The organism is Paenibacillus sp. J31P316 (genome assembly GCF_056269105.1).
In genome coordinates this window covers 1-57,671 of sequence record NZ_JBWDNI010000011.1, presented here as the reverse complement: position 1 = coordinate 57,671, position 57,671 = coordinate 1, and the positions used below count along the sequence as shown (strand labels likewise).

At 50.1% G+C, this 57,671-nt stretch carries 38 protein-coding genes and 1 rRNA gene (1 of these 39 running past the window's edge); 33 read left to right on the top strand and 6 right to left on the bottom strand.

All coding sequences use genetic code 11. The features are described 5' to 3' along the window. From AC0YNU_RS23920 to AC0YNU_RS23900, 5 genes are all read left to right on the top strand, one after another. On the top strand, positions 1-217 hold the 3' portion of the coding sequence (locus AC0YNU_RS23920) for a DUF4179 domain-containing protein (RefSeq protein WP_475761200.1). The gene continues 1,133 nt to the left of window position 1, outside the view; only the last 217 of its 1,350 coding nucleotides appear in the window; its start codon lies beyond the left edge, outside the window; it ends in the stop codon at positions 215-217. A gap of 303 nt (positions 218-520) precedes the next feature. Continuing rightward, the gene (locus tag AC0YNU_RS23915; protein ID WP_475761199.1) at positions 521-1,630 is read left to right on the top strand and encodes a DUF3048 domain-containing protein; all 1,110 of its coding nucleotides are present in this window, start codon (positions 521-523) and stop codon (positions 1,628-1,630) included. A gap of 269 nt (positions 1,631-1,899) precedes the next feature. Continuing rightward, positions 1,900-2,514, top strand: a complete 615-nt coding sequence (locus AC0YNU_RS23910; RefSeq protein WP_475761198.1) for a DUF47 domain-containing protein — start codon at positions 1,900-1,902, stop codon at positions 2,512-2,514. 26 nt (positions 2,515-2,540) lie between these two features. Continuing rightward, positions 2,541-3,539, top strand: coding sequence for an inorganic phosphate transporter (locus tag AC0YNU_RS23905; protein WP_475761288.1), 999 nt, complete (start codon positions 2,541-2,543; stop codon positions 3,537-3,539). A gap of 292 nt (positions 3,540-3,831) precedes the next feature. After that, positions 3,832-7,116: a discoidin domain-containing protein gene (locus tag AC0YNU_RS23900; RefSeq protein WP_475761197.1), complete on the top strand. Its 3,285-nt coding sequence runs from the start codon at positions 3,832-3,834 to the stop codon at positions 7,114-7,116. 124 nt (positions 7,117-7,240) lie between these two features. Here AC0YNU_RS23900 and AC0YNU_RS23895 read toward each other — a convergent pair whose 3' ends face one another. Both AC0YNU_RS23895 and AC0YNU_RS23890 read right to left on the bottom strand, forming a co-directional pair. After that, positions 7,241-7,864, bottom strand: a complete 624-nt coding sequence (locus AC0YNU_RS23895; RefSeq protein WP_475761196.1) for a DUF975 family protein — start codon at positions 7,862-7,864, stop codon at positions 7,241-7,243. Between the two features lie 373 nt (positions 7,865-8,237). After that, positions 8,238-8,840: a hypothetical protein gene (locus AC0YNU_RS23890; RefSeq protein WP_475761195.1), complete on the bottom strand. Its 603-nt coding sequence runs from the start codon at positions 8,838-8,840 to the stop codon at positions 8,238-8,240. 236 nt (positions 8,841-9,076) lie between these two features. On the opposite strand from AC0YNU_RS23890, the gene AC0YNU_RS23885 reads away from it, so the two are divergent. The 5 genes from AC0YNU_RS23885 to AC0YNU_RS23865 all read left to right on the top strand — a co-directional run bounded on the left by AC0YNU_RS23885 (position 9,077) and on the right by AC0YNU_RS23865 (position 13,856). Next, positions 9,077-9,367 (top strand): YerC/YecD family TrpR-related protein, encoded by a 291-nt coding sequence (locus tag AC0YNU_RS23885; RefSeq protein WP_090638924.1) that lies wholly within the window; start codon positions 9,077-9,079, stop codon positions 9,365-9,367. A 4-nt stretch (positions 9,368-9,371) separates the two neighbouring features. Continuing rightward, positions 9,372-10,211, top strand: a complete 840-nt coding sequence (locus AC0YNU_RS23880; RefSeq protein ID WP_475761194.1) for a sirohydrochlorin chelatase — start codon at positions 9,372-9,374, stop codon at positions 10,209-10,211. Between the two features lie 192 nt (positions 10,212-10,403). Further along, a complete protein-coding gene (locus AC0YNU_RS23875; protein ID WP_475761193.1) occupies positions 10,404-11,345 on the top strand; it encodes a diacylglycerol kinase in 942 nt (313 codons plus the stop codon). Between the two features lie 228 nt (positions 11,346-11,573). Then, positions 11,574-13,025 (top strand): 23S rRNA (uracil(1939)-C(5))-methyltransferase RlmD, encoded by a 1,452-nt coding sequence (gene rlmD, locus AC0YNU_RS23870; protein WP_475761192.1) that lies wholly within the window; start codon positions 11,574-11,576, stop codon positions 13,023-13,025. A 339-nt stretch (positions 13,026-13,364) separates the two neighbouring features. Next, entirely contained in the window at positions 13,365-13,856 is a 492-nt protein-coding gene (locus tag AC0YNU_RS23865) for a hypothetical protein (RefSeq protein WP_475761191.1), read from the top strand. A gap of 731 nt (positions 13,857-14,587) precedes the next feature. Here the strand turns inward: AC0YNU_RS23865 and AC0YNU_RS23860 are convergent. Both AC0YNU_RS23860 and AC0YNU_RS23855 read right to left on the bottom strand, forming a co-directional pair. Further along, positions 14,588-15,064, bottom strand: a complete 477-nt coding sequence (locus AC0YNU_RS23860) for a hypothetical protein (protein WP_475761190.1) — start codon at positions 15,062-15,064, stop codon at positions 14,588-14,590. A 115-nt stretch (positions 15,065-15,179) separates the two neighbouring features. After that, positions 15,180-15,842 (bottom strand): 3'-5' exonuclease, encoded by a 663-nt coding sequence (locus AC0YNU_RS23855; RefSeq protein WP_475761189.1) that lies wholly within the window; start codon positions 15,840-15,842, stop codon positions 15,180-15,182. A gap of 413 nt (positions 15,843-16,255) precedes the next feature. Here AC0YNU_RS23855 and AC0YNU_RS23850 point away from each other — a divergent pair, with 413 nt between their 5' ends. The 9 genes from AC0YNU_RS23850 (at position 16,256) to AC0YNU_RS23810 (ending at position 30,628) form a co-directional block, all read left to right on the top strand. Then, positions 16,256-17,209 (top strand): helix-turn-helix transcriptional regulator, encoded by a 954-nt coding sequence (locus AC0YNU_RS23850; protein ID WP_475761188.1) that lies wholly within the window; start codon positions 16,256-16,258, stop codon positions 17,207-17,209. A 127-nt stretch (positions 17,210-17,336) separates the two neighbouring features. Further along, a complete protein-coding gene (locus AC0YNU_RS23845; protein ID WP_475761187.1) occupies positions 17,337-17,648 on the top strand; it encodes an HIRAN domain-containing protein in 312 nt (103 codons plus the stop codon). A 123-nt stretch (positions 17,649-17,771) separates the two neighbouring features. After that, entirely contained in the window at positions 17,772-20,717 is a 2,946-nt protein-coding gene (locus AC0YNU_RS23840) for a PD-(D/E)XK nuclease family protein (RefSeq protein ID WP_475761186.1), read from the top strand. Further along, a complete protein-coding gene (locus AC0YNU_RS23835; RefSeq protein ID WP_475761185.1) occupies positions 20,710-23,931 on the top strand; it encodes a UvrD-helicase domain-containing protein in 3,222 nt (1,073 codons plus the stop codon). The genes AC0YNU_RS23840 and AC0YNU_RS23835 overlap by 8 nt, the downstream gene beginning before the upstream one ends. Before the next feature lie 240 nt (positions 23,932-24,171). Beyond that, positions 24,172-25,248, top strand: a complete 1,077-nt coding sequence (locus AC0YNU_RS23830; protein WP_475761184.1) for a DNA cytosine methyltransferase — start codon at positions 24,172-24,174, stop codon at positions 25,246-25,248. A gap of 1 nt (position 25,249) precedes the next feature. Next, a complete protein-coding gene (locus AC0YNU_RS23825; protein WP_475761183.1) occupies positions 25,250-27,190 on the top strand; it encodes a hypothetical protein in 1,941 nt (646 codons plus the stop codon). Further along, positions 27,180-28,031, top strand: a complete 852-nt coding sequence (locus tag AC0YNU_RS23820; protein WP_475761182.1) for a hypothetical protein — start codon at positions 27,180-27,182, stop codon at positions 28,029-28,031. Before AC0YNU_RS23825 ends, AC0YNU_RS23820 begins: the two co-directional genes overlap by 11 nt. Continuing rightward, the gene (locus AC0YNU_RS23815) at positions 28,031-28,780 is read left to right on the top strand and encodes a DUF6339 family protein (protein ID WP_475761181.1); all 750 of its coding nucleotides are present in this window, start codon (positions 28,031-28,033) and stop codon (positions 28,778-28,780) included. Before AC0YNU_RS23820 ends, AC0YNU_RS23815 begins: the two co-directional genes overlap by 1 nt. A gap of 87 nt (positions 28,781-28,867) precedes the next feature. Next, positions 28,868-30,628, top strand: coding sequence for a DNA cytosine methyltransferase (locus AC0YNU_RS23810; protein ID WP_475761180.1), 1,761 nt, complete (start codon positions 28,868-28,870; stop codon positions 30,626-30,628). 97 nt (positions 30,629-30,725) lie between these two features. Here AC0YNU_RS23810 and AC0YNU_RS23805 read toward each other — a convergent pair whose 3' ends face one another. Then, a complete protein-coding gene (locus tag AC0YNU_RS23805) occupies positions 30,726-31,298 on the bottom strand; it encodes an HhH-GPD family protein (protein WP_475761179.1) in 573 nt (190 codons plus the stop codon). Positions 31,299-31,474: 176 nt separating this feature from the next. Here AC0YNU_RS23805 and AC0YNU_RS23800 point away from each other — a divergent pair, with 176 nt between their 5' ends. The 7 genes from AC0YNU_RS23800 to AC0YNU_RS23770 all read left to right on the top strand — a co-directional run bounded on the left by AC0YNU_RS23800 (position 31,475) and on the right by AC0YNU_RS23770 (position 42,285). Continuing rightward, positions 31,475-32,965 carry an ATP-binding protein gene (locus AC0YNU_RS23800; RefSeq protein ID WP_475761178.1) on the top strand — a complete coding sequence of 497 codons (1,491 nt, stop codon included), beginning with the start codon at positions 31,475-31,477 and terminating at the stop codon, positions 32,963-32,965. Continuing rightward, positions 32,965-35,721: a Z1 domain-containing protein gene (locus AC0YNU_RS23795; protein WP_475761177.1), complete on the top strand. Its 2,757-nt coding sequence runs from the start codon at positions 32,965-32,967 to the stop codon at positions 35,719-35,721. Before AC0YNU_RS23800 ends, AC0YNU_RS23795 begins: the two co-directional genes overlap by 1 nt. Before the next feature lie 4 nt (positions 35,722-35,725). After that, positions 35,726-36,751: a PD-(D/E)XK motif protein gene (locus tag AC0YNU_RS23790; RefSeq protein WP_475761176.1), complete on the top strand. Its 1,026-nt coding sequence runs from the start codon at positions 35,726-35,728 to the stop codon at positions 36,749-36,751. A gap of 3 nt (positions 36,752-36,754) precedes the next feature. Beyond that, positions 36,755-38,809, top strand: coding sequence for an AIPR family protein (locus tag AC0YNU_RS23785; protein WP_475761175.1), 2,055 nt, complete (start codon positions 36,755-36,757; stop codon positions 38,807-38,809). 33 nt (positions 38,810-38,842) lie between these two features. Next, the gene (locus AC0YNU_RS23780) at positions 38,843-39,070 is read left to right on the top strand and encodes a hypothetical protein (protein WP_475761174.1); all 228 of its coding nucleotides are present in this window, start codon (positions 38,843-38,845) and stop codon (positions 39,068-39,070) included. A 769-nt stretch (positions 39,071-39,839) separates the two neighbouring features. Then, on the top strand, positions 39,840-41,588 hold the full coding sequence (locus AC0YNU_RS23775) for a sensor histidine kinase (protein WP_475761173.1): 1,749 nt from the start codon (positions 39,840-39,842) through the stop codon (positions 41,586-41,588). Beyond that, positions 41,551-42,285 carry a response regulator transcription factor gene (locus AC0YNU_RS23770; RefSeq protein ID WP_475761172.1) on the top strand — a complete coding sequence of 245 codons (735 nt, stop codon included), beginning with the start codon at positions 41,551-41,553 and terminating at the stop codon, positions 42,283-42,285. The genes AC0YNU_RS23775 and AC0YNU_RS23770 overlap by 38 nt, the downstream gene beginning before the upstream one ends. A gap of 53 nt (positions 42,286-42,338) precedes the next feature. Here AC0YNU_RS23770 and AC0YNU_RS23765 read toward each other — a convergent pair whose 3' ends face one another. After that, the gene (locus tag AC0YNU_RS23765; protein WP_475761171.1) at positions 42,339-43,817 is read right to left on the bottom strand and encodes a chitobiase/beta-hexosaminidase C-terminal domain-containing protein; all 1,479 of its coding nucleotides are present in this window, start codon (positions 43,815-43,817) and stop codon (positions 42,339-42,341) included. 258 nt (positions 43,818-44,075) lie between these two features. On the opposite strand from AC0YNU_RS23765, the gene AC0YNU_RS23760 reads away from it, so the two are divergent. The 7 genes from AC0YNU_RS23760 to AC0YNU_RS23730 all read left to right on the top strand — a co-directional run. Next, positions 44,076-45,233, top strand: a complete 1,158-nt coding sequence (locus AC0YNU_RS23760) for a response regulator (protein ID WP_475761170.1) — start codon at positions 44,076-44,078, stop codon at positions 45,231-45,233. Next, positions 45,230-48,259, top strand: coding sequence for an ATP-binding protein (locus AC0YNU_RS23755; RefSeq protein WP_475761169.1), 3,030 nt, complete (start codon positions 45,230-45,232; stop codon positions 48,257-48,259). Before AC0YNU_RS23760 ends, AC0YNU_RS23755 begins: the two co-directional genes overlap by 4 nt. Before the next feature lie 195 nt (positions 48,260-48,454). Next, positions 48,455-54,244: an S-layer homology domain-containing protein gene (locus tag AC0YNU_RS23750; RefSeq protein ID WP_475761168.1), complete on the top strand. Its 5,790-nt coding sequence runs from the start codon at positions 48,455-48,457 to the stop codon at positions 54,242-54,244. A 236-nt stretch (positions 54,245-54,480) separates the two neighbouring features. Beyond that, entirely contained in the window at positions 54,481-55,047 is a 567-nt protein-coding gene (locus AC0YNU_RS23745) for an SF0329 family protein (RefSeq protein ID WP_475761167.1), read from the top strand. A 479-nt stretch (positions 55,048-55,526) separates the two neighbouring features. Continuing rightward, a complete protein-coding gene (locus AC0YNU_RS23740) occupies positions 55,527-55,817 on the top strand; it encodes a hypothetical protein (protein WP_475761287.1) in 291 nt (96 codons plus the stop codon). A 242-nt stretch (positions 55,818-56,059) separates the two neighbouring features. After that, positions 56,060-56,971 (top strand): VOC family protein, encoded by a 912-nt coding sequence (locus AC0YNU_RS23735; protein WP_475761166.1) that lies wholly within the window; start codon positions 56,060-56,062, stop codon positions 56,969-56,971. Positions 56,972-57,562: 591 nt separating this feature from the next. Continuing rightward, a 16S ribosomal RNA gene (locus AC0YNU_RS23730) occupies positions 57,563-57,671 on the top strand; the annotation flags it as partial.

Sequence of the window (57,671 nt, the reverse complement as noted above, 5' to 3'; positions counted from 1 at the left end):
TTTCGGGTTTACTATTGTCGACGGCCCCTTCCGCGATGCCGCCGGCACCGAGTTCCAAACGGGCAGCTACCGCACTTCCAGCACGGAGCCGGGCAAGGACGAGGGGATCATCACCTTCCAGGCACTACTCGACAAGCCGTATACGAACCCGCTCACCTTCAACATCGTGAATTACCCATCGTGGATCGAGGAGCCGTTCGAGGTGAAGCTGAAGTAGCTTAAGCTCAAATGCCGAAGAAGCGGAAGAAGCCCAAGAAGCCCAAGAAACCCAAGTAGCTGAAGTAGCTGAAGGCTCAAATAGCCGAAGAAGCGGAACAAGCGGAACAAGCCCAAGAAGCCCAAGAAGCCCAAGAAGCCCAAGAAGCCAAGCTGCTGACGCAGTCGAACGAGCTGAGTCAGCCAGTAACTCCAACCTCCGTTCCTTAGCCATGGAAGACAATCCCATGCTTCTTGTGGTTTAATGGAAATAGCTATAGAGTCAGGTTTCTCTTATTTCCGACAAGAAGGTAGGGCTCCAATCGTGCGTAGACGACAGATTAACGGGCTTACCGCATTTCGTATGAGCCTCTTCCTGGCGCTGGCAGCCGTCCTGCTGCTCACGGGCTGCAGCAGCGACAAGCTGAACGCGGAGCAGAATACGCAGCCGCCAGCCGGCAATACGGCCCCGGCTCCCGAGAATACGGCTCCCGAGCCCGATGAGACGCAGTCGGTTGATCCGCCTCAATTCATCGCCCCGCTGACGGGACTCATGCAGGACCATGAGGCCAACCGCCGCCCGATCGCGGTGATGGTCAACAATTTCGCAGCGGCGCGCCCGCAGTCGGGTCTGCCGAACGCCGATATGGTGTGGGAGGTGCTGGCGGAAGGCGGCATCACGCGGCTCGTGGCCGTGTTCCAGAGCACGGATGCGACGTCGCCGATCGGCCCGATCCGCAGCAACCGGCCGTATCTGATCCGGATCGGCGAAGCCTATCATGCGGTGCTTGCGCATGCCGGGGCCAGCACGGACGCATACGACCTGCTGCAGCATCACGGCAAGGCGTATCTTGACGAGATCTCCAACGCAGGCGCTTATTTCTACCGCGAGTCGTTCCGCAAGGCGCCGCATAACCTGTACTCCAACCTGGAGAAGCTGCGCGAAGGCGCCGCGAAGAAGAAGTACGACGAGACGGTGGACATCCCGACGTATCCGTGGTCCGAGACGGGCGCGGCGGACCCGGGAACCGGCGCGGCCGAGGTGCAGCTGCATTTTCTGCTGAAGGATTATACGGTGTCCTACACCTACGATTCGGCGACGAAGCTGTACAATCGGTTCATCAATGCGAAGCCGCATACGGATCTCGAATCGAAGGCGCAGCTGACGGCATCGAATCTTGTCGTAATCGGCGCGAAGCACAAGACGTACGACGATTACGGCCGCCTCGAGATCGATCTGGAGTCCGGCGGTCCCGCCATCCTGATCCAACTCGGCAAAGCCGTCGATTGCGAGTGGGTTCGCAGCAGCGACGGCGTGATCCGGCTGATGAAGGACGGGCAGGAGCTGCCGTTCGTGCCGGGCCGCACCTTCTATCATGTGATGCCGATGACGCCGTCGTTCGAGAGCCACGTGAAGCTGGGAGTTCCGGCCTAAACGCCGCAGATGATTGTTTGCCGGAAGCTGAGCTTCCGGCTTTTTTATTTCGCCTCGCGGTTCGGATAAAATCGGATGAACCGGAAAAGACTAGGAGAAGCGTGCCCGGTCACAGGCTAGCGCTATGAAAGTTTTTCACGAAAGTCATAAATCCTTTACACTCCCTTAACAATTACAAGTTAAACTGTGTTAAGATATTGTCGGTTCAGCCTGCATATTGGCGGATAATGACCAACAACCAATCGAGGAAGATGGCGAAGGGGATAGTTATGTTCAAGAAGAAAAACGACGTATTCTTTACGACGCTGGAAGCAATGGCGGACACGATTTTGGAGGGCGTGCTTTATTTCCAACAAAACGTCGCCAAAATTACCGATGTCGCTAAATTTGCGAAAGAAATGAAAGAATACGAAAGCAAGTGCGATCGTCACGTACATACGATTTTGACGGAACTGAATAAAACGTTCATTACCCCGATCGAACGCGACGATATTTTGCGGCTGACGACTTCGCTGGATGACGTATTGGACGGCATCGAGGCTTGCGCTTCACGCTTCGAGATGTACAATATCACGGAGCCGGACGAATACGTCATCTTGTTCGCGGAGAACATTCTCCGCTGCGCGCAGCAGATCAAGAAAGCGATCTACCTGCTGTCGGAGAAGAAGCTGCTTGCCATGCGCGAGCCCGCGATCCATATCAACGAGCTGGAGAACCAGGCCGACGATCTGCTTCGCGTCTGCGTCAAAGGCTTGTTCGCGAACGTAACCGATCCGATCGAGCTTATCAAGCGCAAGGAGATCTACGAGCGCCTGGAGCAAACGACCGACTATTGCGAAGACGTCGCCAACACACTCGAAACCATTATCATGCGTAATAGCTAAGGAGACGGGGACGAGCAGTCATGAGCATGGACATTTACATTTGGGTCGGCGTCGTTATCTTTCTTGCATTGGCTTTTGACTTCATAAACGGGTTTCACGATACGGCTAACGCCATCGCGACGACGGTGTCCACCCGGGCCATGTCGCCGCGTATGGCTATTATCATGGCTTCCATGATGAATTTCCTCGGCGCGATCATGTTTACCGGGGTAGCGAAGACGATCGGGGGCAAAATCGCGGATCCGCGCGTGCTCGATCACGGCGTGCAGGTCGTCATCGCGGCGCTGCTCGGCGCGATCATCTGGAATCTGCTCACCTGGTGGGTCGGCATTCCGTCCTCGTCGTCGCATGCGCTGATCGGCTCCTTGACCGGCGCGGTCGTCAGCTCGGCGGGCTTCAAAGCCGTCAACGCCAGCGGCTTCACCGATATCGTCAAGGCGCTCCTCATCTCGCCGTTGATCGCGTTTGCGGGCGGCTTCATCGTCATGTGGATCTTGAAGCAGATTTTCGCCAGAACGAGTCCGCATCTCGTCAACAAGGGATTCCGCTCCGGCCAGATCCTGACGGCTGCCTTCCAGTCATTCACGCACGGGACGAACGACGCGCAGAAGGCGATGGGCATCATCACGTTCGCGCTGGTCACGGCGGGCGTACAGGACACGACGGATCATATCCCGCTGTGGGTGAAGATCTCCGCGGCGACGGCAATGGCGCTCGGAACGTCCATCGGCGGCTGGAAGATCATCAAGACGATGGGCACGAAGATTTTCAAAATCGAGCCGATCAACGGCTTCGCGGCGGATATCACGTCCGCGACGGTTATCTTCACCGCGACATTGACGCATCTGCCGGTCAGCACGACGCATGTCATCACCTCGTCGATTCTCGGCGTGGGCAGCGCGAAGCGTTTCTCCGCGGTTAAGTGGGATCTCGCAGGCAAGATCGTTATCTCGTGGGTCATCACGATTCCCATCACGATGATCATCGCGGCGCTGCTGTACCAGTTCATCGCGTTGTTTATCTAGGGAAGCAGCAATTGAAGAAAGCAATATAAGAAACTCGAATAAAGAACACGAAGCGAGGTATCAGGCTTGCGCGATGGCGCGGGCTTGATGCTTTTTTTGATGGAACGGATACGCGGGCGAAGGATATTCGCGGTCCGCGGATAATAGAGTTAACAGGACTGTAAGCGCATTCAGTAAGCTGCGGTCACCGGGAGGGATGCGGGGCGGCTCTTAGGGGCGGCCGGAATAGGAAGAACCATGGGCGCGGCCGGATAACGCCCGATTCTTATTCGGAAGGTGGATGAGCTGACGGATGGAAGACAGGAACGGGAAGGGAAACGCGAAGAACGATGGAGACGGCCGGAACGCGGTAACCGGAGGAAGCTCGAAGGGAGCGGGAGTTCGGGCCGGCCTCGATATTCCGGGCAATGGGCGTAGCAGGCGGAAGGGGACGAAGAAGGCGCGCGTGCGCAGAACGAGCTGGGCGCTGCTGTTCGTCCTGGCGCTCGTCGTCAGCGCATGGCCGGCCTCGGCCGCGACGCCGGCGATCAGCGGCGCGACGGCGTCCTCGGTGACGGGTGCATTCGCGGCGGCGAATGCCGTCGACGGCAACGGCTCGACTTTCTATTCCAGCGCGGGCTACAGCGATCCGAACCACTCGGAATGGCTGCGCATCGACCTCGGCGGCACGCTGGGCGCGCTGAACGGCATCGTGCTGACGCCGCGGCAGAACGGCTACGGCTTTCCTTCCGACTTCTATGTTCAGGCGAGCAATGACGGCTCGACCTGGAGGAACGTGCCGGGCGGTTCGTACCGCAACTACTCCAATCCGGGCTCGCAGCCGGTTACGGTGACGTTTCAGGATTTCGTAACGGCGCGATATCTGCGCATTTACGCGACGAAGCTCGGCGAAGACAACGTCGGCCAATTCTACCTGCAGCTGATGGAGGTCTCGGTCAAGCAGAAATTCATCGCAGCCTCGGCCTCCTCGGTGACGGGCGCCTTCGCGGCGACAAACGTCTTCGACGGCGATTATACGACGTTCTATTCCAGCGCGAGCCATGCCGGCGCCGCGGCGACGGAGTGGATCAGCGTCGATCTCGGCAGCACGGTAAGCGGCCTGAACACGGTGCAGCTGGCGCCGCGGCAGAACGGCTACGGATTCCCGACAGCCTACAAGATCCAGACCAGCACGGACGGGTCGACCTGGACGGACGCGCCGGGCGCATCGTTCAGCGGCGCGGCGGCATCTCCCGGCAGCAAGCGCGTCATCCGGTTCGACAGCGACGTCTCGGCGCGTTATGTCCGGCTGTACGCGACGCAGCTCGGCGCCGACAACGGAGGCACGTATTACCTGCAGCTGATGGAGATGAACGTCGGCCGAGCCGAGCCGCAGACGCCGCAGGCGGCAAGCGGCGCAAGCGCAAGCAGCGCGATCTCCGGCTGGCCGGCCGCGTCGGCGACCGACGGCAATGCCGGCACGGCATGGTCGAGCGCTAACCACGCGGCGGCTGCGGCCAGCGAGAGCTTCACATTGTCGTACGGAACTTCGTATGCGTTCTCCAAGGTAACGCTGACGCCGCGAGGCGGCGGGCTGGCGTTCCCGGTGGACTTCAAACTGCAGTACAGCGCCGACGGATCGACCTTCATCGATATTCCGGGCCAGTCGTACGCGTCGTACCCGAACCCGGGCTCGAAGCCGCAGACGTTCAGCTTCGATCCGGTTCAGGCGAAGGCGTTGCGGATCGCCGCGACCAAGCTGGGACCGGACGACTTCGGCAATTACTACTTCCAGCTCGCGGAAGCCGGCGCCTATCCTTGGGACGTCTACGCGGATACGTGGACGGCGACCGACGATCTCGGACGGAGCGTCTCGACGTACGGACAGACCGTACCGCCGCGGGCGGGCAAGACCGTCGGCATGTTCTATTTTGCCTGGCTGCAGGACTGGAGCCAGCCGGTGTACGATACGTCGCAGATTCTGGCGGCGAATCCGACCGCGCTGTCGACGGCGGCGAGCCCGCCGTGGGGAGCGTACGGCAAGTGGCATACTTGGGGCGAGTCGGCACTCGGCCACTACCAGGGCAACGACGTCTTCGTGCTGCGCAAGCACGCGCAGGAGTTGTCCGACGCGGGCGTCGATACGATCGTGTACGACTTAAGCAATTTCAATCCGAGCGATCTGTACGGCTCTTATTACAAGACGAACTGGATGGCCCTGCTCGACGTCTGGAGCCAGGTGCGCGCCGAGGGCGGCAAGACGCCGCAGGTCGCCTTCCTCTGTCCGTTCGGCGGCGGCAACGTCGCGCCTTGCGTGAATCAGTTGTATACCGATCTCTACGGAGCGAACGTACATCCGGATCTTTGGTTCCAGTGGGGCGGCAAGCCGCTTATTCTGGCCGATCCGTCCGCGATCACGGTGCCGGCGCAGAGCAGCTTCTTCACGTTCCGCAAGCCGCAGCCGGATTATTTCGCCGGCCCGACGGGCGGCAATCAATGGTCGTGGCTGGAGGTGTACCCGCAGCACGGCTTTTACACGAGCGCAAGTCCGGGCACGCCCGAGCAGGCTTCGGTCGGCGTCGCGCAGAACGCGGTGCCGAACGGCAGCGGCGGCTGGCAGCTCGGCGCGATGAGCCAGCTGAACGGCTCCGGGCAGCTGGTCGCGCGCGGACGCAGCTTCCATACGGGCAGCGCGCTGCTGTCGACGAATCCGAACGACCCCGCGTACAAGACCGATTACGGGTTGAACTTCGGCGAGCAGTGGGGACGGGCGATCGACATCGACCCGAGCTTCGTCTGGGTGACCGGCTGGAACGAGTGGATCGCGCTGCGCTTCGATTCCTTCGCCGGCTACTCCGGCAACACGGTGCTCGTCGATCAGTTCAACCGCGAATTCAGCCGGGATATCGAGCCGATGAACGGCGGGCACAAGGACAATTACTACAATCAGCTCGTCGATTACGTGCGCAAATTCAAAGGGGCGCGCCAGCAGCCGCTTCCCGGCGCGGCCAAGACGATCGCGGTCGACGGCAGCTTCGCCGACTGGGCCGACGTCACGACCGAGTACCGCGACAATATCGGCGATACGGCGCCGCGCAATCATCCCGGCTTCGACCCGGCCACGACGTATACGGATGCGAGCGGCCGCAACGATATTCAATCCGTCAAGGTCGCGCGCGACGACACGAACGTTTATTTCTATGTGAAGACGAAGGCCAATCTGACCCCGTATTCGGATCCCGGCTGGATGAGGCTGTTCATTCGCACGAACGGCAGCAATCCGAACTGGGAAGGCTACAACTTCGTCGTCAACCGCGGTGGGCTCACCTCGACGACGACGAAGCTCGAGACGAGCACGGGCGGCTGGAGCTGGGGCTCCGCCGCGACGATCCAGTACCGGGCCAGCGGCCGGGAGATGGAGCTCGCGATTCCGCGCGCGGCGCTCGGCTTCGCGGATGCGTTCGCGCCGCTGCGCTTCGACTTCAAGTGGGCCGACAACATCACGGACGGCCAGGACAGCCTGGAGTTCTACAAGCACGGCGACGCCGCGCCGAACGAGCGGTTCCGTTATACGTTCGATGAATTTACGGTGCAGTAAGCACGGCTAGCTGGGTTGCAATGGAAAAACTCCGCCGACGCGACGTCGGCGGAGTTTTTTGCGATTGGGGCGTGCATGCAGGGCAGGTTGGCGATGCGACGCTAGCTGCGCACCCGTTGTGCTGCTAGAAGGACGCAGGATGCGGAGGCGAAGCAGCGTAGTTGGACGCTCCGCCGCTGTGCCGGAGGTCGTCGTGGAAATGCGCCATCGTCGTCGTCACGTACGGGTACAGCCAGAGCATCCCGATGCCGAACGTCACGATGCAGAGCAGGAACCACCCGATGAAGCTCAGGAAGAGCACGAACAAGCGCCATTTGTGCCCCTGCATCATCGCTTTGCTGCGGCGGAGCGCTTCCGACGCGGTGATGTCCGGGTTATCCTTCAGGATGAAGTAGGCCTGCGAGTATCGCAGCGCGGCGATAATCCCGGGCACGATGAACAGCAGCATCCACAGCACCGTGAAAATCAAGATGAGGAAATACAGGATGAGGGAGCGCAGGAAGTCGTGGAAGCCTTCGAGCAGCACGGCGATTTGCGGGCGCCGTCCCCGCGAGACTTGAAGATAGAAGCCGTAAATGCCGACGGCCGTGGCCCCGCCGCAGATGTGGAGGACGATCGGCCCGATCACGTCGACCCGTTCCAGGGCCGCGCCGATCAGGTACAGCACGAGCATGATGAGCGCCGAACGGCCCCACTGTCCTCGTAAACTTTCTCTTGCTCTTGCACGCAATTCCGCGCTGGTTGGCATGCTTGGAATGAACCCACCTTTTCGTTAAGGTTGTCGTTGCCGTTTGGTTACCTATACGTTCGGCAAGGCGCGAGGTGACACATTTCCATTTCATGGCTTCGAAGAATGCGTAGCCCGCTTGCTACTTGATCCTATGCCGGCTGCGGAATGAATATAACGATGGGGGACGAACCCGCAGCAGATGCATGATCAAGCCTTGGCATCGTGCTCGCCGATAGCAAAGAGCCGACAACCTCGTGTGGGTCGTCGGCTGCTTATGCTGTATGGAATGCTGGTGACGCAGCTGTCCTGGCAGCGTATCGCTGCTATTACCGGCGCGGCGTATAGCAATGACGCCTACCGCCTGCAACGCCTGCGCCTGCCTGCGCATAGACTACCTGCGGGGGCGTTTGCGCTTGACGCCGTTCGGCGAGATGCCCTTGCCGGAAGCGGTCTTGCGGCGCTTCCGCTTGCGCGGCCGCCGTGGCCGTACGTAATCGTCATCGTCCTCGGCGATCGTGGCGGAGGCGCCTTTCTTGCCGAAGGAGCCTGCGAGCACTTTGATGAGCGGCGCCATCTGGGTGATGCTGCCGACGACCTTCTGCACCTTCGTCATCGTCGTCACGATGCCGTCGAGTCCGCCCATGCGGTCGACGACGCCTTTGATATCGTTGATGCTCTCCCCCAGGTTGAAGCCGCCCTTTTCCTTCTTCGCTTTATCGGTCTTCGCCTCCGTGACGGCAGCCTCTAGTGGCGTGGATGGCGCTTCCGGCAGCGGAATGATCTGCTGATTGGAAGCCGGCATAATGTTGATGGATGGCACCCCGTTAGAGAACTCGGCCGTATCGAACGGCACGGGCGCCATGCCGATGCTCTTGTTCATGAACGGATCGGAGATGCCCGGGAATGGGCTGCTCCCCTGGTTTTGCGGGCCTTGACCTTGGCCGCCGAGGGGCTGCTGGAAGCTTCTGACGGACGGATCGTAGCGATATTTCACGCAGATCACAACCTTTTTCAACGTTTTGTTAGCAGTCTATGGGATAATGGTCTAGATGGATTGGACGAATGCCCGCTTTAGGCAAAATATTTTGGGTGAATGTAAGGGGTCATGAGATGCGAGTCTGTGCGCGCTGTGGCTCTGCTAGTCTGTAAAGCGATACAACGGTGACGCTTGAAAATTGTCGATAAAAGCAGTACACTGAGCTTACTAGTCAGGGTAGGAGAGTGCGGAACATGCAATTGAAGAAGTTGAACGACAAGACGGTCGACCAGCTGTTCGAAGCGGTGCTGACGCTGAAGTCGGTCGAGGAATGCTATATCTTCTTTGACGATCTGTGCACGGTAAACGAGATTCAGTCGCTGTCCCAGCGGCTTGAGGTAGCGCGCATGCTCGGCAAGGGTGCTACATATAATCAGATCGAAGCGGAGACCGGTGCCAGCACGGCGACGATCTCGCGCGTGAAGCGCTGCTTGAATTACGGCAACGACGGGTACAAAATGGCGCTGGAGCGCTCGGGACGCTAAACGGATGAAGCCAGGCATTCTCATAATCAGCCACGGCTCGCGCGAAGCGGACTGGATCCGGCTCGTCGATGACGCCGCGGCGACGGTGGCCGCATCCGAGGTTTGCAAGACTGCGAGTCTCGGCGGCAGCGTTGTCCCGGTCGTATCGGTATTTCTCGAAATCGTAGAAGGCCGTCTCATCCAAGACGGTATTGATAGCTTGCTAGCGGAAGGCGTGAAGGAGCTTTACGTCCTTCCGCTTTTTGTTTCGTCCGGAAGCACGCATGTGGACGATATCGCTCAGGCTTTCGGCCAGCCGCCCGTATCGGCGGAGCGTCCCGGTGAACTGGAACGTTTTCGCGTTCCTGCAGGTGTGCGCGTGCATATGGGACTGCCGATCGACGACGACATGGACGGCGATATCGCGGGGCTGCTGCTCGGCAATATCATGGAGCTGTCGGAGACGCCGGCTCGCGAGCGGCTGCTGCTCGTCGCGCACGGTTCGCGCGAAGACGTGTTTCACGAGCGTTATCGCGACGGGATGACGCAGCTGGCCGCGCGGATGTGCGCGCTCGGCGGCTTCGCGGGCGCCGATATCGCGATGCTGCTACCGGATCAGGCGGCGGATAAGCTTCGGGCGCTGCAGGATCGGTACAGTGACGAGACGGTGATCGTGGTACCTTTGTTTCTGAGCGAGGGTTATTTTACCCGTACGGTGATTCCGAAGCGTCTCGAAGGGCTGGCCTATCGGTATAACGGGCGGGCGCTCCTGCCTAGTCTGCAGATCCCGCGCTGGATGGAACGGCAGATCAGGAAATGGTTGGAAGATCTAGGTGCGGATGGCGCCGGGCGTTTGGGAAGTTAGCCGCCTTGGTGTATAGTTAGAAGGAAGAGAAGAGTAACGCAGCCTGGCTGCAATAGACGGGCTGGACAGCCGTAAGCGGTAGCTGCCGGAAAGTCGCCGGCCCATATGGGGCGCGGCTTGCGGGCGATGGATTGAGGCTGACGAATCTATGGAGCAGCTGCGGTTGACGGTCAGGATAGTGCGGTAGTCTGCATGTACGGATGTTTTGGGGGTAGGGACGTGACGATCAAACGGGCAAGGCTCATTTATAACCCGACATCGGGTCGGGAAGAAATCAAGAAACGGCTGCCGGACATTCTCCAGCGGCTGGAGCGCGGCGGTATCGAGACGAGCTGCCACGCGACGGTAAGCGAAGGCGATGCTACGGTAGCGGCTGCGGAAGCGGCGGACCGCGGCTTCGACTTAATCATTGCAGCGGGCGGAGACGGTACGCTGTATGAAGTTATTAACGGTTTGGCAGAGAAAGACGTTCGCCCGCCGCTCGGCATTTTGCCGCTGGGGACGACGAACGATTTTGCCAGGGCGCTCGGCATTCCGAAGCATTGGGAGTATGCCTGCGATCTCATTATCCAGCAGTACTCGAAGCCGATCGATCTGGGGCGCGCGAATAATCGGTTCTTCATTAATATCGCCGGCGGCGGCTCTCTCACGGAGCTGACCTACGAGGTGCCGAGCAAGCTGAAGACGATGATCGGGCAGCTGGCCTATTATATGAAGGGTCTCGAGAAAATGACCCGTCTGCGGCCGACCGAGCTGCGTATTCAGGCCAAGGAAATCGGCGAGATCCACGAAGAAATCATGCTATTCCTCATCTGCAACAGCAACTCCGTCGGCGGCTTCGAGAAGCTGGCCCCGGACGCGAGCTTGAACGACGGCATGTTCGATGTCGTCATCTTGAAGAAATGCAACCTGGGCGAATTCATTCGCCTGGCGACACTGGCGCTGCGCGGCGAGCATCTCAATGATCCGCATGTCGTCAGTTTCCAGACCAACGAGATTACCGTCACGACGCCGGACTACGTGCAGCTGAACCTCGACGGCGAATACGGCGGCACGCTGCCGTGCACGTTTACGGTCCTGCCGTCGCACTTGAACATTATTGTCGACGAGTCGGGCGTATCGACTTATAAATAAGCAAGCCGTGCGCCGAAGCGCGCGGTTGATGGAGCGTATACAGTTATGAGCAAGTTTAAGGGTAGTGCGAAGAGTAGTACGGGTGGTAAAAGCAATCCGGGGAGAAATAGCGGGGGCAGGAGCAATCCCGCGAGAAATGCTGGGGGCCAGAGCAAACCCGCAAGAAACACCGAGGCAAAAAGCGGGGGCCGCAGCGCCACTGCGAACGCTGGCAGCATCCAAGCGCCGGTGAACAAGAACGACGACGTCACCGTCGAGATCATCGGACTCACGCATGAAGGCGAAGGGGTAGGCCGTGCAGACGGCTTTACCCTTTTTATTCAAGGCGCGCTTCCCGGGGAGACCGTGCACGCACGCGTCATGAAGGTGAAGAAGACGTACGGCTACGCGAAGCTGATGGAGATCGTCGAGCCGAGCGCCGACCGCGTCGAAGCGCCATGCGCGATCTACAAGCAGTGCGGGGGATGCCAGCTGCAGCATATGGATTATGCGGCGCAGCTGAAGTGGAAGCGGCAGCATGTGATCGATAGCTTGGAGCGAATTGGGAAGCTGCGGGTGGCGGGGACTGAAGGTGGCGCTTCTGACAGCGAAACAGAAGCTCAGCACGCAGTGGTTGTGCATCCGACGATCGGCATGGGCGAGCCATGGCGCTATCGCAACAAGGCGTCCGTACCGATGGGTATGGCCATCAGCGGACCGATTAATGGTGCGGAGGGTTTGCCGCAGCCAGATCTAAACGGCGAGCATCTGATCGGCGGCTTCTATGCCCGGGGAAGTCACCGTATCATCGACATGGACGAGTGTCTGATTCAGCATAACAGCAATGATGACATTGTAGGGAAGGTCAAAGCCATTGGCCGCGAGCTCGGCATCATTGCCTACAACGAAGAAACAGGCCGCGGCCTGCTTCGCCACGTTATGGCCCGCGTCGGCTTCGTGACAGGTGAAGCCATGATCGTACTCATCACCAACGGCCCGCGCATCCCGAACGTCGAGCAATGGATCAGGCGTATTCGCGAGGAGATCCCGAGCGTCACGAGCATCGTGCAGAACATCAACAAGCGCGACACCAACGTCATCTTCGGCGACGAGACCCGCGTCCTCTGGGGCAGCGAGGTTATCTACGACGAGCTCGACGGCATCCGTTTTGCGATCTCGGCTCGGTCGTTCTATCAAGTGAATCCGGTGCAGACCGTGGCGTTGTACCGTAAAGCGGTGGAGTATGCGGCGTTGACTGGCAATGAGAGTGTGATCGATGCCTACTGTGGTATCGGTACGATCTCGCTGTTCCTGGCCCGCCAAGCGGGGCATGTGCACGGCGTGGAGATTGTTCCGGAGGCGATCGAGGATGCTAGGCGCAACGCTGCGCTAAACGGGATCGCGAACGCCTCCTTCGAGGCCGGTCCAGCCGAAGTCGTCATCCCTCGCTGGCGGCAAGAGGGCATTGTCCCCGATGTCATCGTCGTCGACCCGCCGCGCAAAGGGTGCGATGAAGCGCTGTTGGGTACAATCCTCGCGATGAGGCCGGAGCGGGTGGTGTATGTGTCGTGTAACCCGTCCACGCTAGCGCGGGATCTGCGTGTCCTCGAGGATGGCGGGTATAGGACGGTTGAAGTGCAGCCGGTGGATATGTTTCCGCATACGACACATATTGAGTCGGTTGTGTGGTTGATGAAGTAATAGATGTAGAAACCAATTAAAGTTCTCCCACAGCTTATAAAGTTAACCTAATGCTTATAAAGTTGTATCAACAAGCCGAGCGAAACTCAGGTATCCACTCCTGTGTTCCTCGGCTCTTTTCATAAATCAGGGAAGCGGGTTTAGAAGGGGAGAGCTTAACCCCATCAAACTCCTTGTTATAACAGGCTTTTACATGATTTTTTACTCCGACATTCACTCCGATGCATTTCCCTATTCCCTTTCTTTTACCCTGCTTTGCTAGATGAACGAATGGAGAACATGAAGACTTGTGTTAACTATGTGTTTGAGTATTTCAATCAATACTTAGAGATTACAAAGATGGATGAGCAGACTGTATTGAATAATGAGCGACTTGATAAGTACAAGAAGGGAATTTCACAATATGATTCAGAGATTCAAGAATGGTTGGTCAGTATATATGACGAACATAATAAACAACTGAATCGATTAATTATCAATTTTCTGAAAAAAGATGAGCTTTTTTATTTGTATTGTTCAGACAGCGATTTCAGAAGCTCATCCTACGAATGCTATGCCCAACTTGTTAAGAAGAATCCTTTTTTGAAGGATCAGACAGAAATGTTGTTTTGGTTTATTAAGGATTATCATCAAATTCAAAGTCAGCCAAATGACGGTTTGAATAAAATACTTATTTCAGATGAAGTGGATCATTGGATTGAAAAGACGTGGCAAAAACATTTTGTAGTGATTGGGTACATCGATTTTCTAATAGTGAAGATCAATGGCCAGCAAGCCATAAAATCAAGAGTAAGGACAGTTGGAGGAAATATGAGTATGACATTAAGCTGAAAAGTAATTTATTCAATTTGAATTCAATTTATATGAGAATCTCTAGCAAACCTTTTATAAAGGGAAGGAAACAATATCTCGAAATGATTATGATGTACTTCTGGTTACATGATATAGAAGGGGATAAAGAGAATTATTGGCAAGAGTATTTGGAAAAACACTTAATTTTGAAGATATGAGCCGACGAAGTTCTGAAATTTGCCCTGATTTTCACTCGCCCTTTTCTTCTTGGCAATATTTCAGCATTGAATTTAGTGATTTTGGGCTGAAGACGGATATGCGTTAGTTCTAAATGAAAATTGATTATGGATGTAATCACTCTATAATCATTCGATAATTAAACATTGGTTGCAGTTGATGAATTACTAAAACCATACTGTAAAATAATATGCTATGATCTGAATTTTATAATATTCAAAAGGGGATCGGTGTATATCCCATCCATCACATATCGGAATGCTTGTACTCAACCGATGGCAGTCTTGATGAGGCATTGAAGCAGTTTAGGAGTGTTTTACACAACAGTGATGTGGAGTATACCGAATGGAAAATCGGGGGTATCCTCTCATCTTATAATTCTAGGGCTGGTTTCAAAATCATTGCTTCCTCTATTAGGAGTAAATCCAGTGTAGAGTTATTTAAGAGAGCAGCTGTTTAAGGCTGCTCTCTTATTTTTCAATCTTCCGCGTCCGACAGTCAACATAGTTGCGTTATATCCATTCTAAAATCGTTTATCGTTTTCTTTTACTTATTAATCTAACTTTAGGCTTTGAGGCCCAAGATTTATAGTTCGAATACATTTCAAGTACTGAAATTCCAACAATAATCGCATGTTCTGGTGTTAATCCAACCAAATTGTGCCATGTTGGATGATTCAGATCAGTATGTTCTTTATTCGCCCAATAATCATTTATCATATAATAAAAAACAATGTCGGCGTATAGAATGGTTTTTACATAAGAAATATTAGTATTCCGTCGAGTGGCTCCCGATAGAATTTTTAATGCAATTTCTCTCGAGATAATACCAAACAGGCAAAAGCATAGAAGAGCTAGTGGCATTTGCAACCATCCTACAGTTTTCGGAACTGCCCAAAACACGACAACAATACTTAATAGTAAACATGCCAATAATATTATAATTAATGCACGCTTTTCAATTTTATTTAAACCTCGCACATTATTTACAGAAATTTTGGATGCTTCCATTCATTTATCTCCTTTGTTTATATATATTAATTATAAAGAGCGCGCTTTTCCTAGATAAAATCACTTTTGTCCACTCAAGAAATCTATCCCCATCTTTGAAGAACTCACGGTACAATTATCCCAACATCCCAAGCCGCAAAGCCAGTTCACCAAAAGGCCGATAAGCTTCTTCTTGCCCGGTAGAGTACACGATTTCACTCGTATATATGTAGTCGTCCGCAGCATTATTTCTAGTGAAAGTCAGCTTCGGGAATACGGTCATGAATAGCTTGGCCGTATTGAACGCATCGTCCAGTGCATTATGCTGCTGCCCGAAAAATGAAATGTTCAGGAGTGCCAGGGACTTCATCAGTCCGAGGCGCTGGTGAATGTCTGCTCCCTGCAACCGAGTAAACTGCAGCTGCAAATCATTGAAATTCTGTAAAATGCCGAGATCGAGATTATTGATGCGGCATTCTTTAATGAATTGATATTTATCGTCAGGTCCCCATGAAAAAAGGTAATATTCCTCAGGACCGATCCATTCTTGAAACGCTTTGGCAGCATCGCCGAAATACGGAGCCTGTTGAACTTGTTCCTGCGTAATTCCGGTAAAGTCCGTCGTCGATTTTGTGATTACCGGCGCACACTTCGGCTTTACGTGGGTATGAAAAAGATCGGTCATGACCAATCGACCTTCCAGTTTGCGAATCTCGATCGCTCCGATTTCGATGATCTCCGACAGCTGTTTCCGTGTATGCGATACAGTAAATTCAAGATCAAACACAATATATTTCATATGATGTCTCCCTTCATCATGCTTCCTTGAAAGCAGTATAGTGAATACGTGGTGACACCTGGATGTCTCGAACAGGTGTTTGATAAAATCCCGCCTACAAACGTATGTTCTTGACAAATAGTTGTCAGAAATATCCTTTATTGTGAGGATATACTCAGAAACAACTTGGAGGAATGGAACCTATGGACTGCAAGAAAGGTATTCAATTGGAGATTGCGGATATCATTGAACAGTTAGGCATTAAACATACGGAAACGCTAGCGTTCTATACACGATTAAAGGGCAGGTCGAGGACTGAATCTGAAACGAACGCAAGAAATGATTGTAAAATTGGGTGGATATTGGAGGATGCTGCGGGACCATGTCGAATATAACCCTACTAGAATCGTAAAACACTGTTGAGGAGAACGACCATGATTGATAAAGTCATACGCATATTTAATATCATCAACGCTATTCAGGCCAACCCTGGCATATCCGCGAAGGATCTTGCCTTCAAATGCGATGTGAACATCCGCACCATTTATAGAGATATGGATATTCTCGATTTGATTGCTCCAGTTCAACGCGAAGGCAGGGGCACCGGTTATCGGTTTATGGGCAAGTTCTTTCTCTATCCGCTTAATTTTACGGAGCAGGAGGCGCTCGTGTTCTCGCTGCTTCCCTCGATGCTGGACAAGGAGAAGCTGCCTCCCGGCTTCGATACCGCTTATGACAAGGTGATGGGGACGCATCTTAAAGAAAAGTCCCGTCAAAATAATCTAATCGAAGATATTACCGGCATTATTCAAATGGGTACGCCGGCCTATCGCAAAGAAAGCCCGAATTTTTTGCAGCCCATTATTCAGGCTATCCTGGAGCAGCGAACGATTACTACGGAATACCACACGCAGTCAAGGAATGAGACAACGGAACGCCAGATTGATCCTTACTACCTTGTTCCGCGTGACCAGCGTTTCTATTTAATTGGTTACTGCCATTTGAAGCAGGGAATTCGAACGTTCCGAATCAGCCGTTTTCTTAAAGTGGAGCTCTCGACCGAGTCGTTCGATAAAGGCGATTTCAACATAAGGAAGCATCTAAAGAACACGTGGTCGATCGAACAAGGGGACAAGAATATAACTTTCAAGGTTCGATTCAGCGCCGCGGTTGCCCGTTATATCAAAGAAGAAGAGTTGTTCGTGCACCCTCGCATGAAAGATCATAAAGACGGCAGCATGACGTTCGAGGTCACGGTCAATAACGAGAAAGAATTCATGAGGTGGATTCTTCAATATGGTCCGGAAGCGGAGATCTTGGAGCCGAAGTCGGCCAAGGAATCGATAAAGAAACAATTAGAAGAATGGGCAGCGATGTACAACAAATAACCAATCGTATTTCCAGGGGACCTGTTCGACAAGGGTCTCTTTTTTGCGAGCGAACGGACATTCGCTGACGCCCATATGTCGGTATCGGCCGTCATAATGAAGAAAAAGCACGGGGGGCGTTCACGAGATGGAGAATCGCTATCTAGCGGTAACAGGAACGAATCATTATCAAGGTATTCAAATGGCGAGAGTCGGGATGAAAGTGAAATTGACGAAAGAGCCGGACAATGTACACGATGAGGAAGCGATACTTGCCGAAATCGTACCTTTCGGTAAAATCGGCTATGTGGCGAATAGTATCGCTACGGTGCCGAAGGGCTGCAGAAGCGCGGGGAAAATTTATGATTCGTTCGGTGGTTCTTCAGAGGGAATCATTCGATTTGTCTTGAGAGATACATTAATTCGAGATGCTGTCAGAAGAATGAAGAATGATGATTAGAGGTAAGATGCGAAATAAATCCAAACAATGGAATTCATAGATAGTCTCGTATTACGAAAATAGTTCTTTTGGCCGATATATGAAACTAAAGAACTAAATGCATGTGAGGCGGTGCACAAACCTATGAATTCATCTTGGATGGAAAAGCTGTATGAAATGAGCGGCGAGAACCCTTTTAATCGGAAAATCATTCTGGCTGACCGTTATGAGCAGGGTGAACAATGGTTGACCCGGCTCTGTTCGGAATATGGTCCGATCATGAATATTGTAATCGAAACGATTCAGTCGTTAGTCACAAAGCGAACGAAGCGGGAGCTCGCCAGGCGAGGTATCATCTTACTTGACGCGGATCAGACTTTTTGGCTGATCAACGAATTAATGATGGATGCCGCCTGCCAGCATGCGAATTACCTGCCGGCTGATATGATGAGACCTGGTATCGTACATAGCTTTCATCAGGCTATCTTGGACTTGAGGGAAGCACGCCTGAAGGCGGAAGATTTAACCATTGGCATGTTTGAGCACGAACGAAAAGGCTTGTATATAGTTGAGCTGCTGACCGCATATGAGAAGCGGTTAAATGAACGGAATCTCACCGATTTTGCAGGGCTGCTGCCTTATGTGAAGTTAAGTACCGATGCAGACGATTCAAATAATCTAACTGGTAATGACAAGGAGCAGATTATTGTTAACGGGATCGTATCGTATACAGCGGTTGAGCGGGAAATGCTTGCGCGAACTACCGGAGCTCGCTTACACGTGCTGGAGGAGGATGCGGTATTCCCGGTTTCGCTGTTCAGCCCATCGAGGACGAGGCCTGAGTTATTTCGGGCAGCTGGCAGCATGGCTGAGCTTCGAGAAGTACTGCGGCGAGTAGGCAGCAGCCAAACTCCATTCGACCAAGTTGAGATCATCCTCTCTTCTTACCATCATTGCAGTATCATGCTACATACGATTACGCAGTCTTTGGACATTCCCTGCACCTACTCACATGGTTTACCGGCCTCATTCTCGCACGTTGGTAAGGCTGCGCTGACTTATCTGGAATGGCTGGCAGGCAACTATGAGGTGGATTGTATACTGCATGCACTCCGCCAGGGATGGATTTTGTTCGGCCCGGGTCCTGATGATGAAGATGATGGTGTATCTTCGACTACCAGCCTTATTCGGGCATTGGAACGAAGCGGCATTGGATGGGGAAGAGCGCGATATGCGCTCTTAGACAACTCAGTCGCAGACTTAACTGGGACAGCTGAGGATATGGCTGCGATTCGGTTGTTGCATGAGGTGTTCAACAATATATTCGCAGTTCTGCCTGAAAAGGAGATTTGGAGCCCGCTTACAGTGCTTCGGGCGTTAATTCAGTTTTTGGACAGCTGTGCCGTGCCTGTAAGTCTGGAGGATGGAGAGGTACTATCAAAGCTTTACGAGTTGGCTGATCGGCTGTCTATCGTTCAGCCGCGTACAGCGAGTAGTGAAAGCGCCATACGATACGTGACCGACATTATAACCGGCATTCGCGTTCTTAGTGCCGGTCCAAGAAGCGGATGCATCTACGTCTCTTCCCTGCAGGAAGGGGGCGATTCCGGACGCCATCATACATTCATTGCAGGTATGAGTGAATCCGCTTGGTCGATTCAATCGAAGCAGGACCCGGTTCTGCTGGATAATGAGCGTGAGTGCATTGGGAATATGCCTGCGTCGATTCAGCTGACCGAACGGAAGTTGCAGGAAAGAAACAGCCGCTTGGGCAGGATCAACGGAAACGTGACGCTGAGTTTCAGCTCGTATGATCCTACGGACCAGCAAGAGGAGCATGCGGCCTTTGAACTGCTTCAGGTTTGCCGAATCCTAACCGGAAATCCATTGATGGATTACTCGGCGATGAACAGCTATCTTGGCCGGCCTATTGGTTATGCGTCGGTTCTTGGCGACAGAGCAGCGCACGAACTGGATGGTTCCGACCGTTGGTTAAGGCGGCTGGCGGCAGGCAGCAAGGTAAGCAACGGACTGCCGTCGCTGCTGGGGGCGTATCGTTTTGCTTTCAGGGCTGACCGTGCTGACAGGCTGCGCGGGAATTCACAGATTTCTGAGTACGAGGGTCTCCTGGATACAAACACGTTCGCGATCCACTACGCCGGCCGCTCGGAGAAGCACGTGAGCGTGACCCTGCTAGAGCGATATGCGGAATGCCCGAGAAGATTTCTGTATGGATCCATATTAAAGATTCGGGATAAGGATACCGCAGTGTTCGACCGCTCGCATTGGCTTGGAGCAGCTGATCGCGGAAATCTCTTGCACCGTATTTATCAGCTTTATCTGCAAGAAGCCGTATCGCTGACGAACAATGGCGAGCCTTGTCATGATCGCTCGCGGCTGCTGTACATAACCGAGCAGACGCTTAAGGAATTCCAAGACATGGTGCCGCCGCCGAGCCCTCATATATATCATGCGGAAGCGGAATCTATTCGGAAAGATGTCGACGTGTTCTTTAATATGGAACAGGCAAGGAAGACGAAACCGCGGTATTTCGAACTGGAGCTGGAGGAGGATGGGGAGCCGTTCAATGTGGTATTGGAGAACGGACTGGTGCTGCGGCTTAGGGGCTTCGTGGACCGGGTGGATGAAATTCGTCCGCATGAATACAAGATCCTTGACTATAAAACGGGAAGATCGAGCAAATACGAAGAGAACGAGTATTTCGTACACGGAACGCAGCTTCAACATGCACTGTATGCAGTGGCTGTGGAACAATGGCTTAGGCGAACTGGAATGGATACGGAAGCGAAGGTAGTGGAGTCGGCTTATTATTTTCCGACGGAGCGGGGCAGAGGAGAAGAAGTATTACGCTTGCAGAACAGAAGAACGGAACTTGCCGAGCTGATGGCCAACTTGCTGCAGGCTATGGAATCCGGCGTATTCGTTCCGACGACCGAGGATAAGCACTGCAGATGGTGCGATTATCGAGAGGTTTGCGGGAATGATTCGGCGCTATTCGCGGACAAATGGAAGGACGCAGGGAACGCTATGATCTTGCGTCAACTCAAGGAGGTGGCTCGCTATGTATAACGATCAATCGGCGAGGGATCGCATACTTCAGGATCTGGATACTACGTTTCTGGTAGAGGCCGGAGCCGGATCCGGCAAGACGACTTCTCTTGTAGGCAGAATGATTGCCCTCATTGAACAAGGGAAGGCGACGACGGAGCAGATCGCGGCAATCACGTTCACGCGAAAAGCAGCTGACGAGCTGAAGAGTCGGTTCCGCCTGGAGCTGGAAAAGCGGGCGAGCAGTTCGATCGACGAGGAAACCGCTCCGCTCTTGAACCAAGCGCTGCAAACCATCGATCGCTGCTATATCGGGACGATTCACTCTTTCTGCGGCAGACTCTTGCGCGAGCGTCCAATTGAGGCGAAGCTCGATCCTCTATTTCGGGAGTTGGAGGAGCAAGAGGCACTGGCATTTCGAGATCGCTGTTGGGATGAGTATCTGCAGCAGTCAAACGAATCCGTTGAGAGGCGGGAGACAGCGCCTTTGGAATCGTTGCAAGTTTCGGTTGAAGATCTCCGGCAAGTCTATCACCGAGTTTCCCAGTATACGGATGTTTATCTGGAGTTGAATGCTGTTCCGCGACCGGATTTTGACCTCATTCGTCTCTCTCTGCCACCTATGATGGACGAAGCGTTCGCCTATCTGCCGGCCTATAAGCCGGAGAAAGGCTGGGACAGCCTGCAGCAGATGGTTCGCGATGGCAGAAGGATGATTCAGGTGCATGGCTTATCGGATGACATGCGCGTATTAAATCTGGCACTTCTGTTTGAACGGGAAATAAAAGCAACCTTGAATCGTTGGACGGACAAGGAAATGGCCAAGCGGTTGAAAACGGCTTTTCAAGATTGGCAAATCCGCGTCCTGACGCCTTTCCTACGGTCATGGAGAGAGCATCTTTATCCGAAGTTGATCTCGTTCGTATTGCCAGCGATTCAGTATGGAGCCAGAAGGCGAGATGAACAGGGTTTGTTGGATTTTCAGGATTTGCTCATGCGCGCGGCTTCGCTGCTTCGGGAACATGAGCATGTGCGCCGTTACTTCGCTGACCGCTATGCGAGACTATTCGTGGATGAATTCCAGGATACGGATCCAATTCAAGCAGAACTCATGCTGCTGCTCACGGGCGTTGATCCCGCACAGTCCAACTGGCGTGAAGCGGTACCGAAGCCTGGCTCCCTATTCGTCGTAGGCGACCCGAAGCAGTCGATCTACCGATTCCGGCGGGCGGATATTTCCACGTACAATGCGGTGAAAAGCAAGATTGCCGCCTGCGGAGAGGTGTTGCAGTTAAGTTCGAATTTCCGCTCCGTACATACAATTGGGAAGTTCGTGAATTATGAATTCAACTCCCGGTTCCCAAGGACCGAGGCCGAGCATCAGGCAGCGTTCGTTCATATGGAGACCATGACTGCTGATCCGTCTCCACGATCCGGTGCCGTGCACGGAGTTCGTATGATAACGATTCCGAAGCTGGCAGGCGGGAAAACGGTGATTGCTGAGGCTGATGCCGAGCGAACAGCTCGATATATCGCATGGGCTTGTGCTGGAAATTTGAAGATTGAGGAGAAGGAAGCTTCGGGAGAGTCGGCTTGCAGACCCGCGGTGCCGGGAGACTTTCTCGTCCTGCATAAACATAAAGAATATTTGCACCTCTATGCGCAGCAACTGGAGCGGTACGGCGTGCCAGCCATTACCGCAGGCGGGTCGAGTCTGCAAGAGGAAATCGTCGGTTTATCTGTGCTTGCGAAGTGCTTGAATGATCCTGATGATCGAATCGCGCTTCTTGCCGTGCTGCGCGGCACGCTGTTCGGTGTCAGCGACAATGCCTTGTACCATTATAAAATGGAGGGCTTCCCTATCTCTTATGTGTACATGCCGGATCGCACGTCTGTGTCTGCGACAGCCATGCCGGTATATGAAGTATTGGAGCGGCTGGCAGCGTATTGGCGTAAAACGAGAAGAATGTCGGCGTTGTCGGCATTGATGAGCATCATTGATGATCTAGGCGTGATTCCGCTTGCCGCCATCGGACAAAGCGGCTCGAACCGAGCCGGCACGTTGATTAAGTTACTGTACGTGCTGCAACGCGAAGAATTATCGGTCGCGAGCTGGCCGGAGCTCTGTTCGTATTTGGTGCGCCTTATGGAGGGAACCACATTAGAAGGAGAAGATTTATTTGCTGGTCAGCAGGATGCGGTGCGGATCATGAACTTGCATAAAGCCAAAGGTTTGGAAGCGTCCGTAGTCTTCCTGGCTTGTCCGTGCGGAGAATCCGATCATGATGCCACGGAACATGTCGATCGGACAGGCGAGATCATTCAAGGATATTTCAGCATCACGCGCAAGCGTGGCTTCCAAACTGAAATGCTTGCACATCCACCGGGGTGGAATGATCTTGCGGAGCGGGAGCGCTTATATATGAATGCGGAGAAGGAGCGCTTGCTCTATGTCGCGGCCACTAGGGCAAAGCAATTGCTCATTATCAGCCGTTACCCGGATCGCCCGGCAATTGATCCATGGAGCGCCTTCGAGAGCAGCCTTGAGGACGCGAAGGAGCTTGAGGATGTAACGGTGAGTGAAATTGAATCGCCAATATATAATGTACGGCATGACGAAGCCGAAGATGCGAGAACCAGCAAAGGAGAGCGGGTAGCTCTTGCGGCGCCATCGTATCGGATCGAAACCGTGACGGAGATGGCGAAAGGGTCAGGGCAGCAACCGCCTCGGCCCCTAGCTGGACGAGGGATGGCATTCGGAAGCACGGTGCATCGCTGCATAGAGCTTCTTGGGACTGGACAATCAATTGATGAACTTAAATCGGATGTGCATGCTATTGCAATGGAAGAAGGTTTAGCAGATGCACTGCTAGCGGATGTGTTTTGTATGTTGCAGGATGTTACGGAGCATGACATCTGGAAGCGGGGATTAGCGGCGAAGAGACGCATCCATGAGCTTCCTTTCCGAACGAAGATGGAGACGGTTGCCGGGGAAGAGGCGGTCTCACAAAAGATTCTGAAAGGCGTAATCGATTATCTGTTCGAGGAGGAAGACGGCTGGGTCATCGTCGACTTTAAGACGGATGTGTACGAGGAAGGGCAACTGGAGGCTTTTGTGGAATTCTACCGCCCGCAGGTACAGGCATATGCGAATGAGCTGGAGAGGGCGTTTGAAATGCATGTGAAAGAGGCGGGGTTGTGGTTTCTGCATCGGGGGGAGTATGTGAGGGTTTAGGAGACTAGAACTCAATATACAAACATACATTCCCTGACAGACTGTTGTCAAATACCTATGGTCTAATAGTATTAGATCTTTAGTCATGGATTTATGCCAACCATTTATGTTTGACTAGACAACAAAAAATTAAATGGAGAAAATAGAAAATCCTTTTTTGTCGAATTATAGAGGAATTTGCGACCCTGGAGAAGAATTATAATGGGTTGCACATTAATCTAACAGTAATTTGAGAAAAAGGTGAAGGCATTGTCATACAACATTAAGGATTCTACACATAAGTATAAAGTTGCAAGTCTATTCGCGGGTATCGGGGGATTTTGCAGAGGGTTTAAACGAGAAGGGTTCCAAGTCGTGTGGGCTAACGAAATCGATTCTCACGCATGCCAGACATATAGGTATAACTACCCAGAAGTGGTGTTATATGAAAAATCGATTGAAGAACTCTCAGTTCGTGCGGATAAGCTTGCTCCAGTAGATATTTTAACAGCAGGGTTTCCATGCCAATCGTTTTCACAGGCGGGGAATAAATTGGGATTCGAAGATGCTCGAGGGAAATTGTTCTTTCAAATCATTAGGCTGCTAAAAGAGTTTGGCTCGGAGAGGCCCAAAATGGTTGTTTTAGAAAATGTGCGAAATCTACTTAGTCATGATAATGGTAATACGATTTCCATTATAAGAGAGGAGTTAAGATCCGCAGGTTATCTATTCAGTGTAAATTTACTTAAGGGCGAGCTAGCCAAGCAGAACCCTAATGCTAGAGTTCTTAATACAAATTTGCATACAGATATACCTCAAAATAGAGAACGGTTGTACATGGTTGCTTTTAGAAATGACATCTTTAAAAGGAACACATTTCAGTTTCCTGTTGAAGTAGCGGTGCGTCGAGAACTTGTAAGTTTTTTTGACATGGATCATCCAGTCGAGCCTGAGCTCTACTTTGATAAAGATAGTAAATATGGGCAGTTATTTGTTCAAGAGATGGAGAAGGCGAAGAAAGAAGGCAGACATAACTCTATTTATCTTCTTAGAAGGGCTTATGTTAGAGAAAATAAATCGGATTGCTCTTTTACACTTACTGCCAATATGGGGGCAGGTGGACATAATGTTCCTGTTATAGAGGATGAGTGGGGGGTAAGGAAACTTACGCCTCGTGAATGCCTTCGTCTACAAGGTTTTGATGAACAATTTACATTTCCTGAAGGAATGGGAAGGTCTCATCAATACAAGCAAATAGGGAATGCAGTAACTGTGGATTTAGTTCAAAAAATAGCAGTCGAATGTAAAAAACAACTGAATATGATTGAGGGGTCATAACATGATTGGTTGGAAATTTCCACATAATAATTATGGTCAAGTTTCAGGGCTAAATGACGCAGGTATTGAAACTTTCAGAGGTAACCCATGGGACTCACTAGCGAGGGAGATCAATCAGAACTCGTGTGACGCTAAGGGCAGTGATGCATCACGTCCGGTTGAAGTGCGATTTTCATTGGAATATATAGATTCAAGTTTATTTCCGGGTAAGGAGCAGTTTGTTCAAACATTAGAATCTTGTCTTGCCTATTGGTCTGATAACTCAAAGACCTCGAATTTCTTTAATCAGGCGCTTTCTATCATGAACCAAGAAAAAATCCCGTTTTTAAAAATTAGCGATTTCAATACCACAGGACTAACCGGATCACTGGAAGACAACAAGGGGGGCTGGCATAACTTAATTAAGTCCGTTGGTTCTTCTAACAAAAGCTCGCAGTCTGGTGGATCATTTGGGATCGGAAAACATGCTCCGTTTGCATGTTCGGATTTAAGGACCGTTTTTTATGGTACTTATGATAATGAGGAAATCTTTGCATTTCAAGGCGTATCTAAGCTTGTAACACATATGGACTCAACTAATGAACCGACTCAAGGTACAGGTTACTTTGGTCAAGAGTTTCGCAATAAACCGATTTATGAGCAGGATAAAATAGATCGGGCCTTCACAAGAGATGAAACGGGGACAGATATTTTTGTGGCTGGATTCCACGCAGAAGAGGGTTGGGAAACAAAAGTCATAAAATCTGTACTTGAGAACTTTTTTGTTTCTATTCTAGAGCAGAAACTGGTTGTAATTGTGGGAGCAACAACAATTAATTCTGCTACGCTTTCTGATCTATTAGAGATGTATATGAAAGATGATACGGAATCATATTCATATCAGTATCATGAAGCTTTTACATTATCGAATAGAGCGCACTTTTATGATGATAACTTTCTTGGTATGGGAAGGATCGATCTTTTTGTCCTTCCTGGGAAAGACTTATCTAAGCGAGTGGCCATGGTACGATCAACCGGAATGAAAATTTATGATAAAGGAAATTTTCGCACTCCCTTCAAATTCGCAGGTGTACTACAAGCCAAAGGGGAAGCTTTAAATGCGTTCCTGAGACAGATTGAGCCTCCTACACATACTGCGTGGGAACCTGAACGATATGACGATCCAGATTATGCAAAGGGGATCATTAAGAAACTATATTCATGGATCAATGACAAAGTGAAGTCCATTGTAATTAACATGGAAACCGAAGAACTGGATGTAGAGGGAATGAGTGATCATCTGCCTGATATGATTGCAAATAATTCTGACATGCAGCAAACACCTAATACTGGTAAGGTTCGCTCATTTGATAAGTCAGAGACTAAAGATATTGAAATAGAATTTGTTAGAAGACCGATGGCGTCTGCAGTATATGCTGGCGCTATGGAGCAAGCTGCAGGACAGGATACGGTAGATAAAGGTGCGGGTTCAAACGAAGAAGACAGCTCGGATGACATGGATGACGATTCCGAACGTAACGATCAAGATCCAAATAATGATGACAGTAAGGACGATGAAGATTCAACAGAAACGGAGTCGCCAGACGCTGGATCCGATGAAACTAATAATAGGGCTGAGGATAAGTCGTCCAAAAGAAAACCGCTTAAATTAAACCATTCAAGAGTGTTCTGTATGGATCCTAAAACAGGACAATATAAGGTTACAGTTCTGGTTGATGATAATAGATTAGGTTATTTAGGGATTAAGATCGTTGGTGAAGTTGGTGGAGAACCAGCTTCAATTCGTTCGGCTGTTATTGAAGGGATGGATGAGTCCATTCATGTCCGTCACGATGGCAAAATAGGCCCAATCAGCTTTCTAAAAGATAACAAATGCAGCGTTATCATTACATTAGATGAGCCGCTGCGTTGTGCGCTGGAGGTTTCCATACATGCAAATTAATTATCGACAATTCCCTCATCCTGTATTGTCCTTTTTTTCTGATGACGTAGTTGATGTGGATTTTCAAACATCATTAAAGACTCAAAAAACTCGGAATACCTATATTTTTGAGGTCACTTGCTTCACAAGTAGTGATGATCTTAATCAGCTCATCTTAGATCAAAAAGCGAGATTCGCCTTCCATTTTGAATGTTCGAGCACCAGGTACCGTAAAATGTTTACTTCATTTGAGCATGCTTTTACTTTTGAAATACAGGCAGATGATCTTGAGGGGAAGGTACAAATTTGCGCCTTCGTTCTCGCAGCGGAAGAAATGGAGAGCTACAGGATAGCAGAATTCCATGAAGACTATAATGGACATGCCTTCTTTATTAAAAAAGGTGACGTATTAGCTATTGATTCGGAGCGAACATTCTACGCAGATAAAGATGTAGATCCGCTTCAGCGTATTCCTTCAATCTTCTCTGTTGTACCGAACCATGAAGAAGATTCGCAACCGCTTGATTATGATTGCTCAGGGAATAAAATTGTTATCAAATTAAATACTGAAAATTTTGAACGGTACAAGTATTTATCTGTAAGTCAGAGTTTGAGGACGCTTCTGGCCTCCTTAATTACATTACCGATACTTGTTTCTATCCTAGAAATGATGAGAACTGTTGAAGATGTGTTCGAATATGAAGACTGCAGATGGTATCAAGTAATACAGCAAAGACTTAGAGGTATGAATATTGATTTATTTAGTTCAAGTGATTCGGTTGTCGTAATTGGACAAAAATTAATTGGAGACCCTGTGTCTGCTGCTATGGTAGCTCTTGAAAATGTGGAAGAGGAGGGTTAATGTTGGACTTGAAATATTTGGATACAGCTATTTTAGATGAGATAAAGGTTAATATTAAGCCCAATCTTGATAAATATAAATTAGATGAGGCTTGGCTTGGATCCTATTTTGAAGGTCAAGAATGGGCAAGGAAAACTAGGTTTCGGATGCATGATGTGGACTTGCTCCTTCCGCAAAGTTCAACGATGCACTTCGATTATGAAAATACTAAACGTATTTATACCGCAATGAAAAATTTAACAATCACCCAAGCCACAGATGAACGGTTGTGGACTTATTTAACTCATGTTGTATTTTGGTCTTATATGAGGAAGCGTTGGCCGGTAGAGACTTATATAGAAAAGGAAAAAAATAATCCGGCTGATACAATACAAGAGCGATATTTTTTCATGGCAAATAGAGACAGAGCATTAATTAGAAACGGTATTGCGAGACTGTGGTGGTACGGATTTGTCTCGTACGATGAAAGTCGAGAAAACCCCTTTGAATTGACAAAAATGCTCTTATCGAAGTTAGATATAACACAAAGTATTCTAGAGCGAAGTTTTTCTAGGAATCCGGTAATAACTAAAGCAATTCTTAGTTCTCTTGTTAGTTTGGAAAAGGCAGAGAACCGTACTCCCAGTCGGGAACATTTTCGCTCGCTTATGATGTATGTGAATCATCTAGGGGGAGTTACTATTTTGGATTCATATGAGCAGGTAGAACTTGAGGACATGATCTTGGAGAAACTAAAAAGATTAGCTTAATAGAAAACCAGCACATTTCATTGTGCTGGTTTTCTATGTTTTGGAGAGAATGAAATCATGGTAATATTTTAAGTTGAAAATGTAATTATGGAATGCTATGCTTTTAAGAATAATAAGAACATTCGTTCTGAGGGTGGTGTCGTTATTAGTAGAATATTAAATGCAGTGGACTTGTTTTCAGGGGCTGGTGGGCTGAGCAGCGGATTTCTGCAAACGGGTAAAATAAAAATAATTGCTGCAATTGAGAATAATAAATGGGCACGTGAAACATATAAGCGAAATCACACGCAACAAGGTACAAAGATGTTCGGGGATATTAATGACTTTCTCAAATCGGATATTTATGAATTATCAACATCCCTCCAGGCTAAGGGGGAAAGAGTGCATATTGTTTTTGGTGGACCACCTTGCCAAGGCTTCTCAAACGCGAATCGGCAGAAGAGTGAATTGATTTCCACCAATAATCAGCTGGTCAAAGCATATGCTGATGTTATTGAGAAGCTTAATCCTGATGCATTTCTAATGGAGAATGTAAAAACGTTAAAATCCGATAAGCATAAGTTTTATTATTCTGAAGTGGATGATGAGTCAAACTTCACTGATCTAGGGATTTCTCTTAAACCAGAGGTCATTGTATTAGGAGAACCGATTCCTTGGGGGAAGCAGTTGGTTGACAGTGTGAATCAATTTGGTGCAAAGGACTTCATGATCAATGATAAAACCTTTTTATCCAAAATCTCTCATATGTTAAGGAAGGAAAAGGAGTTTGAGAAATATCTTAAACACGATAAAGATCCATTCATCAAATATGTGAGTCATCGTTGGGATGATCTACATAATGGCTTCTGGGGTAATGAGTCAGAGTACAAACGGTGCTGGCATGAGATACGCCTTCAGGTTGAAGAATATTGGGTAACTGGAGACACAGATCGTGCCAAGTTGTTCAATAACCTTAAAGTCATATGCGAAACACAAAAAATACTGCAGAAATTGAATGAGGTTAAAGAGAAGAAGATTCATTCTAGTGACTTAAAGTTTGATGGTGAGAATATCCTCATTACTCTTCAAACATACAGTGTTTTGGATTATTTACAGGCAAGATTCAAGAAGTTGAAGTACAAGTTTAATATCGATCACTTGATTCTAAATGCATCAGAATATGGAGCTCCACAAAATAGAGAACGGCTGTTTATTCTCGGGATTAAAGAGACGATTGCTGGCAGTGAAGTTATCCGACTTCCGGATCCAATCATCCATTGGGAAACAGATAAGTATACAGTCGGTCATGCAATTGGTGATTTGGAAGCCTATCCTCCAGGTACTGAAATTCAAAATGATATTCCTGTGAAGAAAGTTTCGAGAACGAATTCAAATCCTCTTCAAAGATATCTCGATGCCGGTGAGCCGTGCATTTATAATCACATCATGACTGATTCAACTGAGGAAGCAATTGAAAGATTTATGGCTTTAGAAGAAGGCGAAAATTTTCATAAATTGAGTGACTCTCTGAAGACTACATACACGAATCCAAATAGAACCCAGAATACGGTTTATTTGCGATTGAAATATGACAGTCCATCAGGTACAGTGCTGAACGTCCGTAAGTCGATGTGGATCCATCCTAAGCTTCATCGTGCGATTAGCATTCGTGAGGCGGCGAGATTGCAGACATTCCCGGATTATTTTGTTTTTGAGGGGCCAAAGGATGCCCAGTATCAACAGATTGGCAATGCGGTGCCACCGCTATTGGGAAGAGCAGTTGCGGAGAAAATGCTGGAGTACCTTGGTGTCCGGATAGAAAGAAAATTAAGAGAAGAAATTAGCAGATATGAAGAGGCAGTTGTATAACATTCATTAAACCTTTACTAATCAGTAAGGGTTTTTTTGTATTCACAGCCGCGTTCTAATGGACAAATGGCACATGATGGTTTCTGTAAGGTACATATTAAACCTGCAAATCTAAAATCGCTAAGTTTGCATTTCTGTAATCCAGCTCTAATGAAAAATGTGAAGCTATAGCTTGAAATAGTTTTTTATCTGTACGAGGCCGCGCTGCTGTGGAAGTGAGAGCGAAATACCTGGTGAACAATCGAATGACATTTGTATCTACAGGAACAGTTTTTTCTCCGAAGCCATAACTCAGCACGGCTTTTGCGATGTAGTCTCCGACACCAGGAAGCGAAATTAGTGATTTATAGTTGTTAGGTAAATTACCTTCATGTTCATTTACTACTATGTTAGCTATTTCTATGAGGCGATGCGCTCTATAGATTAAACCGATAGGTTTAATGAATGATACAAGTTCATCTTGACTAGCTTGTGAAAGTTCAGGGAAACTGGTAGACCGTCTAAGTATCTTATAATAAACCGGTGCTACTTTTCTTACATGAGTTTGCTGCAGAAGTAATTCAGCAACCATTATGTGATACACATCATTAGTTATTCTCCAAGGGTAAGATCGCGCATTAACTTCAAACCATTTTAATAACTTGTCCCAAAATACCTGTTGGTTATTCAAACAGGCAAACCTCCTCATGCAGGGTGTAAAAGATCTTTATCTTCCACCTTTCAGAATATGGATATTATTGTATTTAACTTTTTTGTTATACATTAAACATTTACAATAATCGGAACGCTCTGTTATGCTAAAATGGGTACATGTAACTATCTCTCTGGAAGAGGATGGAATGTTGAATGGCTCACGATAGTTCAAATGAACTTCATGAAATTGTAACCCCGGATGCTTCACCAGTGATTCAATCATTACGTGCTATCGGTTATTCTCTTGAAACAGCGATAGCTGACATTATCGATAATAGTTTGGACGCAAAGGCAACGCACATATCCATAAAGATGCAATGGGCAGAAGATCGAAGTCATATTAGAATTGAGGATGATGGTAAAGGGATGACCGTAGAAGAGTTAACCAATGCCATGAGACTTGGATCCAAAAACCCACTTGATAAACGTGGAGCAAAAGAGCTAGGTCGATTTGGAATGGGTTTAAAGACAGCTTCTTTTTCATTAGGACAACGACTCACAGTTATGACTAAAAGAGAACGTGATGTACACATTCGTTGTTGGGATTTAGAATTTGTTCAACAAAATAATGAGTGGCAATTAAGAAAACAAGCGTATTCTGATTCTCTGGAATATTTAGGAAGTATTGAAAATTCCTCCGGGACTATAGTGCTAATAGAAAAGTTAGATCGAGTCGTTCTGGCACCATTTACGACTAATAAGGAGAAAAAGTTCTTTAGGCAAATAAACTTTTTAGAGAGACATCTGCAAATGGTTTTCCATCGGTTTCTTGAAGGGAATGGCCGTGTACGAATGACTCTTAATAATAATGAATTGTTGCCGTGGGATCCCTTCTGCACAAAGTTGCAGCATACTTATGAAATGAGTAAGGAACAAATGTATATTGATGGAAAGTTAATAACCATTGAAGGTTTTATCCTTCCTCATCATAGTAAGATGACCAAAGATCAGCATAAAGATGCAGGTGGGCCATATGGTTGGTACGACCAGCAAGGGTTTTATATCTATCGAAATAAACGTCTATTAACGGTAAGCAGCTGGTTTTCCTTATTTCCCAAGGAAGAAGCCACAAAGTTAGGTCGAATAAGGGTTGATATTGAGGAAGATTCTGATTTTGACTGGCAAATCGATGTTAAGAAATCGGTGGCAAGGCCTCCTCAGGAATCAATTGATACTTTAAAACGCTGGGCAGAAAAGGCAAGAGAATTGTCGCAGAAAGTGTACTACCATAGAGGTGTTCCACAGAAGCAGAGCAGTGGGTCAAAGAGGCGTACTGATATTGACTTGCTTTGGAATCAGTCAACAAGAAATCAAAGATCTTTTTTTATGATATATAAAGAGAATCCGCTTTTACAAAGTATAAGGGAAAAGATCGATGGAGAAGTTGTAGAGCAGTTGGATAGCTACCTGCAGCTTCTTCAAGAGTTCTGCCCAATCAACACTCTGGTATATGCACCTCAAGGTGATACCTCTGCTCTTCTCGCGATTGAAGAATCTGACAAAATTCAGATGCGTAATATTGTTAAGATATACAAACAAATGAAAGTGTCTTTAAAAGATATTGTAAATTCACTAAAGGCAATGCCTTCTTTTGCTAAATATTCAGAAGAGTTATTAGAAGCAAGTATAAAGGAGGAAATATAGTGAGTGTTTTAGAATTTGAGGATCTTAAGCAAGCCATTTTACCTATATTAAAACCTAAACTAGCAGATGCAAAAGAAGAGCAGGATCAAGTCATTGAATCTGTCGTAGGCCAGTTTCAAACAATGATGGGTCTTTCTACTGAAATGAAAGACCGCTTGGTAGAAGACTTGAGAACAAGTTTTAATACGACAGTTTCAATACCAGCTATTTTACGTGGTAAGAATGGCCACCAGCCTTGGCTCGATGATGAAGTGAAAAATGAAACAAACTGGAGACAGTGGAATCGCTATAAATTCTACCTAAGAACAAAGAAAAAGTGGTCTGAATCGACTATTGATTCATTAGATTCAACTTCAGATGAGATTCTTGGTCTGTTGGATAATCCACGTAAACAAGGTGAGCAATTCGAGCGGAAAGGCCTTGTTATGGGGTATGTTCAGTCTGGTAAAACTGCCAATTTCACTGCTGTTATTAATAAAGCGTTTGATGTTGGTTATAAAGTCGTAATCGTGTTGGGAGGGTTGCATAATAACCTTAGAAGTCAAACTCAAGTTCGACTTGACGAAGAAGTTATTGGCTACTCCATGAAAACAAAGCAAACGAGTGATTATAGGGTTGGAGTAGGGCTTATGGAAGGTTACCAATTCCAGGACCCTATAATTTCATTGACAAACTCGGATAATAACGGTGACTTTACGATTCAGAAAGCAACTACTATGTTTAAGCCTCCTATTCTGCTGGTTGTCAAAAAGAATAAGACGGTATTAACTAACCTATTAAATTATCTTCAGAAAAAGAGTCACTATGCTGTGGTTAGAGAAGGTATGGATCATAAAGTTGTCCCGGAACTACCGCTCCTCATTATCGATGATGAGGCGGATCAAGCGACTGTTAACACTTCAGAAATTTATGATGATGATGACAAGATTAATCCTGAATTTGACCCATCAACAATTAATGGGCTTATTCGTAAAATCTTTAATACTTTTGATCAAAGGGCATATATAGGCTATACGGCAACTCCATTTGCAAATATGCTTATTGATCGTGATTCTACTTCAGCTACTCATGGTCAGGATTTGTTTCCACGTGATTTTATTGTTGCACTTCCTAAGCCTAATAACTATGCAGGGCCGGCTGAATACTTCTCTTTGAATGATGATGCCGACAATCAACAAGGGAGTTTAGTGCGACAAATTGTTCAAGAGAAGGAATTTATTCCTGAGAATCATAAGAAGGATTATATTCCAGGTCCTTTGCCAGCAGACCTAAGTAAAAGTATTTATGCTTTTTTGATTGCGACGGCAATTAGAAGATTACGAGGCCAAGCAAATAAACATAGTTCTATGCTAGTACACGTTACTAGATTTACTGACGTTCAAAAAAAAGTCTATTATAAAATTAAGGATTATATGACGAGTATAAAAGATGCAGTTCGGTACGGTGGAGCTGCAACGAGTCATAGTGAGGCAATGATGGATCTATATAATAATGATTTTGTAGTTACATCTGTTGCTCGAAATGATAGTGGTGATATGTTTACATGGACCCAAGTGAGAGAAGAGATCGTACATGTGCTTGATAAATTGAAGGTAAAAGAGATTAATGGAAAAAGTAGTGACGCACTAGATTATGAAGAACATAAGGAAGGACTTTATGTACTTGCTGTTGGTGGCGATAAGTTATCTCGCGGCCTGACATTAGACGGGCTTACGGTAAGCTACTATCTGCGGACTAGTAAAGTTTATGATACCTTAATGCAGATGGGCAGATGGTTTGGTTACCGAGAAGGTTACTTTGATTTATGCCGCATCTATACAACGGAAGAGCTCGCTAACTGGTTTTATCACATTGCGATCGCAACGGAAGAGCTGCGCGGACAATTGGAAGAGATGTCTGAGTACGGATATTCACCAGAAGAGTACGTTTTAGAGATAGGTGCTCATCCGGATCTTCAAGTTACTAGCCCTGATAAAATGAGGTCCGCACGTGAGGTTGGTGTCTCCTATAGTTCAAGTTTGATTCAGACAACAGTATTCGATAATAATAAAGCGTTTTTTGGTAAGAATTTTACAGCAGCTGAAAAATTAATTGAGGAGATTGGGACCCACAACCAATTTCAAAGTTCAACAACCAATGAGCATTATTATTGGCATGATGTAAAGTCAGCTCATATTTTGAAATTCCTTGAGGAATATCAAACCCCGTCCAACCTTACTAGAGTGGATACGAGTAGTATCAAAGATTACATTACTAAATGTAATCAAGATAATGAATTGATTAATTGGACAGTGATTCTTATTAATGCTGGTGATGGTGATAGGAAGATAGCTAATTTATCAATAAATACCGGTGTAAGACGTAAAGGCGAGGTTGATTTTTACTCGATAAACTCACAATCAATTAGTATACGTATTTTGACATCTGAGGGTCATGAGTTTTTAGACTTTAATGATGATCAGCGCAAAGAGCTGGAGTTAATTAAGCAAGCAGGCGAAGAGACAAAAGAGCGCAAACACAAAGCCAACCTCCAAGCAAAAATTAGAGGATTGAGGAGTGCAAAGAATGGCCTTCTTCTTCTCTACCCAATTGCTGACGATAAGGTTGAAGATACAATTATGGGAAAAGCAAAACGTGATCTTGCTCTTACTGATAAAGAAATGGCCATTGGTTTTGCAATTTCTTTCCCGAAGAGCAAGGTATCCCGTCACCAACGTAGTATGATTGTAAACAAATCTATTCATGGTGGAGAGTAATTAAATGTACGAAATAAGGGCTCTATTATCAGATTTAGATTGCGATATGACTGTGAATAGATCTAGTTATACAGCAGATAATAAAATGATTGTCCGAGAGTTGCGCAATGAACTTAAGGAAATATTCTTTCTAGCCATAGAGCCAGACGAAGAAAGACGACTTCTTATCATCCCTATATTGCAGCAGCATGGTAATGTTAATTTGAAGTACCTTCCTGTATGTAGGGGCACCAAAGTTGATAAAGTCTATTTTGACAAAATAGGACCTCTATTGAATCAAAATTGTGTTACCTTGACTCAATTAAATAATGATAACGCTACTTTCGAAGCATTTATTACCAATCTCTTAGAAGATTTATGGCTGAGTAAGTCACAAGAGATTTTTGAATCCCTGCATAGAACATTTCAAAGGTGGAGTGACTTCTTCAGTAATATTGGAGTTGACGGATTGTCTCCGGAACAACGCCGTGGATTATTTGGGGAGGTCTATGTGTTAAGAGGGCTGCTGCAGCAAGGGGTAAATCCTGGAATTGTTACGTATTGGCGCGGGCCGTATAAAGAGCACGTCGATTTCCGTTTTGATGGATTAGGAATTGAAGTAAAGACTACACTCTCTTACAATCCATTAAAGGTGACAATTTCCAGTGAGGAGCAGCTGACAGGTGATGAAGTAGATAACTTGATTCTTTGTGTGCTTTCACTCAAACCTTCTAAAAATAATGGAGAGTCTTTATCTCATATCATTGAAGAGGTCATACTATTATTAAGCACCTGGCCGTCTTACTTGAAAGTATATCAAGATGCGCTGTTCCAAGCAGGGTATCTTGATAATCAATCCGAGAGTTATCAGGCAGAAAAGTATAGAGTTCTTGAGAAAAAGAATTATACTGTCGATGACAATTTCCCGAGAATTTCTACGGGTAAACTGCCAAAAGGCATAACAAATGTTCGTTATGATATTATTCTAGATGGGCTTCACAATAACATTATCCAGGATAAGAAAATTATTGATATGGTTCAGGAGTTGTAAACGATGGATCTCCAAGAATTTGCGCAAGATTTCTTTCAGCAGATACTAGATGAGTTAAACAGTTATAATGGTAACGCTGAGGCTGTGTTTGTAGAAAAAATGTGTATTCACCTAGAGGAAAACGGCGTGGTTGAGAATGTCCATCCAAGCTTCTGGCAAAAATCTGGACAGGGTATTAAAGTCAATGCGTATACGTTCGACGAGGAAGCTGGTAAGTTACACCTGTTTGTTGCCGTGCATGAGATGCCCTATGATAAGGTCCGGTCTATTAGCCGAGCAGATGTAGAACGTGCTGTTAAGAAGGCTGTTAAGTTCTATGAGCAGTGTGCAGCTGGAAAACTCAAATCTTTTATTGATGAGTCTAGTGCTGAAGCGTATGATTTAGCCCATGTAATAGAGACCTTTGCAAATCAGATAAAGCATTTGGAAATAATAATGCTCTCAAATTGTGTATATAAATCAAATGACGCTGTGAGAGTGACTATTGATAAGGTTGATGAAGTCAACGTTCAAGTGTGGGATATTGAGCGGCTTTATCAACTCATTAATGAGATGCAGGATACGGAATCCTTCTATCTTAACTTTGGTAGTGATTTCGGCGAAACTTTCGAATTAATGAAAGTACCTAGTAGCGAGGGTAAGGATTGCGAGTTTGAAGTTTACATTGGATATATACCCGGAATTATTCTAGCAAAAACATATGAGAAATTCGGTCAAAGATTAATCGAACGTAACGTTAGATCATTTCTTCAGACAAAAGGCTCGGTTAATAGAGGAATCAAAGAAACACTTGAAAAAGAGAAGGAGCGGTTTATAGCTTACAACAATGGAATTTCAACAACGGCAGAAGATGCTGTCCTAGAGCGAACTAACAATGATTCCAATCTTTATCGTGTACAATCAATGACTGGTTGGCAGATTGTAAATGGTGGCCAAACAACAGCTTCCTTACATCACGCATGGCAATCTGGTATAGACATTAGCGGTGTGCATATTCAGGCGAAGCTTACTTTGCTGAAAACAAATGAAGAGCAAAGTGTAGACACACTCATTGCCCGCATCTCTAAATATGCGAATACACAAAATAAAATCTCTTTCTCGGATTTAGGTGCAAACGACTCGCTGCATATTCAACTCGAACAGTTATCCAGAAGTATATGGGCACCTGCACCTGGTGGAGTGAAATCTGATAAAAAGTGGTATTATGAACGCGCACGCGGGCAGTATGCTGTAGATTTAAATCGACAAGGGACCCGATCAGCTAAAGAGAAATTTAAGTTGCAGCACCCAAAACAGCAGGTTCTATCAAAAACGCAGCTAGCCAAATATTACATGGCATGGGATCAGGCTCCTCATACCGTGTCGAAGGGGAATGAAGCTAACTTTACTGATTTCATGCAACTTTTGGCTAAGAGGAAGCAGCAAATTGATACTGATTTCTTTAAATTGGCAATCGCAAAAGCGATATTCTTTACAGCTGTTGATGATATTGTCAAGAAAATGGAGCTTCCTGGGTACAAGGCGAATGTTGTTGCTTATACAGTTGCTATGATTTCACATGCTACTGAGAAGTATTTCTCTCTTATGGATGTATGGGATAATCAGAAGATTAGCCCAATAATGGATGAGATGATTCGGAAGACGGCAAATATAACATGGAATTTTATATCAAATCCATCTTCTCAAGGAACAAATATTAGTCAGTGGTGTAAAAAAGAAGCATGTTGGAATGAATTTAAGGATAAATATGCCGTAGAAGTGAGATCTCTTACACAAAGTATGTATCAAACAACGGCTGGTAAAGAATTGATAGCAGCAGAAACAAATTCAAGTTATACTGCTGATACTTTTAGTGGTATCTCAGAATTAATTGCTCTCTTGGAAGAAGCATCACTTGAATTCGTAGATAAGAGATCAAGTGGCGGCTGTCTGTGGGTTGTTGATTCCCCAGAGTGTAACAAAATTATTAAGGAACTAACTAAGCTGGGGTATGGCTTTGCATTAAGTTCTAAAGGAAGCAAAGCCACTAAGAATAGAGCAGCATGGTTTATAAAGTAATGTTATTTTAAGGATGTTTTGGAGGAATGCAATGTGGCTCTACTTTCAAAAAGTAATCTTAGAAAAACGATAAAGACAAAGGTAGGAATTCATAAGCCTGTGAAGGGAACTTATATCACTTTTAGTGAAGATGGAAAGAAGTATTTGCAAATTGACACTTATGGTAAAGCTGATAGAGAACAGCCTGAGAAAATAAGCCAGTCATTGCAGTTGGATGAAGAGACCTTAGAGTATCTTGTGAGCTTAATTAAAGAGTATTAGTGCGTATTGGTAAGATGTGGATCTCTTTGGGATCTGTGTTCGAGAGTGGCTCTTATTTCGGTTTACAAGTAAAGATTGCAGGAGTTAGGTGTTAACCAAATTAATTCGAATGCGCATAACGGAAGTGTAATCTGCAACGGTGAGTCGGCTTCGTTATCCGTTCCCTCCTTCTTGTTTAAAACTTCTGTTTCCAAGTCAATGAACCGTCCAGCCCCGGACGGTTCTTCTTGTTTTCACAAAAGATGCCCTTATCGTCATGCTTCTGTTCAACGCCCCTCAGACATTTGCAGGGTACATTTTCCTTTAATGATGCTATGATTTGGATAATCAACTTGTTTATGACGCTCTTGTAGATTGGGGTTTGTTCACCATGAGGGGGATTCTTCAACTCGGTTCTCGCACGATCTTGCTCCAAATAGCCGCTGCCGTTCTTATTGGTTTGGTGGCAAGCTATGCCGTCATCTCTGCGCCGGACTCCCCTAAGCTCCGAAGCGAACAAGGCGTTCTGGATTTAACGCAGGTTCAAGTAAGCGAGAATCCGATAAAGTTACAAGGGGAATGGGCATTTTATTGGCACGAGCTGTTGTCGCCTGAGGACATACGGAATCGTTCTGCAATGGGAGGCACGAATGACCACTGGATCAGCATCCCGAGCTCCTGGTTAGGCTATCGGTTAGATGGTCGGCAACTGGACGGTACAGGCTTTGCAACATTTCGGCTGGTCATCCATCTTAGCGCGCAGGATAGGAATGAGAGGCTTGCTCTGCGGATGCCTACGATTTTTCATGCGTATAAATGTTGGGTGAATGGGGATCTGCTGACCGAAGTCGGCGTGGTTGGTGAGGACAAGAGTGACGTGACGCCGCGTCTGGCGACGAAGCTGGTGTTCTTCCAGCCTAAGAGCGACACGGTAGAGCTGGTTATGCAGGTAGCGAACTTCCATCATAAGCGTGGCGGCATCACCAAGGATATTGAGCTCGGCGGCAGTGACGCGTTAACCGTCAGGAACAATCTGAGCATTGCCTCGGAGATATTCATAACCGCAAGTCTGTTGGTGATTGGCGCGTATAATCTGCTGTTGTTCGTGCAGCGACGCAAGGACAGGGCGCCGTTGTATTTCGGTCTGTTCACCGTGATGTTCGGTATCCGCTCCTTGCTGGTCGGTGAGCACATGATGACGCAATTGTTTCCTCGTTTTCCGTGGGAATTGCAGTTCAAGATCGAGTATCTGATTCTTTGCCTCAGCGGTTATATCATCAGCATGTATTTTGATTGCATGTTCCCGGATTATGTATCGCTATGGTTTCGACGTGGCACCCGGATCGTAACCGGCGCACTCTGTCTGGTCGTTGTGGCGACCCCGGCGCTCATTTATACGAAAATGTTGCTGCCGATCGGCGCAATCGTCCTTCTGCACATGGTGTATCTGATGGTCGGGCTGGTCCAAGCGGCCGTGCGGCGTAAAGAAGGGGCGTTGCTCTTCCTCTTGGTTTCGGTGGTTGTGCTAGTTACGGTTATCAATGATTTTCTGTATTACAACGAATGGTCGACGATCGGAAATACCTCTCCGCTTGGTCTGTTGGTATTTACGATCGCGCAGATGATGCTGCTTTCTTCACGATTTACGAGGGTGGCGACGAACGAAGAACGGATTGCACGCGAACTGCAGGACGCCAACGATAAGCTGACCGAAATGAATATGAATTTGGAACGGACCGTGCAGGAACGCACGCAGGCCTTATCCGAAGCTCACGAAGATCTCCGGACTTCGTATGACCGGTTGCTTCACTCCGAGCAAGGGAGGAAGAAGCTCCTTGCCTATATTACGCATGATCTGCGAATGCCGCTGGCGAGCATGCTTGGTTATGTAGAAGCCGTGCAGGACGGGGTCAAGCCGGAACGTAACGAACAGTACCTGAAGTATATTCAGGATAATACGATAAGAATTAACCGTATGATCGAGGAATTGTCCTTCTTGTCGCATTTGGAGACGGGACAAGTCTCGTACCGGATGGAGCCGGTTCCCGTGATTCGCTTCTTGCGTGGTTTTTTTGAACAATATGAGCTGGTCGTACGCGATGCAGGGTTGGATTTTAGGTTGGATATCGGAGATGCGGAAGATCAGCGTCCTGACTTGCTTGTTGTCGAGATGGATGCGCAAAGATTGGAGCAAGCGTTGTTTAATCTCGTGTCGAACGCGATGAAGTTTACCTCCGGGGGAGGGCTGGTGACGATTGCGATAGCCGTGGACGAGGTGAATGGTACCCGCCATGCGATCATTAGCGTGCAAGATACCGGCTCGGGTATTCCTCCGGATCAGCTCGAGCAAATCTTCGATCGTAATTACAAGTATGATCGACCTGGCGCGGAGTCGGGGGTAGAGGGCAGCGGGCTCGGGCTGGCGATTTGCAGGGAAATCGTGCAAGCGCACGGAGGGACGGTGCGAGCGGAGAGCGACGGCACGACGGGGTCGGTATTCCATGTATCGCTTCCTTGTCTTGCCAATGAAGGAAGGTGACGGCGTGGCGGATGCGCACAAAATAATGATCGTCGACGATGATCCCCATATATGCGAAATTGTACAGGTGTATTGCGAGAAGGAGGGGTTCATCTCCTCCTACAGCCATAGCGGAACGGAAGCGATGAAGCTGCTTGCGTCTTTCGAGCCGGATTTGATCGTATTGGATATCCTGCTGGCGAAAGAAAACGGCATTGATTGGTGCGTGACCGCACGGACCTACACGAATGCGCCAATCGTGTTTCTGAGCAGCCGCGAGGAAGACGAGGTGAAGATCAGCGCCTTATCCTATGGCGGCGACGATTATGTGACCAAGCCGTTCAGTCCGGGCGTGCTCATGGCCAAGATCAAGGCTCATCTTCGCAGAGTGTCGACGGGCAGAAGGGAGCAATTGCTGGAGTTACCGGGGTTAACGCTGGACTTCTATGCGCAGTCCGTCAACCTGGGCAGCGCAACCGTCTTCCTATCGAAAAAAGAGTTCAGTCTGCTGTCCTATATGGCGCAAAACGCGAATCGCGTCGTCAGCGTCGATGCTTTGTTCCAGCTCGTCTGGGGAATGGAGAGTCTGGAGGATACGAGAACGGTCGCCGTGCACATCAGCAATTTACGCAAGAAAATCGAGGTGGACCCTGCCAATCCCGAGAGAATCGTGACGATTCGCAGGGAAGGATATATGCTGGTTGCCAGAAGCCATTAAAAAGCGGCGTAGGGAGGATCTCCCTTACGCCGCTATTTTTCATAAGTCCATTGTTACAGCGCTATCCAATCTTCAACGACTTGTTGGAGAGCGGTTCTGCTAGTTAAAGAGAACGGCGGGTTATACTGAAATCGATTCACATAGGCATCTCCGATGGCGCTCAAGATTTGGTCTAAGTTGTCAGCGGTTACGCCCGTTACTCCTGCCACGGCAAATGTCGTTGCGTCAGGCTTAGCCGCATGTTCAGGATCCATAATGTAATTGCTGATCTCTGTCAACGCGAGTCCGGCACGAACCTCATCGACGATTGCTTGAATTTGAGCCGTCGTTCTTGGAAGCGGCGTTGCGCTGATTTCCAAATAATATTGGACGTAGGTTAGATTATCCGATGTGACATTCGTGACGCCCGCAGCGGAAAATGTTGTCTCATTAATAAGATTCCACCTCTCCGAGTCGGTCGAAGCAGACGCTTCATTAATCAATTCCAGTGCCGATTTCGGCACGGTAATGGTGTACGACGCGGACAGGATGCCGCTGTCTCTCATGCCATCGTGTACCGCTAGCGCGTTGATCGTCATTGCTCGATTCACTACGATCGGACCGCTGTATACAAGGCCATTCGTCCTCGTCGGCGTGCTACCATCCGTCGTATAGTAGATCGTTGCGCCGCCCGTTGCGCTGAGCGTAACCTGCGTATCCGATACGACAACGCCGCCTGCGGGAAGTGCCATAGGCGTCTCGACGATAGCCTGAACGGGCGGCGAAGGCGGATACCAATTCTGCTCTTCCAGCTTTTTCTTTTCTTCTTCTTTCTTTTTCTCTTCTTCCAGCCTTTTCTTTTCTTCTTCCTGTTTTTTCTCTTCTTCCGCTTTCTTCTGCTCCGCTACCTGATCTTCGTATTGCGACTTGGCTTCGTATGCGCCCGTAAGAAGCAGATCGCGCGTTGCGTTGGCTTGACCGCCGAAGTTTCCGATCGGACCATTATCCAATATTTTCAGATCCAACGCCAGAGCCACATACCCCTGCGCCCAGTCGGATACCGTACGATCGTTGCCGCTCAACGCTTTTGCTTCCGCGTCCTTGCCTAACGTTCGGACCAAGAACGTGGCCAGCTGCTCTTTGGTTACTTTGCCGGCGGGATTGTACGTACCTTCGCCAGTACCATCCGTAATGCCAGCAGATTTGAGTGCTTCAATGTAGGGCAGCGCATAGCCGTTGGCGGCATCATCCGCTTTGACGTCGCTGAAACTGGACGTCTTCAGATCTTTATCGACATCAAGATTCACGATCAATGCCGCAACCTTCGCGAACTGGGCACGGTTCATCTCATCTTTCAACCCAAACGTCGTATCGCTGACGCCATTGAAAATGCCAGCGCCAATCATGGCGTCGAATTTGGCTTTCGTTGCGGCATCCAGATCCTTCAAATCCGTAAAGTCGGCTGAAGTCTTCGTCGCGCCCGCTGCCAAACTAATGGAAAAAGGAAAGCATAGCAGCACCGCCATCAATAATCCGACAAATTTCTTCCTCATCGTTAGTCCCCCTTGAAGTGTGATATCGGGTAATCTATTTTCCTCGTCAATACTAGCATGGTAGATTCGTCCATCTACGAAACATAAAGAAAACTTTAAACTCGCGCTTGCGATGAAGCTTGCCAAAGAATGCCGCCGCAAAGCGACGCTTTCCGCATACTGCGCGCATGTGGAGTGCTGCTCACTACTCGTAAAAAAGATTAATAATAGACGCATCTAAATGTATAATGGTAATGATTTCAAACAAGGAGACTAGAGATGATTCGCGTAATGCTCGTTGACGATGAAGAAGACGCGCTGGATTTGTTGGAAATTTTGCTTGGCCGCATCGGCAATGTTGAAGTCGTCGGCAGGTCGATTAATCCGATTCAAGCGATTGAAGCGTTAAGAGAAACGCCGCAAGTAGATGCCGTGTTTCTGGATATCCAGATGCCGTGCATGAAGGGGACGGAAGCCGCCAGAAGAATCCGAAGCCTGTTCCCGCGCATGCCGATCGTATTCACGACGGCCCATACGGAATACGCGGTCGAGGCGTTCGAAATTCAAACGACGGATTACCTGCTGAAGCCGTTTACGTTAGATCGCATGCAGAGTACGGTCGAGCGCATTCAACAACAAGCCTTGACCGCCGAAGCCGTCGTTCAGGCGCGCCAGGCCGTCATTCCAGCCCCGAGTGTCCATTGTCTGGGCGGCTTCCATATCGAATGGCCGGGAGGCGCGAACAAACCGGTCGCGTGGAGAACGAAGAAGGAGAAGGAGCTTTGCGCGTATCTGATCCATCAAGCGGGGAAATCCGTGAATACCGCCTCGATCATTGAAGCCCTATGGCCGGGATACGATCTGAACAAGGCGAAGACGTATTTGTACACCTGCCTGTCTTATTTAAGGAAAAGCCTGGCGGAGCATCGAATTCCGATTCAAATCCGCAAAGCGGATCAAGGCTTCATTGCCGTATTGGACGGCTTGACGGTCGATGCCAACGAATTCGAGCAGTCGCTGAGCAATTTTCTGGCCGATGAGCACTGGGATGAACGATCCTACGGCATTATGAACCACATGTACACAGGCGAATATATGGAAGCCTGCGATTTCGGTTGGGCCGTCGCCAGACAATTAGAGATCAAAGCCTCGTACGTGCGCGCGCTCCGCATAGGTTACGCGTCTTTTCAAAGACAAGGCAATCATGGGCTTGCCGTGGACAGCCTGCAACAAATATTATCGCTTGCCCCCGATTCCGAGATCGACGGCCGCGAGTTGATTAAGCTGCATCTGGAGATGGGCAATCGCAATGAGGCGCATCGCGTCTGCCTGCAATTGGAACAAGCGGTGAGCGTGCAATTGGGAACGGAGTTGGAGGAAGAGACATTGCGGTTATTCCAACAAACGAGAGAGAAGACGGAGCGGCAGGCCCGATGAGGAAACAAGTCGCGGCGGCATTGATCACGCTGGCCTTGCTCATTGCAACGTACGGGATGTTGTTGACCTACTCCACTTTCTATAAGAAGCCCATGCCCGCGGCGGCGAACGGAGCCTTGGACTTGTCGGCCTGGAATTTCGCGAAGGACGGGGCCGTTCGGCTGGACGGGCAGTGGGAGCTTTATCCGGATCGACTGCTCCTCTCCTCTTCGGTCGCGGGGGGACTACAACCCGTATCCATTCAAGTTCCCGGATATTGGTCCAATCAGATGAAAACGTTCGGGATGGCGACCTATCGCTTGCGGGTACGGATCGACGACGCAAGCGCGGTGTATGGAGTGAAGACGGCGGCGATCCCGATCTCCAATCGGCTTATCGTGAACGGCCATATCGTCGGATCAAGCGGGAATCCGGCCGAGAAACGGCAGTACGAAGCGCTTAACAAGCCATATGTCAGCTACTTCACGCTGCGGCCGGGATGGAATGACATTCTCGTTCAGGTGGCCAACTATGAATTTCGCGTCGGCAGCGGGATCGGGGAATCGCTCCTCTTGGGCAAGGCCGATCAAATCTCCGGGCTTCGCGACCGGGCGACGGCGCATGATTGGGTCGCGTTGACCGCGTTCCTGATCATGGGGCTCTATTTCATCGGATTATTCTCCCAGCGCCGTAACGACTTTTCCCTCGCGGTGCTCGGCATCGTCTGCGTGTGTATCGCCGCATTCACGAGCGTCAGCGGGGAAAGAGTGTTGTTCGACGTGGTCGGCTCATTTCCATTCCAGCTTTATTTTCGCATTCAAATGGTGTTGACGGTCGGCGTGGGCATCGGATTTTTTCTCTACGTCTATACGGCCTTTCGACCTTACTGCTCAAAATGGCTTACGCGAGGCGGACTGGCCGCGGGGGCGATTCTCGCCGGACTGCATATCGGCTTCGCTCCCCAGCTAACCACCGTGCCGTTTCGTCAAGTAACGTCGTTATATGTGACGATTTCGCTGCTGTACGCCACGTACGTATTCGTCTATACGGCGCTTCATAGAGTGTCGGGAAGCGGGTATTTGGCCGTGGCGGCCATGGCTTTGAACGTGCTGGTGCTGAACCAGAATATGAACGTTTATTTCGGCGTGCCGATCTATTCGCTCCCGCCGGCCGAACCTTTTCTCGTATTGCTCATGCTCGCGCTCTTGATGTCGCTCCGGTTCTCGAACGCATTCCGCAAAATCGAAGAGCTGTCCGGGCAATTGCTGCAAGCGGATAAGCTGAAGGATGATTTTCTGGCCCGAACGTCGCATGAATTCAAGACGCCGCTTCATGGCGTGATGAATATATCCCGCTCGATGCTGGACGATGCCGTGCAGCCGCCAACCGCCGAACAACGGGAAAAGCTGCAGCTCATGACCGACATTACGAGGAAGCTATCGCAGCTCGTGTACGATATCTTGGACCTGTCCAAGCTGAAGCAGGGCGAATTGAGCATCGTCCCGGCGCCGATCGACGTTCGTTCGGTCGCGGAGGTGCAAGTTCGCTTCTACTCGTATCTGTGCACGGAAAATAACATCCAGCTCGCGAACCATGTGCCTCCGGATCTGCTTCCCGCAATGGCCGACGAGATCCGCCTCAGCCAGGTGATCGGGAATTTGCTCGACAACGCGATCAAACATACGGAGAACGGCAGGATCGTCATTACGGGGAGAGAGCATGCGGGAAATATCGAAATCGCCGTGCAAGACACGGGGAAAGGCATCGAGTCCCAAGATCTCCCCTTTATTTTCGAACCGTTCAAATCGTTGGAGGGGGAGCGGCATCGAGGCTTCGGGCTAGGGCTGGCGATCGCGAAGCAGCTGGTCGAACTGCAGCAGGGAACGCTAACGGCTGCTTCCCAGCCCGGAGTCGGCTCGACTTTTACGTTCACGCTTCCCATCGCTGATCAGCGGTCGAAGACAACTTCGCCCTTGTCCTATGCAAGTCCCCAGGTCATGCATAGGGAGACCGAATATTCTTTCGCTACCCCTTTCCATTCGAAGCTGGACGGCAAGCATACGATTCTGATCGTGGACGATCAATTCGTGAACCTGAAAGTATTAATGGACGCGCTTCAAGCGCCCGACTATCGCGTGATCGCGGTCAAGAACGGGTATGAGGCGCTGGAGCAGATCGATAAGTCAGGCAGAATCGACCTCGTCATTCTCGATCTGATGATGCCGGGCATGTCGGGTTACGAAGTATGCCAAGAAATTCGCAAACGTTACTTGCTGCTTGAGATGCCTGTCCTCATGGTGACGGCGGCCATTCAACCGCAGGACAAGGTGGCCGCTTTCCAAGCGGGAGCCAACGATTACTTGCCGAAGCCTTTCGATCTGGAGGAGCTGAAAGCAAGAATCGGCAACCTGCTCGCGATGAAGGAGTCGCTCGGACGGGCGGTCCGCATGGAAGTGGCGTTTCTGCAATCGCAGATCAAACCTCATTTTCTGTATAACGTGCTGAATAGCATCGTGGCGTCCAGCTATATGGACGTGGACCGCGCGCGGAAAATGATCGCGGATCTCGCCGACTACTTGCGGGGAAGCTTCCGATTCAGCAACGCGGAGGGGCGCATCGGGTTCGAGGAAGAATTCAGCCTTATTCGAACGTATGTGGAGATCGAGCGGGCCCGATTCAAAGATCGCATTCGCTTCGAATATCGAATTCCGGAGACGGCGTATCTGTTGCGCATGCCGCCGCTTCTGCTGCAACCGCTCGTGGAGAACGCCATCCGTCACGGCATCGGGAACCGTCTTGAAGGCGGCACGGTGACGATGACGGCGGAAGAGTCGGACGGGCAGTGGCGGTTCGTCGTGGCCGACGACGGCGTTGGAATTGCTCCGGACAGATTAAAGGGTTTGCTTGAACGGGGCGACGCGGAGGAATCGGGGGGCGTCGGTTTGCGGAATATCGACAAGCGGCTGAAATACGAATACGGCAGCTCGCTGCAACTGGAAAGCGAACCGGGACTCGGCACGAAGGTCACCTTATATGTTCCCGCTTAGCCGGTATAGCGGATGGCGGAATTACGCGGCAGGTTCTCATCGATGACGATGGGACCTGTTTTTTTATGGAGAAATTTGTCGATTTTTAAGGTTTTTTTAAGGTCGATTCCATTATGCTGGGCGATATGTGGGACTTGAGGAAGATAGACGATCAAGAGAGGACGATGCGCGTTGATCCCGGAAGATAATCAAAGCATGAACAAGAAGAAAGATAGATTTAGAAGAACGGTTTGTCTATTGCTCGCCGTTATCCTTTGGGTACCGTTGCTTACAATCGGGGGCGGCAAGGCCTCGGCAGCGTCGGGGTGGTCGATGATCGACGGCGGCGGCCCTTACGGCCTTAACGTATCTTCGGCCAATCGAGCGGAGTATCCCGTCATGGCCGAGTGGAACGGCGAAGTTTATCTCGCCTGGCAGGAGACGGTCGTTCCTGGCGTATACGCCAGCCAGATCAGGGTCAAGAAATATAACGGCACAGGATGGGCTAGCGTCGACGGCAACGGCGCGAACGGCATCAACATGAACGCGGGCAAGTCGGGAACGAGACCGGCAATGGCCGTATTCAACGGCGCGTTGTATGTCGCATGGGCCGAAGCGGTCACCTCTTCCCAAGGTCAGATCAGGATCAAGAAATACAACGGCGGTTCGAGCTGGGCAAGCGCGGAAGGAAGCTCGACCTCGATTAATATCGATGCTACGAAGGATGCCACCTTCCCTGCTTTGGCGGAATACAACGGCGCTTTGTATGCGACGTGGTCCGAGGCGGGCAAAGTTCGCGTGAGGAAGTACGACGGCACGGAATGGACGACCGTCGACCCGGGCGCGAACGGATTAGATACGGCGGCAACGGGAGGGGCGAGTCCCGCTATTACCGTACTAGGGAATAATCTGGTCGTCGTATGGTCGGAATCACAGGGCGGCGTAAACCAGCTCAGGGCGAAGAAGTACGATGGCACGAGCTGGACGGCGATCGACGGAGACGGCGCGACCGGATTGAACATGAAGACCGATAAAAGCGCGTATTATCCATCGGTAACCGTGGTCGACGGCGCCTTGTACGTCGCTTGGAACGAACCGGTCGATTCGACGACGGACGACCAAATCCGGGTGAAGAAATACGACGGTAACGTCTGGACAAGCATCGATGGCAACGGAAAGTTCGGATTGAACGTAAATCCCGCTTACCGAGCCTTTTATCAAGCGAAATTAGCAGCCGTCAATCATGAAGTCTATGCGGTGTGGGCGGAAAATACCGGCTTCGTCGGTTCTACCGCCGTCTTCAAAATTCGCGCGAAGAAGTATGACGGATCGGCTTGGACGAGCGCCGAGGCCGGCTTGAACGGTTTTATCGTGAATACGGCGCAAGCGGCTTTCTACCCTTCCATAACCTCCCTGAACGGTGCCATATTCGTTGCATGGCAAGAGAGGACAAGTACGGTCGATCAAGTGCGGGCAGCCTTCTTGCCGGCCCCGGCCGTTAATAGCATTACCGTGACCCCGAACCCCGTTACCTTAGCGCAAGGCGGAAGCAAGCAGCTTCTCGCTACGGTAGATACATCGGGAACGGCGGATCCATCGGTTACATGGACAAGCAGCGATGCGAGCAACAAAGTCGCGGTGAGCGGCACGGGCAACGTAACCGTTGCGGCGGACGCAACGCCGGGCAATTATACGATCAAGGCGACGTCCTCGTTCAACGGCGCCAAATTCGGAACGGCGACGATTACCGTCGTGCCGCCGACCGTCAACGGCGTGCAGGTCAGCCCGATTCGAGCTAACATCACGCAAGGCGGAAGCAAGCAATTCACTGCGATCGTAGACGCCGTGGAAGGAACGGACAAGACGGTCAATTGGACGAGCAGCGACGTTGCCAACAAAGTGACGGTGGACAACACGGGCAACGTGACGGTTGCCGCGGACGCCGCCCCGGGCGTCTATACGATCACGGCGACCTCCGCGGTCGATAGCAGCAAGAAAGGGACGACGGCGGTTACCGTCGTCGCAGCCCCTGCAGTCAACGGCGTTACCGTCACCCCCGGCACCTCCAGCGTAGCGCAGGGCGCAAGCAAGCAGCTCGCGGCTTTGGTAGACGCGGTGGGAGGAGCGGCGACGACCGTCACGTGGACAAGCAGCGACGTGTCCAACAAAGTGGCGGTGAACAGCTCGGGGAAAGTGACCGTAGCAGCGGACGCGGCATTGGGCGACTATACGATTACGGCGACCTCGACGGTGAATAGCAGCAAAAAAGGAACCGCGACGATTACGGTCACTGTGCCGCCGGCGATCAACAGCGTAACCGTTACTCCGGGCAGCTACAGCTTAGCCCAAGGCGAGAGCAAGCAGCTTACGGCAACGGTCGATGCGGTAGGCGGAGCGGCGACGACGGTCACTTGGACAAGCAGCGATGCTAGCAAGGTGGCGGTGAACGGCTCGGGTAAAGTGACCGTCGCAGCGAACGCTGCACTGGGCGATTATACGATCACGGCAACGTCAACGGTGAATACCGGCAAGATGGGAACGGCCACGATTACGGTTACGGCGGCGCTGATCGCGGAACCGACGCCGGCGGCGGAGATCGATTACGCGGCAGAGCAACTGACGGGACTTACGCCGGACAGCGACTACGTCATTAACGGAACGGCGGTAACGTCCGACGGCAGCGGGAAAGCGCCGATCGACGGCAGCTGGCTGGGCGCAAACATAAACGTGGTGAAGAAGGGCAACGGCACGTCGACGACCGACAGCGCGGCGCAGACGTTAACCGTGCCGGCTCGCCCGGCGACGCCGAGCGCAGGGAAGACGGACGAGACGTTCATCAACGGCAACGACGGGACGTTAACGAACGTCACATCGGCGATGGAGTACAAGAAGGGAACGGCCAGCAGTTGGACGGAAGTAACCGGAACGAGCGTAACGGGTTTGCCGCCGGATACGTATGACGTTCGAGTCAAAGCAACGTCCTCGGCCTTCGCATCCGTTGCGCAGACGCTAACGATTACGGCGTTTAATGGGTCTCCGGAAACGACGCCGGCGGCCGAGATTGACTACGCGGCGGAACAACTGACGGGACTTACGCCGAACAGCGACTACATCATTAACGGAACGGTGGTGACGTCCGACGGCAGCGGGAAAGCGCCGATCGACGGCAGCTGGCTGGGCGTAACCGCGAACGTGGTGAAGAAGGGCAACGGCACGTCGACGACCGATAGCGCGGCGCAGACGTTAACCCTGCCGGCTCGTCCGGCGATGCCGAGCGCAGAGAAGACGGACGAGACGTCCATCCATGGCAACGACGGGACGTTGACGAACGTCACTTCGGCGATGGAGTACAAGCAAGGAACGACCGGCAGTTGGACGGACGTAATCGGGACGATCTTAACGGATCTGTCGCCGGATACGTATGAGGTGCGCGTCAAAGCGACGACTTCGGCCTTTGCATCCATTGCGCAGACGCTAACGATCGCGGCGTTTAACGCGCCGCAGGAGACGGCGCCGGCAGCGGAGATCGACTACGCGGCGGAACAACTGACGGGACTTGCGCCGAACAGCGCCTACGTCGTTAACGGAACGGCGGTGACGTCTGACGGCAACGGGAATCTGTCGATCGACAGCAGCTGGCTGGGCGCAGCCGTGAGCGTGGTGAAGAAGGGCAACGGCACGTCGACGGCCGACAGCACGGCGCAGACGCTAATCCTGCCGGCTCGCCCGGCGACGCCGAGCGCCGGGAAGACGGACGAGACGTCCATGAATAGCAACGACGGTACGATAACGAACGTTACTACTGCAATGGAGTATAAACAAGGAGCGGCCGGCAGTTGGATGGACGTAACCGGAACGAGCTTAACGGACCTGGCACCGGATACGTATGACGTGCGCGTTAAAGCGACGTCTTCTGCTTTTGCTTCGGAAGCGCAGCAAGTAACGATCGCGGCGTTTGGTTTGACGCCGGAACCGACGCCGGCGGCGGGGATCGACTACCAGGCCGAACAATTGACGGGACTTACTCCGAACAGCGCCTACACCATTAATGGAACGGCAGTGACGTCCGATGGCAGCGGGAAAGTGGCGATCGATGGCAGCTGGTTGGGCGCAACCGTGAACGTGGTGAAGAAGGGCGACCGCACGACGACGAACGACAGCGCGCCGCAGACGTTAAGCTTGTCGGCTCGCCCGGCGGCTCCGAGCGTGAGCGCCGACGATGCCGGCGACGAGATTGTCGGGTTGGACGCGACAATGGAATTCTCGGTCGATGGAGGGGCTTACGTCCGATATGACGGAACCAATATGCCGCAGCTAAAAGGCGAGCACACGGTTCACGTGCGCGCGGTAGCCACCGGCTCCGTGCCGGCCGGGCTGTCCGCTGCGCTGGTCTTCACGACGAATGTTTCCGTGCCGGCTGGCGGTCTTACGGTAACCGCCGGAGATCCGAGCGGCTCGGATAATGATGGCAAAACCCGGGTGACGGTAACGCCTGCCGTTGATGGCGCGCATCGGCTAGTCTACTTCAACTTCGGCCGCGGTACCGTAGACGTACCGAATGTCGGCGACACGGTTGGCGATTACATGAGCGTGCCGAGCGATCGCCTGATTCCGGCGACGAACGGCGACAAGATCGGCATCGCGGAGGTGGACGCGCAGGGTCGAGTGGTGAAGTTTGGTCAAGCGGCAGCGAGCGTGATCGCCGAGCAGCCGGGACCTCAGCCAGGAAACGAAACATCGAGCGGTCCTAGCGAAGAGGCCGTCGAAGTGCTGGTTAACGGCAAGGTTGAAAATGCGGGCAAAGCAACGACGACGGAATCGGGCGGCATCAAGACGACGAAGATCGCCGTCGATCCGGCCAAGCTGCAGGCGAAGTTGGAAGCGGAGGGCAGGAACGCAGTCGTCACCATTCCGGTCAAGTCCGCGTCGAACGTCATCGTCGGCGAGCTGAACGGCCAGATGATCAAGAATATGGAGAATCTGTCGGCAACGCTGGTTCTGCAGACGGCCCAAGGAACGTACACGCTGCCGACTAAGGAAATCAACATTGACGAGGTAGCCGGCAAGCTCGGCAGCAACGTGAAGCTGGAAGACATTCAGTTACGAATTTCGGTTGCGCAAACGTCGGAGACGATGGCAACGATTGTCGCGAACGCGGGGGCGAAGGGCGATTTCTCCGTCGTCGCACCTGCGCTCGACTTCACGGTCACGGGCACTTACGGCGGCAAAACAGTAGAAGTCACGACCTATCACGTTTATGTCGAGCGCATGGTGGCTTTGCCGGACGACATCGACCCGAACAAGATCACGACGGGCGTCGTCGTCGAGCCGGACGGAACGGTACGGCATGTACCGACCAAGATCGTGCTCGCCGAAGGCAAATATTACGCGCAAATCAACAGCTTAACGAACAGCACGTACGCGGTCGTATGGCATCCTCTTGCATTTAGCGATGTAGCGAACCATTGGGCGCAAGACGCCGTGAACGACATGGGCTCGCGGATGGTGATCGAAGGGACGGGCAACGGCATCTTCAGCCCGGATCGGGACATCACGAGAGCGGAATTCGCGGCCATTATCGTGCGAGGTCTCGGACTCAAGCTGGAGAACGAAGCGACGCCGTTCGCGGATGTTAAGGCTTCCGCCTGGTACAACGCCGCCGTTCATACGGCGTATGCGTATCATCTGATCAGCGGCTTCGAAGACGGAACCTTCAGACCGAACGACAAGATCACGCGCGAGCAGGCCATGGCCATCATCGCCAAAGCGATGACGATCACGAGCTTGAGCGCCGAGCTTCCCGAACAATCGCCAGACGTAGCGCTTCGCCCTTACGTAGATGCGGCGGGCGTATCCGCATGGGCGCAAAACGGCGTTGCGGAGACGGTGCAGTCCGGCATCGTTACGGGGAGAAGCGGCATGAAGCTCTCGCCGAAAGCGTTCATCACGAGAGCCGAGGTCGCGGTTATAGTGGAGCGGCTGCTTCGTAAATCCGATTTGATTTAATCGCGCACGACGGAAAGGGTTATCCAGCCAACGCTCGTCAGAGCCGTTGCTGAGATAGCCTTTTCCTTTATTCTTGCCTCGCACGAACAATGGCTGGCCGGACAAAAGTCTATAAGGAGCAGGTAATCGATTGAGCGAGAAAACGTGCCGGATGCGGCACTGCGAGCGGAGTTATTGTATGATAGATAGACGACTGCCCCTGTGGGCAGCCATCCATTACGAGCAAGGAGAAGCATATGGCCTGGAGCAAATTGAAACAAAGCCTGGAGAGCTTTCTATGTCCGGCGCTGCTTGGAAGCGTGGAGTACACCTCGACCAGCTACCGGTATTTACCCGATAAAGCAGGACATTGTTATATTGCAGTCGATAAGAAGAATGTGCTTAATATGAGCGATGCCACGGGCGAGATCCGATGGTACCAGACGGAGCTGGAGATCAAGAATGATTCGGCGATCCAAGTACCGGTCAGCAAGGAAGATATCGAAGCAGTCCGCAAAGAATCCAAGGGACCCATTCCGGAGGATCGTTTAAAGGTCATTGCATTCGGTAGAAAAAAATCGGAATACGCCAAGCAGGTTTTGTCGGCGCAGTCCTCGTTAAGCAAATCGAATTTTACCGTTGCAGCGACTAAGTTTCTATCCTCGCCGATCGAAGAATGCTTGGAGAGCCAGGATATCTTGTTGAACATTCTGGCTTTGGTGGACAGACGAGTCGGCAAGAAGCGACTATTGAACATGGCCGACAAGATGAAGTTAAAGCATCCGGCGGTGCAGTATTTTTATGAACTGCGGCTTCGCTCGTGATGAGAAGAAATAGGTGCAACGGATGGACGCTACTCGAGCAAGTAAAACAGGACTTATCGATGTAAAACCCAGCTTAGCGGCCCCGTTTTTAATCGGGGTTGCTTTTTTATTGCAACGGATCGTTTCTTTACGGGTGCAGGCAAGCATTGGTGTGGTAGAATACGAGAGTGGAAGGTCGTGCGGCGGCATGTCCGGCAAGGCCGGGGACGGAAGAGAAGCTGTACGCGAAGTTCACGGTGGAGATCGATAAGCGTCACGATTGATCGTAAACGGGCGGATTCGGCTGGCCGGGTGACGGAGATTAAGGCGAAGGTTGAATAGAATCTTCATCCGGAGGCATAGATAGATGTATAATCGATTTGTGCTGGATTCACGTGCTTCGAAGCGCCTAATGTCCCACTATGAAGCTGGCTGACTGATCAATAAGGAATTTTAATTCACTAAAATCTAGGAGTGATTGTTTGAGAAAGAATAAACCGATGCCGTTTGATGAACTGTTGAAGGAATTGCAAGGACAGAAAACCGTTCAAGAAGATCCCGAGCATACGCCGCTCGCGCAGCTCTTTGACGAAGCATTCATGAAGAAGCATTCCAAACTGGACAGCTTCGCGGAGTTTCTGACGAAGGGCAATTTCCAAGTGGATACGCGGGAAGATGTGCAGAACATCCCTGACGAGCTGTTTGATCGGCATGTCGCAAGAGAGACGAATTTCGCCAACTGGAATGACATGCTGGCAACGGCGACCAAGGAATTCGGAGCAAGAAAGTAAACAGGCTATAGAGACGGAAATAGTAAAGAGGGGCGACGTGCCCCTCTTTTTTTATGTCTGACTACAGCTTCGGCTTGTCATGGGGATGATTACGCTGATTTGGTTGGGATAACAATGAAGGTAGCCCTAGTCGAAAGTACCTTCAAATGCGTGAAAATGAAGGTTTTCTTCCGCAACTTAGCGAAATTAAAAGCAACATCCCCGTCCATAACGGGTAATAGAACCACAAAGGAGGAGTTCCAATGACGACCCAGCAAACGATCGTTCCGCATCTATGGTTCGATAAGGAGGCGAAGGCGGCCGCCGAGTTCTATGCGTCCGCGTTTCCAAATTCCAAAGTAACGAAAGTCACGACGATCCACGGGACGCCGTCGGGAGACAGCGATATCGTCGCGTTCGAGGTTTGGGGGCAGAAGTTTGCGGCCATTAGCGCGGGGCCGATATTCAAGCTCAATCCATCGGTGTCCTTCATCGTGAATTTCGATCCGTCACGGGAGCCGAATGCCGTTGCCCTGCTCGACGAGGTGTGGAACAAGCTGTCCGACGGAGGTACGGCGCTGATGCCGCTCGATAAGTATCCGTTCAGCGAACGCTTCGGCTGGATTCAGGATAAGTTCGGCGTGACGTGGCAGCTCATGCTGACGAAGCCGGATGGCGAGGAACGGCCGCCGATCGTGCCAATGTTGATGTTCGTCGGCGACAATTGCGGCAAAGCCGAAGAAGCGATCCAATATTACGTCTCTGTATTCGCGAACGCCGAGCAAGGGAATGTGGTGCGACATCCTCAGGGGGTGGAGCCTGACAAAGCGGGGAGCATCATGTTCGCCGATTTCCGGCTCGAGGAGTTGTGGCTTGCCGCGATGGACAGCGCGCATCCGCATCGTTTCGCGTTCAACGAAGCGATTTCCTTCATGGTCTACTGTGATACGCAAGCGGAAATCGACCATTATTGGGAGAAGCTCTCCGCGGTTCCGGAAGCCGAACAATGCGGCTGGCTGAAGGACAAGTTCGGCTTATCGTGGCAAATCGTGCCGAGAGCGATGGACGAGATGATGAAGAGCGGTACGCCCGAGCAGATGGCCCGCGTCACGAAGGCGTTTATGCAAATGAAGAAGTTCGATCTGGCCGCATTGAACAGCGCGTATCAGGGATAACATCAAGTATCAGCTGATATGCACAGCATTCAGATACGGCTTCAACGGCACTCACAAGAAACATGCTTGAGTCGAGAACTGGCGTCTGTACTCCACGGGCGCCAGTTCTTTATGTTTTTGAGATCATCATTATGGTTCGGCTGCGGACTACCTTTACTATTAATCGTGTTGATGTAGCTGATTGTCCCTGATTAAGCCGGGGTATCGAGCAGAACAAAGGGGACCCCAAGACGTGTCGCGACTTTATTCAACATTTTTCGATAAAAAGCTTGCATCTCTAAAACGGTCTGTGGTATATTCTAATTCCGGCCGAGACGGACACGTCGAAACGGTGATCGAAATCGAAACAAGCCCAAAAATAAAGCTTGCCAAACGGTTTTGAAATATGATATATTCTAATTCCGGCCGAGAGGCTGGTTGGAAAAAGAAACAAATTTGTTCCTTGAAAACTGAACAATGAGCGACCTGTCAAAAGGTCATAAATCGCGAAATTAACATTTCGCAAGCTAGTTTTTGAATGAGCTAACAAGCGAATTCATCTAGACGAATGCTCCATTCGAAGCTTTGGCTCCGAACGGAAACCAATCGTCTTTTATGGAGAGTTTGATCCTGGCTCAGGACGAACGCTGGCGGCGTGCCTAATACATGCAAGTCGAGCGGAGTTATTCCTTCGGGGATAGCTTAGCGGCGGACGGGTGAG

What these genes read in the sequence shown, in the direction of transcription:
- AC0YNU_RS23910 (WP_475761198.1), top strand. Translation starts at nt 1,900, where the DNA reads ATGTTCAAGAAGAAAAACGACGTATTCTTTACGACGCTGGAAGCAATG.
- AC0YNU_RS23905 (WP_475761288.1), top strand. Translation starts at nt 2,541, where the DNA reads ATGGACATTTACATTTGGGTCGGCGTCGTTATCTTTCTTGCATTGGCT.
- AC0YNU_RS23900 (WP_475761197.1), top strand. Translation starts at nt 3,832, where the DNA reads ATGGAAGACAGGAACGGGAAGGGAAACGCGAAGAACGATGGAGACGGC.
- AC0YNU_RS23895 (WP_475761196.1), bottom strand. Translation starts at nt 7,864, where the DNA reads ATGCCAACCAGCGCGGAATTGCGTGCAAGAGCAAGAGAAAGTTTACGA.
- AC0YNU_RS23885 (WP_090638924.1), top strand. Translation starts at nt 9,077, where the DNA reads ATGCAATTGAAGAAGTTGAACGACAAGACGGTCGACCAGCTGTTCGAA.
- AC0YNU_RS23880 (WP_475761194.1), top strand. Translation starts at nt 9,372, where the DNA reads ATGAAGCCAGGCATTCTCATAATCAGCCACGGCTCGCGCGAAGCGGAC.
- AC0YNU_RS23875 (WP_475761193.1), top strand. Translation starts at nt 10,404, where the DNA reads ATGTACGGATGTTTTGGGGGTAGGGACGTGACGATCAAACGGGCAAGG.
- AC0YNU_RS23865 (WP_475761191.1), top strand. Translation starts at nt 13,365, where the DNA reads ATGGATGAGCAGACTGTATTGAATAATGAGCGACTTGATAAGTACAAG.
- AC0YNU_RS23860 (WP_475761190.1), bottom strand. Translation starts at nt 15,064, where the DNA reads ATGGAAGCATCCAAAATTTCTGTAAATAATGTGCGAGGTTTAAATAAA.
- AC0YNU_RS23855 (WP_475761189.1), bottom strand. Translation starts at nt 15,842, where the DNA reads ATGAAATATATTGTGTTTGATCTTGAATTTACTGTATCGCATACACGG.
- AC0YNU_RS23850 (WP_475761188.1), top strand. Translation starts at nt 16,256, where the DNA reads ATGATTGATAAAGTCATACGCATATTTAATATCATCAACGCTATTCAG.
- AC0YNU_RS23845 (WP_475761187.1), top strand. Translation starts at nt 17,337, where the DNA reads ATGGAGAATCGCTATCTAGCGGTAACAGGAACGAATCATTATCAAGGT.
- AC0YNU_RS23840 (WP_475761186.1), top strand. Translation starts at nt 17,772, where the DNA reads ATGAATTCATCTTGGATGGAAAAGCTGTATGAAATGAGCGGCGAGAAC.
- AC0YNU_RS23835 (WP_475761185.1), top strand. Translation starts at nt 20,710, where the DNA reads ATGTATAACGATCAATCGGCGAGGGATCGCATACTTCAGGATCTGGAT.
- AC0YNU_RS23825 (WP_475761183.1), top strand. Translation starts at nt 25,250, where the DNA reads ATGATTGGTTGGAAATTTCCACATAATAATTATGGTCAAGTTTCAGGG.
- AC0YNU_RS23820 (WP_475761182.1), top strand. Translation starts at nt 27,180, where the DNA reads ATGCAAATTAATTATCGACAATTCCCTCATCCTGTATTGTCCTTTTTT.
- AC0YNU_RS23815 (WP_475761181.1), top strand. Translation starts at nt 28,031, where the DNA reads ATGTTGGACTTGAAATATTTGGATACAGCTATTTTAGATGAGATAAAG.
- AC0YNU_RS23810 (WP_475761180.1), top strand. Translation starts at nt 28,868, where the DNA reads ATGGAATGCTATGCTTTTAAGAATAATAAGAACATTCGTTCTGAGGGT.
- AC0YNU_RS23800 (WP_475761178.1), top strand. Translation starts at nt 31,475, where the DNA reads ATGGCTCACGATAGTTCAAATGAACTTCATGAAATTGTAACCCCGGAT.
- AC0YNU_RS23790 (WP_475761176.1), top strand. Translation starts at nt 35,726, where the DNA reads ATGTACGAAATAAGGGCTCTATTATCAGATTTAGATTGCGATATGACT.
- AC0YNU_RS23785 (WP_475761175.1), top strand. Translation starts at nt 36,755, where the DNA reads ATGGATCTCCAAGAATTTGCGCAAGATTTCTTTCAGCAGATACTAGAT.
- AC0YNU_RS23775 (WP_475761173.1), top strand. Translation starts at nt 39,840, where the DNA reads ATGCCTACGATTTTTCATGCGTATAAATGTTGGGTGAATGGGGATCTG.
- AC0YNU_RS23770 (WP_475761172.1), top strand. Translation starts at nt 41,551, where the DNA reads ATGTATCGCTTCCTTGTCTTGCCAATGAAGGAAGGTGACGGCGTGGCG.
- AC0YNU_RS23765 (WP_475761171.1), bottom strand. Translation starts at nt 43,817, where the DNA reads ATGAGGAAGAAATTTGTCGGATTATTGATGGCGGTGCTGCTATGCTTT.
- AC0YNU_RS23760 (WP_475761170.1), top strand. Translation starts at nt 44,076, where the DNA reads ATGATTCGCGTAATGCTCGTTGACGATGAAGAAGACGCGCTGGATTTG.
- AC0YNU_RS23755 (WP_475761169.1), top strand. Translation starts at nt 45,230, where the DNA reads ATGAGGAAACAAGTCGCGGCGGCATTGATCACGCTGGCCTTGCTCATT.
- AC0YNU_RS23750 (WP_475761168.1), top strand. Translation starts at nt 48,455, where the DNA reads ATGAACAAGAAGAAAGATAGATTTAGAAGAACGGTTTGTCTATTGCTC.
- AC0YNU_RS23745 (WP_475761167.1), top strand. Translation starts at nt 54,481, where the DNA reads ATGGCCTGGAGCAAATTGAAACAAAGCCTGGAGAGCTTTCTATGTCCG.
- AC0YNU_RS23740 (WP_475761287.1), top strand. Translation starts at nt 55,527, where the DNA reads ATGCCGTTTGATGAACTGTTGAAGGAATTGCAAGGACAGAAAACCGTT.
- AC0YNU_RS23735 (WP_475761166.1), top strand. Translation starts at nt 56,060, where the DNA reads ATGACGACCCAGCAAACGATCGTTCCGCATCTATGGTTCGATAAGGAG.